The sequence below is a fragment of the Aquincola agrisoli genome, from assembly GCF_036621135.1.
GTDB classification, from domain to species: Bacteria; Pseudomonadota; Gammaproteobacteria; order Burkholderiales; family Burkholderiaceae_C; genus Aquincola; species Aquincola agrisoli.
Genome location: NZ_JAZIBG010000056.1, coordinates 112,509 through 168,951 on the forward strand (window position 1 = coordinate 112,509; position 56,443 = coordinate 168,951).

At 71.1% G+C, this 56,443-nt stretch carries 46 protein-coding genes; 31 read left to right on the top strand and 15 right to left on the bottom strand.

The features are described 5' to 3' along the window. Positions 1–90: 90 nt before the first annotated feature. Positions 91–1,737, bottom strand: coding sequence for a 3-(methylthio)propionyl-CoA ligase (locus tag V4F39_RS25660; protein WP_332293085.1), 1,647 nt, complete (start codon positions 1,735–1,737; stop codon positions 91–93). Between the two features lie 186 nt (positions 1,738–1,923). On the opposite strand from V4F39_RS25660, the gene V4F39_RS25665 reads away from it, so the two are divergent. The 6 genes from V4F39_RS25665 to V4F39_RS25690 all read left to right on the top strand — a co-directional run bounded on the left by V4F39_RS25665 (position 1,924) and on the right by V4F39_RS25690 (position 7,031). Further along, positions 1,924–3,138, top strand: coding sequence for an MFS transporter (locus tag V4F39_RS25665; RefSeq protein WP_332293086.1), 1,215 nt, complete (start codon positions 1,924–1,926; stop codon positions 3,136–3,138). 63 nt (positions 3,139–3,201) lie between these two features. Next, entirely contained in the window at positions 3,202–4,749 is a 1,548-nt protein-coding gene (locus tag V4F39_RS25670) for a protein adenylyltransferase SelO (RefSeq protein WP_486599128.1), read from the top strand. An 18-nt stretch (positions 4,750–4,767) separates the two neighbouring features. After that, complete coding sequence (msrB, locus tag V4F39_RS25675) at positions 4,768–5,184, top strand: peptide-methionine (R)-S-oxide reductase MsrB (protein ID WP_332293088.1); 417 nt, start codon at positions 4,768–4,770, stop codon at positions 5,182–5,184. Beyond that, a complete protein-coding gene (locus V4F39_RS25680; protein ID WP_332293089.1) occupies positions 5,181–5,831 on the top strand; it encodes a septation protein A in 651 nt (216 codons plus the stop codon). The genes msrB and V4F39_RS25680 overlap by 4 nt, the downstream gene beginning before the upstream one ends. Continuing rightward, entirely contained in the window at positions 5,828–6,130 is a 303-nt protein-coding gene (locus V4F39_RS25685) for a BolA family protein (protein ID WP_332293090.1), read from the top strand. The genes V4F39_RS25680 and V4F39_RS25685 overlap by 4 nt, the downstream gene beginning before the upstream one ends. 103 nt (positions 6,131–6,233) lie before the next feature. Beyond that, positions 6,234–7,031, top strand: coding sequence for a peptidylprolyl isomerase (locus V4F39_RS25690; RefSeq protein ID WP_332293091.1), 798 nt, complete (start codon positions 6,234–6,236; stop codon positions 7,029–7,031). A gap of 122 nt (positions 7,032–7,153) precedes the next feature. On the opposite strand, the gene V4F39_RS25695 is transcribed toward V4F39_RS25690, so the two are convergent. Beyond that, positions 7,154–7,861 (bottom strand): ABC transporter ATP-binding protein, encoded by a 708-nt coding sequence (locus V4F39_RS25695; RefSeq protein WP_332293092.1) that lies wholly within the window; start codon positions 7,859–7,861, stop codon positions 7,154–7,156. Between V4F39_RS25695 and V4F39_RS25700 the strand changes: the two genes are divergently transcribed. Beyond that, positions 7,860–8,546 (top strand): arylesterase, encoded by a 687-nt coding sequence (locus tag V4F39_RS25700; protein WP_332293093.1) that lies wholly within the window; start codon positions 7,860–7,862, stop codon positions 8,544–8,546. The genes V4F39_RS25695 and V4F39_RS25700 overlap by 2 nt on opposite strands. 30 nt (positions 8,547–8,576) lie before the next feature. On the opposite strand, the gene V4F39_RS25705 is transcribed toward V4F39_RS25700, so the two are convergent. The 3 genes from V4F39_RS25705 to ligA all read right to left on the bottom strand — a co-directional run bounded on the left by V4F39_RS25705 (position 8,577) and on the right by ligA (position 13,261). After that, the gene (locus V4F39_RS25705) at positions 8,577–10,481 is read right to left on the bottom strand and encodes a DUF6600 domain-containing protein (RefSeq protein WP_332293094.1); all 1,905 of its coding nucleotides are present in this window, start codon (positions 10,479–10,481) and stop codon (positions 8,577–8,579) included. Positions 10,482–10,600: 119 nt separating this feature from the next. Then, on the bottom strand, positions 10,601–11,137 hold the full coding sequence (def, locus tag V4F39_RS25710; protein ID WP_332293095.1) for a peptide deformylase: 537 nt from the start codon (positions 11,135–11,137) through the stop codon (positions 10,601–10,603). A 78-nt stretch (positions 11,138–11,215) separates the two neighbouring features. Further along, entirely contained in the window at positions 11,216–13,261 is a 2,046-nt protein-coding gene (gene ligA, locus V4F39_RS25715; RefSeq protein WP_332293096.1) for an NAD-dependent DNA ligase LigA, read from the bottom strand. 65 nt (positions 13,262–13,326) lie between these two features. Between ligA and gorA the strand changes: the two genes are divergently transcribed. Continuing rightward, on the top strand, positions 13,327–14,721 hold the full coding sequence (gene gorA, locus V4F39_RS25720) for a glutathione-disulfide reductase (protein WP_332293097.1): 1,395 nt from the start codon (positions 13,327–13,329) through the stop codon (positions 14,719–14,721). 18 nt (positions 14,722–14,739) lie between these two features. Here the strand turns inward: gorA and V4F39_RS25725 are convergent, their stop codons facing one another. Further along, positions 14,740–15,816 (bottom strand): cell division protein FtsZ, encoded by a 1,077-nt coding sequence (locus tag V4F39_RS25725; protein WP_332293098.1) that lies wholly within the window; start codon positions 15,814–15,816, stop codon positions 14,740–14,742. Between the two features lie 10 nt (positions 15,817–15,826). Further along, entirely contained in the window at positions 15,827–19,342 is a 3,516-nt protein-coding gene (smc, locus tag V4F39_RS25730; RefSeq protein ID WP_332293232.1) for a chromosome segregation protein SMC, read from the bottom strand. Positions 19,343–19,462: 120 nt separating this feature from the next. Between smc and queF the strand changes: the two genes are divergently transcribed. The 3 genes from queF to V4F39_RS25745 all read left to right on the top strand — a co-directional run bounded on the left by queF (position 19,463) and on the right by V4F39_RS25745 (position 21,044). Beyond that, on the top strand, positions 19,463–19,933 hold the full coding sequence (gene queF, locus V4F39_RS25735; RefSeq protein WP_332293099.1) for a preQ(1) synthase: 471 nt from the start codon (positions 19,463–19,465) through the stop codon (positions 19,931–19,933). A 16-nt stretch (positions 19,934–19,949) separates the two neighbouring features. Then, positions 19,950–20,375, top strand: a complete 426-nt coding sequence (locus V4F39_RS25740) for an SET domain-containing protein (protein WP_332293100.1) — start codon at positions 19,950–19,952, stop codon at positions 20,373–20,375. 165 nt (positions 20,376–20,540) lie between these two features. Further along, on the top strand, positions 20,541–21,044 hold the full coding sequence (locus tag V4F39_RS25745; RefSeq protein WP_332293101.1) for an FxDxF family PEP-CTERM protein: 504 nt from the start codon (positions 20,541–20,543) through the stop codon (positions 21,042–21,044). A gap of 86 nt (positions 21,045–21,130) precedes the next feature. Here the strand turns inward: V4F39_RS25745 and V4F39_RS25750 are convergent, their stop codons facing one another. Together V4F39_RS25750 and V4F39_RS25755 are read right to left on the bottom strand one after the other, a co-directional pair. Continuing rightward, the gene (locus V4F39_RS25750) at positions 21,131–22,198 is read right to left on the bottom strand and encodes a tartrate dehydrogenase (protein ID WP_332293102.1); all 1,068 of its coding nucleotides are present in this window, start codon (positions 22,196–22,198) and stop codon (positions 21,131–21,133) included. Between the two features lies 1 nt (position 22,199). After that, the gene (locus V4F39_RS25755) at positions 22,200–23,099 is read right to left on the bottom strand and encodes an alpha/beta fold hydrolase (protein WP_332293103.1); all 900 of its coding nucleotides are present in this window, start codon (positions 23,097–23,099) and stop codon (positions 22,200–22,202) included. A 137-nt stretch (positions 23,100–23,236) separates the two neighbouring features. Between V4F39_RS25755 and dapC the strand changes: the two genes are divergently transcribed. The 9 genes from dapC to V4F39_RS25800 all read left to right on the top strand — a co-directional run bounded on the left by dapC (position 23,237) and on the right by V4F39_RS25800 (position 36,733). Beyond that, entirely contained in the window at positions 23,237–24,436 is a 1,200-nt protein-coding gene (gene dapC / locus V4F39_RS25760; protein ID WP_332293104.1) for a succinyldiaminopimelate transaminase, read from the top strand. A gap of 8 nt (positions 24,437–24,444) precedes the next feature. Beyond that, on the top strand, positions 24,445–25,266 hold the full coding sequence (dapD, locus tag V4F39_RS25765) for a 2,3,4,5-tetrahydropyridine-2,6-dicarboxylate N-succinyltransferase (RefSeq protein ID WP_332293105.1): 822 nt from the start codon (positions 24,445–24,447) through the stop codon (positions 25,264–25,266). Positions 25,267–25,324: 58 nt separating this feature from the next. Beyond that, positions 25,325–26,518 (top strand): PilT/PilU family type 4a pilus ATPase, encoded by a 1,194-nt coding sequence (locus tag V4F39_RS25770; protein WP_332293106.1) that lies wholly within the window; start codon positions 25,325–25,327, stop codon positions 26,516–26,518. Continuing rightward, the gene (gene dapE, locus V4F39_RS25775; RefSeq protein WP_332293107.1) at positions 26,518–27,663 is read left to right on the top strand and encodes a succinyl-diaminopimelate desuccinylase; all 1,146 of its coding nucleotides are present in this window, start codon (positions 26,518–26,520) and stop codon (positions 27,661–27,663) included. Before V4F39_RS25770 ends, dapE begins: the two co-directional genes overlap by 1 nt. Beyond that, positions 27,660–28,547 carry a 50S ribosomal protein L3 N(5)-glutamine methyltransferase gene (prmB, locus tag V4F39_RS25780; RefSeq protein WP_332293108.1) on the top strand — a complete coding sequence of 296 codons (888 nt, stop codon included), beginning with the start codon at positions 27,660–27,662 and terminating at the stop codon, positions 28,545–28,547. Before dapE ends, prmB begins: the two co-directional genes overlap by 4 nt. A gap of 147 nt (positions 28,548–28,694) precedes the next feature. Further along, positions 28,695–33,617, top strand: coding sequence for a YCF48-related protein (locus tag V4F39_RS25785; protein ID WP_332293109.1), 4,923 nt, complete (start codon positions 28,695–28,697; stop codon positions 33,615–33,617). A gap of 73 nt (positions 33,618–33,690) precedes the next feature. Continuing rightward, positions 33,691–35,706, top strand: a complete 2,016-nt coding sequence (locus V4F39_RS25790) for an ABC-F family ATP-binding cassette domain-containing protein (RefSeq protein WP_332293110.1) — start codon at positions 33,691–33,693, stop codon at positions 35,704–35,706. 78 nt (positions 35,707–35,784) lie between these two features. Then, complete coding sequence (locus tag V4F39_RS25795) at positions 35,785–36,267, top strand: MarR family winged helix-turn-helix transcriptional regulator (protein ID WP_332293111.1); 483 nt, start codon at positions 35,785–35,787, stop codon at positions 36,265–36,267. A 31-nt stretch (positions 36,268–36,298) separates the two neighbouring features. Beyond that, on the top strand, positions 36,299–36,733 hold the full coding sequence (locus V4F39_RS25800) for an organic hydroperoxide resistance protein (protein WP_332293112.1): 435 nt from the start codon (positions 36,299–36,301) through the stop codon (positions 36,731–36,733). Positions 36,734–36,754: 21 nt separating this feature from the next. Here the strand turns inward: V4F39_RS25800 and V4F39_RS25805 are convergent, their stop codons facing one another. Continuing rightward, entirely contained in the window at positions 36,755–37,714 is a 960-nt protein-coding gene (locus tag V4F39_RS25805; protein ID WP_332293113.1) for an asparaginase, read from the bottom strand. Positions 37,715–37,768: 54 nt separating this feature from the next. Between V4F39_RS25805 and lexA the strand changes: the two genes are divergently transcribed. The 8 genes from lexA to V4F39_RS25845 all read left to right on the top strand — a co-directional run bounded on the left by lexA (position 37,769) and on the right by V4F39_RS25845 (position 43,115). Then, positions 37,769–38,452, top strand: coding sequence for a transcriptional repressor LexA (lexA, locus tag V4F39_RS25810; RefSeq protein WP_332293114.1), 684 nt, complete (start codon positions 37,769–37,771; stop codon positions 38,450–38,452). An 11-nt stretch (positions 38,453–38,463) separates the two neighbouring features. After that, positions 38,464–38,781, top strand: coding sequence for a helix-hairpin-helix domain-containing protein (locus V4F39_RS25815; RefSeq protein ID WP_332293115.1), 318 nt, complete (start codon positions 38,464–38,466; stop codon positions 38,779–38,781). Between the two features lie 130 nt (positions 38,782–38,911). Continuing rightward, positions 38,912–39,334: a hypothetical protein gene (locus tag V4F39_RS25820; RefSeq protein ID WP_332293116.1), complete on the top strand. Its 423-nt coding sequence runs from the start codon at positions 38,912–38,914 to the stop codon at positions 39,332–39,334. Then, positions 39,331–39,732 (top strand): hypothetical protein, encoded by a 402-nt coding sequence (locus tag V4F39_RS25825; protein ID WP_332293117.1) that lies wholly within the window; start codon positions 39,331–39,333, stop codon positions 39,730–39,732. The genes V4F39_RS25820 and V4F39_RS25825 overlap by 4 nt, the downstream gene beginning before the upstream one ends. 36 nt (positions 39,733–39,768) lie before the next feature. Next, a complete protein-coding gene (locus tag V4F39_RS25830) occupies positions 39,769–40,776 on the top strand; it encodes a D-2-hydroxyacid dehydrogenase family protein (RefSeq protein WP_332293118.1) in 1,008 nt (335 codons plus the stop codon). Continuing rightward, positions 40,773–41,972 carry an MFS transporter gene (locus tag V4F39_RS25835; protein ID WP_332293119.1) on the top strand — a complete coding sequence of 400 codons (1,200 nt, stop codon included), beginning with the start codon at positions 40,773–40,775 and terminating at the stop codon, positions 41,970–41,972. Before V4F39_RS25830 ends, V4F39_RS25835 begins: the two co-directional genes overlap by 4 nt. After that, complete coding sequence (locus V4F39_RS25840; protein WP_332293120.1) at positions 41,965–42,564, top strand: chromate transporter; 600 nt, start codon at positions 41,965–41,967, stop codon at positions 42,562–42,564. The genes V4F39_RS25835 and V4F39_RS25840 overlap by 8 nt, the downstream gene beginning before the upstream one ends. After that, positions 42,561–43,115: a chromate transporter gene (locus V4F39_RS25845; protein ID WP_332293121.1), complete on the top strand. Its 555-nt coding sequence runs from the start codon at positions 42,561–42,563 to the stop codon at positions 43,113–43,115. The genes V4F39_RS25840 and V4F39_RS25845 overlap by 4 nt, the downstream gene beginning before the upstream one ends. Before the next feature lie 18 nt (positions 43,116–43,133). Here V4F39_RS25845 and purL read toward each other — a convergent pair whose 3' ends face one another. After that, entirely contained in the window at positions 43,134–47,138 is a 4,005-nt protein-coding gene (gene purL / locus V4F39_RS25850) for a phosphoribosylformylglycinamidine synthase (protein ID WP_332293122.1), read from the bottom strand. Positions 47,139–47,216: 78 nt separating this feature from the next. Here purL and map point away from each other — a divergent pair, with 78 nt between their 5' ends. From map to gshA, 3 genes are read left to right on the top strand one after another with little or no spacing between them, the layout of a single operon-like run. Then, entirely contained in the window at positions 47,217–48,038 is an 822-nt protein-coding gene (gene map, locus V4F39_RS25855) for a type I methionyl aminopeptidase (protein WP_332293123.1), read from the top strand. Positions 48,039–48,043: 5 nt separating this feature from the next. Beyond that, complete coding sequence (locus V4F39_RS25860) at positions 48,044–50,668, top strand: [protein-PII] uridylyltransferase (protein WP_332293124.1); 2,625 nt, start codon at positions 48,044–48,046, stop codon at positions 50,666–50,668. 23 nt (positions 50,669–50,691) lie between these two features. Further along, the gene (gene gshA / locus V4F39_RS25865) at positions 50,692–52,221 is read left to right on the top strand and encodes a glutamate--cysteine ligase (RefSeq protein ID WP_332293125.1); all 1,530 of its coding nucleotides are present in this window, start codon (positions 50,692–50,694) and stop codon (positions 52,219–52,221) included. A 28-nt stretch (positions 52,222–52,249) separates the two neighbouring features. On the opposite strand, the gene V4F39_RS25870 is transcribed toward gshA, so the two are convergent. The 4 genes from V4F39_RS25870 to phaC all read right to left on the bottom strand — a co-directional run bounded on the left by V4F39_RS25870 (position 52,250) and on the right by phaC (position 56,266). Then, positions 52,250–52,393 carry a hypothetical protein gene (locus V4F39_RS25870; protein WP_332293126.1) on the bottom strand — a complete coding sequence of 48 codons (144 nt, stop codon included), beginning with the start codon at positions 52,391–52,393 and terminating at the stop codon, positions 52,250–52,252. Positions 52,394–52,483: 90 nt separating this feature from the next. After that, positions 52,484–53,221, bottom strand: a complete 738-nt coding sequence (gene phbB / locus V4F39_RS25875; RefSeq protein WP_332293127.1) for an acetoacetyl-CoA reductase — start codon at positions 53,219–53,221, stop codon at positions 52,484–52,486. A 107-nt stretch (positions 53,222–53,328) separates the two neighbouring features. Further along, positions 53,329–54,507 (bottom strand): acetyl-CoA C-acetyltransferase, encoded by a 1,179-nt coding sequence (locus V4F39_RS25880; RefSeq protein ID WP_332293128.1) that lies wholly within the window; start codon positions 54,505–54,507, stop codon positions 53,329–53,331. A 52-nt stretch (positions 54,508–54,559) separates the two neighbouring features. Further along, positions 54,560–56,266 (bottom strand): class I poly(R)-hydroxyalkanoic acid synthase, encoded by a 1,707-nt coding sequence (gene phaC / locus V4F39_RS25885; RefSeq protein WP_378235091.1) that lies wholly within the window; start codon positions 56,264–56,266, stop codon positions 54,560–54,562. Between the last annotated feature and the right edge of the window lie 177 nt (positions 56,267–56,443).

The following is a 56,443-nucleotide window of genomic DNA, read 5'->3' on the forward strand; positions in this document are numbered from 1 at the left end:
GATGTCTCCTTGCCGTGCGGCGCGCCGGGCGGCGCGGCTCGCGTGCAAGTTATCGGATGCGCCGGCGGCTCGTTAGAGGGTGTTCCCGCGTCAGGTCGGCAGCTTGTGGTCCTTGAACTGCTCGCGCAGCTTGAGCTTCTGCAGCTTGCCGGTGGCGGTGTGCGGCAGCTCGTCGACGAAGGCCACGTCGTCGGGGATCTGCCACTTGGCGATGCGGCCCCCGAAGAAGGCGAGCAGTTCCTCGCGCGTGACTTCAGCGCCGGGCTTCTTCACCACCACCAGCAGCGGGCGCTCGTCCCACTTGGGATGGGCGCAGGCGATCACCGCCGCCTCGTGCACCGCCGGGTGCGCCACCGCGATGTTCTCCAGGTCGATCGAGCTGATCCATTCGCCGCCCGACTTGATCACGTCCTTGCTGCGGTCGGTGATCTGCATGTAGCCGTCCGCGTCGATCGAGGCGACGTCGCCAGTGGGGAACCACAGCCCGTCTCGCCCCGGCACCTCGATCAGCGGCGACGCCTCGGTCTGGAAGTAGTGGTCGATCACCCAATGGCCGCGCACCACCAGGTTGCCGGCGCTCCTGCCGTCCCAGGGCAGCGGCCGGCGTTCGTCGTCGACGATCTCCATGTCGACGCCGCAGATGCCCTTGCCCTGCTTTTCGAGGATGCGGCGGCGTGACACGGCATCGAGCACGTCGTGCTTGCTCTTCAACTTGGCCAGCGTGCCCAGCGGCGACATCTCCGTCATGCCCCAGGCGTGGATGACCTCGACGCCGTAGTCGTCCTCCAGCGTGCGCAGCATCGCCGGCGGGCAGGCCGAGCCGCCGATGACGGTGCGCTTGAAGGTGCTGAACTTCAGGCCGTTCTGCTGCATGTAGGTGAGCAGGCCCAGCCACACGGTGGGCACGCCGGCGCTGAAGGTGACCTTCTCCTGCTCGAACAGCTCGAACAGCGATTTGCCGTCGAGGTGCGGGCCGGGCATCACGACCTTGCAGCCCACCAGCGCGGTGGCATAAGGCAGCCCCCAGGCATTGACGTGGAACATCGGCACCACCGGCAGCACGACGTCGCGCGCCGAGCAGGCCATCGCATCGGGCAGCGCCGCCCCGTAGGCGTGCAGCACCGTGGACCGGTGGCTGTAGACGGCGCCCTTGGGATGCCCGGTGGTGCCGGACGTGTAGCAGATGCTGCTGGCGGTGTTCTCGTCGAACGACGGCCAGGCGTAGTCGCCGGTCTCCGCCTCGACGAGTTCCTCGTAGCACAGCAGCCCGGGCAGGGACGTGCTCGCCGGCATGTGCGAGCGGCCTGCGAGCAGCACGAAGTGCTCCACCTTGCCGAGCTGCGGGGCGAGCTTCTCGACCAGCGGCAGGAAGTTCAAGTCGAAGCACAGCACCCGGTCGGCCGCGTCGTTGGCGATCCAGGCCACCTGCTCGGGAAAGAGCCGGGGGTTGATGGTGTGGCACACGAGCTGCGAGCCGGAGGTGCCGTAGTACAGCTCCAGGTGCCGGTACCCGTTCCAGGCCAGCGTGCCCACGCGGTCGCCGGGCTGGCAGCCGAGCCGCGCCAGCGCCTGCGCTACCTTGCGGGCCCGGACGGCCACCTCGGCCCAGGTGGTGCGGTGGAGGTCGCCCTCGACACGCTTGGAGACGATCTCGGTGTCGCCCGAGTGGCGCGCGGCATGCGTCAGCAGCGACGAAATCAGCAGGGGGACCTGCATCATCTGGCCCATGAGGGTCATGGCGTGTTCCTCTCGTCCTGTCGGACCGTGCACGGTGGCGGAAGCGGGAATGATAGAAAGCGCGCAACGCGCAGGAAGCCGGCGGTTTACCCTGATACGCCGGACGGCCTTGCCCCCGGGCCCCCTGCCGCGGACAGCGCGGCGGCTGATACTGCCACCCCGCCATTCCGGCCCGCGCCGCGTCCCATGACCTCGTCCTCCACCTCGCCCCGGGCTGCGGCGCCCGCCTACCTCGGCACGCCGGTGCTGCTGCTGATGGCCATGGCCACCGGCCTGTGCGCCGGCAGCAACTACTTCAACCAGCCGCTGCTGCACTCGATCGCACTCGGCCTGGGTACCACCGATGCCGCTGCGGCGCTCACCGTCACCTTGTCGCAGGTGGCTTATGCCTGCGGGCTCTTCCTGCTCGTGCCGCTGGCCGACAAGCTCGAACGCCGCGGCCTCGCCGTCGGGCTGATGCTGCTGGCCGCGCTGGGGCTCTTCCTCAGCGGCTACGCGCAGCACATCGGCATGCTCGTGGCCGGCACCATGATCACCGGGCTCTTCTCGGTGGCGGCGCAGACCCTGGTGCCGATGGCGGCCACGCTGTCCGACCCGCAGCGCAGCGGCCGCGCCGTGGGGCTCGTGATGAGCGGCCTGCTCACCGGCATCCTCGTGGCGCGCAGCGTGGCCGGCCTGCTGTCCGCGGTCGGCAGCTGGCACACGGTGTACCGCGCGGCGGGCGCACTGATGGTGGGCGTCGCCGCCGTGCTGTGGTGGGCGCTGCCCGCGTCGCGCAACCCGGTGCCGATGGGCTCCGGCCGGCTGCTGCGCTCCCTCGGCGGCCTGGCGCTGCGGCACCCGCGGCTGCGCAGCCGCTCGCTCATCGGCGCCCTGGCCTTCGCGTCGGTGAGCGTGCTGTTCTCGACGATGGCCCTGCTGCTGTCCGGCCCCGGCCACCGCATGACCGACGTGGGCATCGGACTGGTGGGCCTCGTGGGCGTAGCCGGCGCGCTGACGGCCACGGTGGCGGGCCGGCTCGCCGACCGCGGTTGGGGGCAGTGGACCACGGCCGGCTCGGTGCTGTTGCTGGTGCTGAGCTGGGCGGCCTTGTGGCTGGGCATCGCCAGCCTCGGCTGGTTCCTGCTCGGCGTGCTGCTGATCGACATCGCGCTGCCGGGCGTGCACATCAGCAACCAGAACGTGATCTACCGCCTGGAGCTGCAGGCGCGCTCGCGCATCAACGCGGTCTACATGACCAGCTACTTCGCCGGTGCCGCAGCGGGCTCCGCGCTCGGCGCGCTGGTGTGGCGCACGGCCGGCTGGCCGGGCGCCTGCCTGCTCGGCGCGCTGCTGGCGGTGCTGTGCGGGCTGGCGCTGCTGCACGACCGGCGGCTGGCCCGCCACGATGCCGCGCAATAACGCTGTCGCCGGTGCGGACAGGCGCGGCGCGGGCGCGTGGCGGCTGCGCCTAGACTGCCGGGGATGATGGCCCCCACCGCTTCCTCTCCCGCTGCCGCGCCCGAACCGCCGACCGTCGTGGACGACGCCCCGCCCGGCGTGGTGCACGACAGGCACCGCTTCGCAAGCCTGGGCGAGCGGTTCTCCACCCGGCTGGCCGGCATGCCGGTGCCGCAGGCGCACTGGGTCGCCGTCAGCGACGACTGCGCCGAACTGCTCGGCTGGCCGGCCGACTGGTGGCAGCGGCCCGAGTGGCGTGCGCTCGACGTGCTGCGCGGGGCCGCGGCCTGGTCCGGGATGCCGACGCTCGCCACGGTCTACAGCGGCCACCAGTTCGGCGTGTGGGCGGGACAGCTGGGCGACGGCCGGGCACTGCTGCTGGGCGACGTGCAGACGCCCGCCGGCCCCATGGAGCTGCAGCTCAAGGGCGCGGGCCGCACGCCGTATTCACGCATGGGCGACGGCCGCGCGGTGCTTCGCTCGACGGTGCGGGAGTTCCTGTGCTCGGAGGCGATGGCCGCGCTCGGGGTGCCCACCACGCGTGCGCTCGGCATGGTCGGATCGCCGCTGCCGGTGCGGCGCGAGACGGTCGAGACCGCGGCCGTGGTGGCACGGGTGGCGCCGAGCTTCCTCCGGTTCGGGCATTTCGAGCACTTCGCGCACACCGCGGCCGACGTCGAGGCGCTGCGCCGCCTGGTCGACTTCACGATCGAGCACCATTTTCCCGAGCTGGCCGGCGCGCCGGTGCCGGCGGTCGCGCTGCTCGAACAGGTGGCGCTGCGCACGGCCGCCCTGGTGGCGCACTGGCAGGCCGTCGGCTTCTGCCACGGCGTGATGAACACCGACAACCTGTCGATCCTCGGCCTGACGATCGACTACGGTCCCTTCGGCTTCCTCGACGCCTACGACCCCGGCCACATCTGCAACCACTCCGACGACCGCGGCCGCTACGCGTACGGGCGCCAGCCCAACGTCGCGTTCTGGAACCTGCACGCGCTGGCGCAGGCGCTGCTGCCGCTGGTGGGCCGCACGGACGAGGCCACCGAGCAGCTGCTCGAGGCGCTGGAGCCCTACCGCAGCGCCCTGCCGCTGGCGCTGCTGCAGCGCATGCGCGCCAAGGTCGGGCTGGCCACCGAACAGGAAGGCGACGCGGCGCTGATCGAGGCGCTGCTCGACCGCATGGCGGCCGACCGTGCCGACTTCACCATCACCTTCCGCCGGCTTTCGCAGTTCAGCACCGCCCCCGGCGCGGCCAACGAGGCCGTGCGCGACCTGTTCATCGACCGCGAGGCCTTCGACGCCTGGGCGCAGCGCTACGCCGAACGCCTGCGCGCGGAGGGCAGCGACGATGCCCAGCGGGCCTTGCGGATGAACGCCGCCAACCCCAAGTTCGTGCTGCGAAACCATTTGGCGCAAAACGCGATCGAAGCCGCCCAGCAGGGCGATTTCAGCGAGGTGCGGCAGTTGCTGAAAGTTCTGCGCCATCCGTTCGACGAACAACCCGAGCACGCCCGCTATGCGGGCTTCCCGCCCGAAGGGTCCCACCTGATCGAAGTTTCATGTTCTTCGTGAGCCTCCCCTGAGCCCGCCATGAGCCATTCCCACGACGACCCCAAGTACCCCGTCCACAAGACCGATGCGCAGTGGCGCAGCGAGCTGGATCCGATGCAGTACCAGGTGGCGCGCCACGCCGCCACCGAGCGCGCCTTCACCGGCAAGTACTGGGACCACACCGAGCGCGGCGAATACAACTGCATCGGCTGCGGCACGCCGCTGTTCGACTCGAGCACCAAGTTCGATGCCGGATGCGGCTGGCCGAGCTACTACGCCCCGATCAACAGCGAGATGATCGAGCGCGTGGTCGACCGCACGCACGGCATGGTCCGTGTCGAGGTGCGCTGCAACAACTGCGGCACGCACCTGGGGCACGTGTTCGAGGACGGCCCCGAACCGACCGGCGAGCGCTTCTGCATCAACTCCGCAGCGATAGACTTCGCGCCCAAATGAAGCTGCTGTTCGATTTCCTCCCCATCATTCTTTTCTTCGGTGCGTTCAAGTACGCCGAGAACCACAAGGAGTGGGCCGCCGCCTTCGCCTCCGAGCACTTCGGGTTCATGGTGTCGGGCGGTGCCGTCGGGCTCAACGAGGCACCGGTGCTGCTGGCCACGCTCGTGGTCATCGTCGCCACGCTGGCGCAGGTGGCCTGGATGATGGCGCGCGGCAAGAAGGTCGACGTGATGCTGTGGGTGAGCCTGGTGCTCGTCGTGGTGCTCGGCGGCGCGACGATCTGGTTCCACAACGAGACCTTCATCAAGTGGAAGCCCAGCGTGCTGTACTGGGTGATGGGCTCGGCCTTCCTGCTGAGCGACCTGCTGTTCGGCAAAAACCTGCTGCGCCTGCTGCTTGGTGAGCAGATGCAACTGCCCGACGTCGCATGGCGGCGGCTGAACCTCGCCTGGGTGGCGTTCTTCGGCATCATGGGCGTGCTCAACATCTGGGTGGCCTACAACTTCTCGACCGACGCCTGGGTCAACTTCAAGCTCTTCGGCGGCATCGGGCTGATGCTGGCCTTCACGTTGGCGCAGGGCGTCTACCTGAGCCGTTACATGAAGGACGAACAGCCGGCCGTCGACGCGGAGACCCCGCGGCAATGAGCGCAGCCGGTCCCGCCGAAGGCGCCCTCCGCGGCGTCACCGCCGAACGCATCGAGGGGTGCCTGCGCGAGGCGCTGGCGCCCACGGCGCTCGAGGTGCAGGACGACAGCCACCTGCACGCAGGCCATGCCGGTGCACGCGAAGGCCGGCATTTCACCGTGCGCATCACCAGCCCGCGCTTCGCCGGCGTGGGCCGGGTGGCGCGCCACCGCCTCGTGTACCATGCCCTGGCAGCCCTGATCCCCCAGGGCATCCACGCGCTGGCCATCGAGGCCCGCACGCCCGAAGAGACCGGCTGAACCACAACCCTTCCTCGACGGCCGCCGCGTGTGCCCACTGCAGCGGCCGTCCACGTTTCACCCCCACCTGCATACGCAGCATCGTTCAAGAGGCACTTCGCTCATGAAGAACAAGCTTTCCCTGCTCGCCGCCGCCGCGGCCCTGGTGCTGCCGCTGGCCGCCAGCGCGCAGAACGTCGCCATCGTCAACGGCAAGGCCGTGCCCAAGGCGCGCGTCGACGCACTGATGACCCAGGCGACCCGGGGTGGCGAGCAGCCCCGCACACCGGAGCTCGAAGCCCGCGTGAAGGAAGAAGTCGTGCTGCGCGAGATCTTCGCGCAGGAAGCCGAGAAGCGCGGCGTCGCGCAGACGGCCGACTACAAGAGCCAGATGGAACTGGCGCGCCAGAGCATCCTGATCCGCGGCCTGTTCGAGGATTTCCAGAAAAAGAACACCGTTTCAGACGTCGACGCCAAGGCTGAATACGACAAGTTCAAGGCACAGGCCAGCGGCCTGGAATACAGCGCACGCCACATCCTGGTCGAGACCGAGGACCAGGCCAAGGCGCTGATCGCCGAGATCAAGGGCGGTGGCAACTTCGAGGAACTGGCCAAGAAGAACTCCAAGGACCCGGGGTCCGGCGAGAACGGCGGCGACCTCGGTTTCGCCAAGCCCGACGCCTACGTGCCCGAGTTCGGCCAGGCCATGGCCGCCCTGAAGAAGGGCGAGCTCACCGAGACGCCGGTGAAGACGCAGTTCGGCTACCACATCATCAAGCTGGACGACACGCGTGAAGCGCAGTTCCCGGGCTTCGAGGAAGTCAAGCCGCAGATCATGCAGCGCCTCACGCAGGTGAAGCTGCAGGAGTTCCAGAAGGAACTGCGCGACAAGGCCAAGACGGACTACAAGTTCGCCAACTGAGCCCCCCCCGGAGCGCCTTCGGCGCTCCCCTCAAGGGGCGCCATCAGCGGACCGGCGCAGCCGGATCCGCGATGGCTGCTTGATCCCCGGCGCGCGGCGACAGCCCGCCGTGCCGAAGATATCTAGGCCGCGCCGACGCTTTCCACAAGCTGGGCCGCTTCGGGCACCAGGCGCCCGGCCTCGATGCGCAACTGCCGGTCGCAGCAGGCCGCGATGCCGCGGTCATGGGTCACCAGCACCAGCGTCGTACCCGCCTCGCGGTTCAGCGCGAAGATCAGCTGCATTACCGTCTCGCCGGTGGCGAAGTCGAGGCTGCCGGTGGGTTCGTCGGCCAGCAGCACGGCGGGCCGCACGACGAAGGCCCGCGCCAACGCCACACGCTGCTGCTCGCCCCCCGACAAGACCCGCGGGTAGTGGCCCAGCCGCTCGCCCAGCCCCACGCGCCCGAGCATCTCGGTGGCCTGGGCGCGTGCATCTCCGCGGCCCAGCAGCTCGAGCGGCAGCATCACGTTCTCGAGCGCCGTCAGGTTGCCCAGGAGCTGGAAGCTCTGGAAAACGAAGCCCAGCTTCTGCGCACGCACCGCGGCACGTGCATCCTCGTCCAGGGTGAAGAGGTCGGTGCCGCCCAGGCGCACCGTGCCGCTGGTGGGCACGTCCAGGCCGGCCAGGATCGACAGCAGCGTGCTCTTGCCGGACCCGGACGCACCGACGATGGCGACGGATTCCTGCGCACGCAGACTGAACTCGATGTCATGGAGAATCGTCAGAACACCGGTCGAATCGCGCACCTGCTTGCTGACGCGGTCGACTTCGATGATGGATGGCGGCATGAAGAATCTTTGGGACGTGAATCGGATCGGTGTCGGCCTGCTCGGACGGCGCCGTGTGCTGGCGCACTGTAGCGCGCTGGTCTTGGCCCTCGGGCTCGGCGGGTCGCTGCCCGTGCAGGCCGCGCGCGCGCCGGTGATCCTGGTGGTGGGCGACAGCCTGTCGGCCGAGTACGGCCTGCCGCGCGGCACCGGCTGGGTCGCGCTGCTGGAACGCCGGCTGGCCTCGCAGCGCATCGAGGCGAAGGTGGTGAATGCCAGCATCAGCGGCGACACGACCTCGGGCGGGCGCTCCCGCCTGCCCGGCCTGCTGGCCCAGCACAAGCCGACGCTCGTGATCCTCGAGCTGGGTGGCAACGACGCGCTGCGCGGCCTGCCCCTGGCCATGACCCAGGCCAACCTGACCGAGATGGCGCGTGCCAGCAAGGCGGCCGGCGCACGCGTGCTGGTCGCGGGCATGCAGGTGCCGCCCAACTACGGCCGCAAGTACAGCGAGGACTTCGCGGCGCTCTTCGGCACCGTGGCCAAGGCCGAGGGAACGGCCCTGGTGCCCTTTCTGCTGAAGGGCGTCGCCGACGCGCCCAATGCCGATGTGCTGTTCCAGCCCGACCGCATCCACCCCCGGGAAACGGCGCATCCGACGATGCTCGACAACGTCTGGCCGGTGCTGCGGCCGCTGCTGAAGTAGCCCCGGGGCGTCAGCGGACGCCCCGCGGGTTCAGCGATCGTTCTGCCGTGGGCCGCGGTCGCCGCCGCGGAATGCGCGGTCCGACGACGGAGCTGGGCGCTCCGCCCTGGCACCGTCCGGCTGCCCGCCGCCCCGATTGGCCTGCGACCCCATCGACGGCATCAGCCGCGGCCGCTCGCCGCGCGGCGCGTCGACCCGCGGCGCCTCCATGCGCGGCGCCGGAATGGCCGGCGCGTTGATCGCCGGCGCCGGGCGCACCAGGGGCGCGGCCGGGCTGCCGTCGCGCTGGCGCAGTGGGCCCCCGCCGTCACCGCCGCGGAAGGCATCGCCGCCCCGGCGGCCGTCGCCCCGGCCATCACGCCCGTCACGGTCTCCGCGATCGCTGCGGTCGCGGTCCCAGGGTTGGTCGCCGCGGCCCCGCGACGGGATGTGCACATCGCCCGGACTCCGCTGCGGCGGTCGGACGGTATCGACCGTGCGGCCCGGCGGCCACGGCCGGCCGTTCGACGGGCCGGTGTCGATGACGCGGGAGGGCGGCGGATCGTCGCGCCGGCGGTCAGGCCAGCCGGGGCGCCCGTCGCGGTCGCCACCGGGCCGCGGCACGAAGACCCGATCGGGCGGTGGCGGCCGGTAGCCGTCGCGCCGGTCGCCGAAAAAGTCGCGCGGGTTGCGCGAATCGCCGATGAAGCGGTCGCCGATCGGCTGGCGGTGCCGGAAGCCGTCGCGCGGCACGACGGTGAACCCGCCCGGCACGCGCTCGTTCACCCAGTGGCCGTCGTGGCCCCTCGGCGGCGGGCGATGGCCCCGGCCAGGGCCGTAATGCGGATCGAGGCGGTCGCGGTAGCCGTGCCCGAACCGGTAGCCCGGCACGAACCGTTCACGCGGGGCGAGCGGCACCCAGCCCACGTAGGGTGGGCCGCCGACGGAGACGCCCACGCTGACGTTGCCGCCCCCGACCCATGCGACCAGCGCCGGCGCATACACCGGGCGCGCCACGTAGCGCCCGGGTGTCCAGCACCAGCGGCCGCGCCATTGCACCCAGCGGCCGTAGTGGAAGGGAGCGAACCCCCAGGGCGCGTCGTCGACCCAGGTCCAGCCCCAAGGGGCCACCCAGGTCCACTGGCCGTAGCGGTACGGCGCCCACCCAGCCGACACTTGCGTCGGCGCCCAGATCGCACCGTACTCGGGGTGCGTGTCCCAGTCGCCGTAGCGCCCGAGGTCGTCGACGCCGGTCATCTCCGGCGACACCTCGCGGTCCAGCGCCGCCAGGCGGGCTTCGTCGGCGCGATCCTGCGCCAGCACCCAGTCGTTGAACGGGCCCTGCTCCACCGGCGTCCAGGTGTAGTGCGTCACCTGCCCTTCGCGCCAGAACTGGGCGCGCTGGCCGGCGCGCACATCGAGCGCGCTGTCCGGGGCGTCGAAACGCAGCGCGCCCGACCACGCGCCGGCCTGCGTGCTGCCGTCCTCGGTGTCGATGCGGTAGTGGCCGGCCTGCTGCGGCAGGAGGCGGCCCGCGCCGGTGGCGACCTCGAACTCGCGCGCCGCCTCGTCGGTGCGGGCGCGCAGGGCCAGGGTGCCGCGCGCCAACGCGATCTTCACCTGGTCGTCGTCGAGTTCGTCGAGTGCGATCTCGGTGCCGCCGTCCAAGCGCAGCGTGGAGGAGCCGATCTGCACCTCGGCCCGTGCACCGGCGTCGGTCGACAGGCGGTCCCCCCGGGTCACCGGCCGATTGCGCTGCGCCGCGACCCATTCGTTGTCCGCCGGATCGAGCAGCCATACGGTGCCCTGCGTCTGCGCGATGCGGCCCACCCGGCCGGGCGGGTCTTCCTGCGCCGCGGCGGACCCGGCCGCCAGCAGGCCGGCACACAGCACCAGCCCTGCCAGCACGCCGGCACGGCCGCGCTGCCAGGCAGCGACGATAAGGTCGGAACTCATGCGATGGATCTCCCGGTCCACACTCAACGCAGTTCGGCCGCTGCCGGCCGACTTGGTTCACCCGGGCTTACAACTGCCGCAGCTTTGCGCGATTTGTGCACGCTGCGCAACGCATTGCTTCAATCGTCGGCGGCCGGGTCGAGCCCGGGGAACAGCACGCTGGTGAACCCCAGCTGCGTCAGGTCGCGCATGCGGGTGGGGTAGAGCCGGCCGATCAGGTGGTCGCATTCGTGCTGGACCACGCGCGCGTGGAAGCCCTCGGCCTCGCGGTCGAGGGGCCGGCCCTGCGGGTCGAAGCCGGTATAGCGGATCCGGCTGTAACGCGGCACCACCCCACGCAGGCCCGGCACGGAGAGGCAGCCCTCCCAGCCGTCTTCCTCGTCCGACGAGAGCGGCGTGATGGTCGGGTTGATCAGCACCGTGCGGGGCACGGCGGGCGCATCGGGATAGCGGTCGTTGCGGTCGAAGCCGAAGATCACCAATTGCAGGTCGACGCCGATCTGGGGCGCCGCCAGGCCGGCGCCGTTGGCGGCGGCCATGGTGTCGAACATGTCATCGATCAGCGCATGCAGCTCGGGCGTGTCGAAACGCTGCACCGGCGGCGCCACCCGCAGCAGGCGGGGGTCGCCCATCTTCAGGATCTCGCGGACGGTCATGGCGGGCGGGCGGGAAACGGCGGGCGGACATCATAGGGCGCACCGGCCGCGCAGGCGGCGGCGAGCGCCGCAACGCCCTCATGCCGCCGGCGGGGCCTCCAGCATCGCCAGCATCGCCGATTCGTCGATCACCGCCACGCCGAGCTGCTGCGCCTTCTCGAGCTTGCTGCCGGCCTCCTCGCCCGCGACGACGAAGCTGGTCTTCTTGGACACGGAGCCGGCCACCTTCGCGCCTGCCGCCTCGAGCAGGTCCTTGGCCTCGTCGCGGCTGAGCGTGGGCAGCGTGCCGGTGAGCACGAAGGTCTTGCCGGCCAGCGGCTTGGACGCGGCGCGCTCGACCCCTTCGGTCTCGGCCCAGGTGATGCCGGCGGCGCGCAGGTGCTCCACCACCTCCCGGTTGTGCGGTTGGTCGAAGAAGGTGCGGATGCTTTGCGCCACGATCGGGCCAACGTCGGGCACCTCGAGCAGCTGCTCGACGGTTGCGTCCATCACCGCGTCGAGCTGGCCGAAGTGGCGCGCCAGGTCCTTCGCGGTGCTCTCGCCCACCTGGCGGATGCCCAGTGCATACAGGAAGCGGCCGAGCGTGGTCTGCTTGCTCTTCTCCAGCGCCTGCACGAGGTTGGCGGCACTCTTTTCGGCCATGCGGTCGAGCGCGGCGAGCTTGGCGATGCCCAGCGTGTACAGCTCGGGCAGCGTGCGGATCAGCCCCCCGTCGACGAGCTGGTCGACGAGCTTGTCGCCCAGGCCCTCGACGTCCATCGCCCGCCGGCCGGCGAAGTGCAGCAGCGCCTGCTTGCGCTGCGCGGCGCAGAAGAGGCCACCCGAGCAGCGGTGGTTGACGCCGCCCTGCTCGCGCACCACCGCGCTGCCGCATACCGGGCATTCGCGCGGCATGCGGAAGTTCGGCACGTACGCCGCGCGGATGCCCGGCACGCGGCCGACGACCTCCGGGATCACGTCGCCCGCGCGGCGCACGATCACCTTGTCGCCGATGCGCACGCCCTTGCGGCGCAGCTCGAACACGTTGTGCAGCGTCGCGTTGCTGACGGTGGTGCCGCCGACGAACACCGGCTCCAGCTTGGCCACCGGCGTGAGCTTGCCGGTGCGGCCGACCTGGATCTCGATGTCGCGCAGCGTGGTCACCTGCTCCTGCGCGGGGTACTTGTGCGCCACCGCCCAGCGCGGCTCGCGTGTCTTGAAGCCGAGCTGCTGCTGCAGCGCGCGGTCGTCGACCTTGTAGACGACGCCGTCGATGTCGAAGGGCAGCGCGTCGCGCTGCGCGGCGATGCGCGCGTGGAAGGCAGCCAGCCCGTCGGCGCCGTCGACCACCTCGCGGTCGGCGTTGACGGGCACGCCCATCCTGCCCAGCGCGTCGAGCGTGGCCGAGTGGCTGCCGGGCACCTCCCAGCCCTGCACGTCGCCCAGGCCGTAGGCGAAGAAGCTCAGCGGCCGCTGCCTGGCGATGTTGGCGTCGAGCTGGCGCACCACGCCGGCCGCGGCGTTGCGCGGGTTCACGAAGGTCTTGCCGCCGGACTCCCGCTGGCGCTCGTTCAGCGCCTCGAAGTCGTCGCGGCGCATGAACACCTCGCCGCGCACCTCGATCACCGCGGCGCTGCTCTTCTTCAGCCGCTTGGGGATGGCGCCCACCATCCGGATCGTGTGGGTGACGTCCTCGCCGGTTTCGCCGTCGCCGCGGGTGGCGGCCTGCACCAGCGCACCGGCTTCGTAGCGCAGGTTGATCGCCAGGCCGTCGAACTTCAGCTCGGCGCAGTAGCGCACCGGCGGGTCGGTGTCGGTGAGCTTCAGCGCATTGCGCACCGAGGTGTCGAACTTCGTCGCCCCGGCGGGCGTGGTGTCGGTCTCGGTCTTGATCGACAGCATCGGCACCGTGTGGCGCACGGCCACCAGGCCCTCCATCACCGCGCCGATCACGCGCTGCGTGGGCGAATCGGGCGTGCGCAGCTCGGGGTGCCGCTCCTCGATCTGCTGCAGTTCGTGGAAAAGCTTGTCGTATTCGGCGTCGGGGATGGTCGGCGCGTCGAGCACGTAGTAGTTGTGGGCGTGCTCTTCGAGCAGGCGCCGCAGCTCGGCGGCGCGGGTGGCGATCGGGTCCGGGGAAGGCATGGCGCCAGTGTAGACAGGCGGCCTGTGCCAGGATGGGAGCCTGTTCAACGGCATGGCGGCACCCCATGAGCGGCAACGACTCCTTCGACTTCGACCTGATCACGCTGGGCGCGGGCTCCGGCGGCGTGGCCGCTTCGCGCCGGGCCGCCACGCTGGGCGCGCGCGTGGCCATCGTCGAAGGCAGCCGCGTCGGCGGCACCTGCGTGATCCGCGGCTGCGTGCCGAAGAAGCTGATGATGTACGCCGCGCAGCTCGGCGACGCGATCAACGAAGCGCGCGGCTACGGCTGGGCCGTGGAGGCCGCACGCTTCGACATGGCACCCTGGGCCGCGCAGAAGGCCGCCGAAACGCGCCGGCTCGAAGGCGTCTATCGCCAGAACCTCGCTGGCTCCGGCGTGAAGGTGATCGACGGCTGGGGCCGGCTCGACGGGCCGAACACCGTGGTCGTCGGCGAGCAGCGGCTCACCGCCAGGCACGTGCTGATCGCCACGGGCGCACGCCCGGTGCGCGACAGCATCGAAGGCATCGGCGACTGCGCCACCTCCGACGAGGTCCTGGACCTGGAAGCGCTGCCCGACGAGGTCGCGGTGATCGGCGCCGGCTACATCGGCGTGGAGTTCGCGAGCATCCTCGCGCGGCTGGGCGCCAAGGTGCACCTCTTCTACCGCGACCGCCAGCCGCTGCGCGGCTTCGACGAAGACCTGCGCACCCGCGCCGCGCAGTCGCTGGAGGCCGCGGGCGTCGTGCTGCACGCCGGCCAGGCGCCGCAGCGTGTGCAGCGGCAGGACAGCGGCTTCGAGCTGCACATGGCGGGCGGGCTCACGCACCGCTTCCCCTTCGTGCTGAACGCCACCGGGCGGCGCCCGCACACCGAGGGGCTGGGGCTGGAGACCGTCGGCCTGACGGTCGACAAACGCGGCGCGGTGCCGGTGAACGAGCGCTTCGAGACCCCGGCGGCCGGCATCCACGCGATCGGCGACGTGACCAACCGGCTCAACCTCACGCCCGCGGCCATCGCCGAAGGGCGCGCGTGGGCGGAATCGCTGTTCGGCCCCACGCCGCGCACGCTCGACCTGGGCCGCGTCGCCACGGCCGTCTTCACGCTGCCGCCGTTGGGCACCATCGGCCCCACCGAGGCGCAGGCCCTGAAGGACGGGCATGCGCTGAAGGTCTTCGAGGCCGACTTCCGGCCCATGAAGCAGACCTTCATCGGAGGCGCCGAGCGCAGCTACATGAAGCTGCTGGTCGATGCCGACACCGACCGCGTGCTGGCGGTCCACATGCTGGGCGCCGACGCGCCGGAGATCGTGCAGAGCCTGGCGGTGGCGCTGACTTGCGGCGCGACCAAGGCGCAATTCGACCGCACGCTGGCCGTGCACCCGACCTCCGCGGAGGAGTTCGTGCTGATGCGCGAACCCACGCGCGTGCTGCCGGCCGCGGCCCGCAGCGGTGCCGCTTGACCGGCCGGATCGGCAGGCTCAGCTGAACAGCCGCCGGGCGGCCGGCGAACCGGCGGCGAGGTCGCGCGATTCCAGGGTGCGGTAGAGCACCTGCAGATCGGCCGCGATGCCGGTGAAATGCTGCAGCGTGATCGGCCATCCGCGGTCGTCGACCAGCGTGCTGTCCATGCTCGCCGCGAGCGCGCGTGCCGCCTCCTGCCAGGCGGCGAAGGGCTCGGCGGTCTCCGGCGTCTGGGGCACGTCGAGGCTCAGCGTGACCTCGCGCAGGGCGGCGGCAGCCGGATCCTCGGCCAGCGCCGCCTGCGGGTCGAAGCTCAGCACCAGCACCGGCGGCGCGCCCTCGTCGGGGGCGGGCAGCACGAGCCGGCCCGGCAGCGCCCCGGGCACGAAGCCCTGACGCGCCGCGCTCTGCTGGATGAAGCCCACCGACCAGGCCGCGCTGTTGGCACGCAACAGCATGCTGAGCTGCGCATCGTGGGGGCTGGCAAAGCCGTCCAGTTCACGCGCGCGGGCGGCGACGTCGAGCATGTCGGGGAAATCCGGCATCGCGCCCACCGCCTCCGCGAAGGCCTGGACCTTCTGCACGAACTCCGAATACTCGATCTGGTTCAGCGCGCCGCTGCGGTTGGCCAGTTGCACACCCGCCTGCAGCTCGCCGTAGCGGCGGCCCGGCATCGGTGCCTCCCAGTCGCCGGTCTCGACGTTGAGGCCTTCGATGTGGAAGGGCTTGGTGCCGGCCCGCCGGGACGGGGGCATGTGCGCCAGCACCATGTCGCCGCTGATCGGCGCATCGAGTGCCAACGGCGCGATCGCGTCGATCAGCGGATCGAGCCGCGCCGGGCGCCGCGCAGCGGGCGGGGGCGGGCGCAGCGCGGGGTGGGGCTCGTCGGCAGGATCAGAGGCGCCGGACGACGGCTCCTTCGTGCCGTCGTCGGCCGAGGCCGAGATCGCGTCCAGGCCGGGTTCCACCCGATGGGCCGGCAGCTCGCCGTCGGCGCGCCGGGGGCCTGCCCGTCGCGCGGTCCAGATGCTGTGCACGACCAGCGCCGCTATCACGATCCCGGCCAGGATCGCCAATGCCACCGTCAACGTCATTCGTTCGTCCTCACGCCGCCTCGACCATGCCGACGGCGGTCTCCATGTCCACGGCCACGATGCGCGACACGCCCTGCTCCTGCATCGTGACGCCGATCAGCTGCCGCGCCATCTCCATCGCGATTTTGTTGTGGCTGATGAAGAGGAACTGCGTGCCCTCGCTCATCTGCGTCACCAGCTTCGCGTAGCGTTCGGTGTTGGCGTCGTCCAGCGGCGCATCCACTTCGTCGAGCAGGCAGAACGGCGCCGGGTTCAACTGGAAGATCGCGAACACCAGCGCGATGGCGGTGAGCGCCTTCTCGCCGCCTGACAGGAGGTGGATGGTGCTGTTCTTCTTGCCGGGCGGCTGCGCCATCACCTGCACGCCCGCGTCGAGGATCTCGTCGCCGGTCATCACCAGCCTGGCGTTGCCGCCGCCGAAGAGGCTGGGGAACATTCGCCCGAAGCCGTCGTTGACCTGGTTGAAGGTGTTGCTCAGCAGGTCGCGTGTTTCCAGGTCGATCTTGTGGATCGCGCCTTCGAGCGTGCCGATGGCCTCCATCAGGTCGGCGTTCTGGGCGTCGAGGAAGGTCTTGCGCTCGCGCGCCGTCGCCAGTTCGTCGAGGGCGGCGAGGTTGACGGCGCCCAGGGCGGCGATGTCGCGGTTGATGCGGTCGATCTCGCCCTGCAGGCTCCACAACTTGACGCCGTCGGCCTCGATGGCGGCCGCCAGCGCCTGCAGGTCGACCTGCGCGGCCGTCAGCTGCTCCATGAACTGCGCGCCGCCCAGCGAGGCCGCCTGCTGCTCGAGCTGCAGCTTGGTGATGCTTTCGCGCAGCGGTTCGAGGCTGCGCTCGAAGGTGAGGCGCTGCTCGTCGGCGCGCCGCAGCTGGGCCGACAGGTCGTCGTACTGGCTGCGCTGCGCGGCCAGGGCGCGCTCACGCTCCAGCTTGAGCGCCAGCGCCTCCTGCAGGCCGGCCTGCGCGGCGGCGTCGTCGAAGCCGGCCAGCTCCTGCTGCAGCTGCTCGGTGGCCTGCGTACTGGCGGCCACCTGCTGCACGGCCGTCTCGATGGAGCGCTGCAGCTCGCCGCGGCGGGCCGCCAGCGAGCGGGCCGAGAACTGCGCCTCCTGCGCCTGGCGCTCCAGCGCCCGCAGCTGCTCGCGCGCGTCGGCCAGCTTGCGTTCGGCGGCGATGACCGCCTCTTCCAGTTCAGCGTGGCGCTCCTGCGTGTTGGCGAGCTGGAGATCCAGCTCCTCGAAGCGCGCCTCGCCCGTGGCGCGCCGTTCGTTCAGGTCCTCGACCTGGCCGTCGACCTCCCCCAGTTCGCCTTCGAGCTGGCTGCGGCGGCTGCTGGCGGCTTCGGCCTGCTGCTGCAGGCGCATCAGCTCGACCTGCAGCTGGTGGGCACGCGTCTGCGCCTCGGCGGCCTCGCGGCGCACACCGGCCAGGCGGGTGGCCGCCTCGGTGTAGGCCGCCTCGCTGCGCACCGCGGCGCCCTTGCTCTCCTCGCTGATCAGCGACTGGGCGCGGAGCTGGCGTTCCAGGTTCTCGATCTCCTGCGCACGCGCCAGCATGCCGGCCTGCTCGGAATCGGGGGCATAGAAGGCCACCGCGAACTGCGACACCGCATGGCCCTCCCGCGTGACGATGATCTCGCCATGCGTCAGGCGCCCGCGCGCTGCGAGCGCCTCGTCGAGCGACGGGGCGGTGTAGACGCCTTCCAGCCAGTCGGTCATCAGCGCCTTGAGGCCGGCATCGCCGAGCCGCAGCAGATCGGACAGGCGCGGCAGCGTCTGGTGGGTGTCGGAGAAGCTGCCGGCAGGCTTGGTGTAGAAGGCCAGCTTCGCCGGCGGCGCGTCGGCGGCGAAGGCCTTGACCGTATCGACGCGGCCCACCTCGAGCGCGTTGAGCCGCTCGCGCAGCACGGACTCGAGCGCGGTCTCCCATCCGGTCTCGATGTGGACCTGGGTCCACAGCCCCGGCAGGCCGTCCAGGCCGTGCTTGGCGAGCCAGGGCTTCAGCTTGCCCTCGGTCTGCACCTTCTCCTGCAAAGCGCGCAGGGCGTCGAGGCGGGCGGAAAGGTCCGCATGCCGGGCCGTCTCGCGGTTGACCGCCTCCTGCTGCGCACGGCGCTGCTCATCGAGCTGCGGCACCTGCTCGGTCAGCTCGTGCAGGCGCTCCTCGGCGATGGCCTGCGTCTCGGCGGCCTGCTCGCTCTGCAGGCGCAAGTCGTCCAGCCGGCCCGCGTCCGGCGCCGCCAGGCCCTGCCGCTCCGCCGCCAGGCGCTCCCGCCGGCCGCGCAGCGCACGCATCTGCTCATCGATGTTGCGGCTCTCCGCGGCCAGCAGCTGGATCTGCTGCTGCACCTGCGTGACCAGCCCGCGCTGCTCGTTGGCACGGCCCTGGGCGGTGCGCACGGCGTCTTCGAGCGTCGGCAGCTGAACGCCCTGCTCTTCCGCCTGCGCCGCAAGGACCTCGGCCTGCTCGTCCGCCGCGGCGATCTGCTCGGCGATGTGTTCCAGCTCCTCCTCGGCCTGCGCGCGGCGTTCGGCCCATTGCCCCATCTGCGCCTGCAGCTCGGCGAGCCGCTGCGCCGCCCGCGCCCGGCCTTCGACCACGTAGCGGATGCGCTCCTCGAGCCGGCTCACCTCCAGCGAGGCCTCCGCCAGGGCGCCCTGCGCGGCATGCAGGCCGTCGCTCGACGCGTAGTGCGCCTGGCGGATGGTTTCGAGCTCGGCCTCGACATGGCGCAGCTCGGCCAGCCGGGCCTCGAGTGCGACGCTCGCCTCGGCCGCCGCCTTCTTGATGCGGTCTTCCTCGGTGGCCGCGTCGCGATGCTTGAGGAACCAGAGCTGGTGCAGGCGCAGCGTGCCGCGCTGCTGCAGGCTGTGGTACTCGGTCGCGACCTCGGCCTGCTTCTCGAGCTTGTCGAGGTTCGTGTTGAGCTCGCGCAGGATGTCCTCGACCCGCGTGAGGTTCTCGCGCGTGTCCTTCAGCCGGTGCTCGGTCTCGCGGCGCCGCTCCTTGTACTTGGAGACCCCCGCGGCCTCCTCCAGGAACATGCGCAGCTCCTCGGGCTTGGACTCGATGATCCGGCTGATGGTGCCCTGGCCGATGATGGCGTAGGCCCGCGGGCCGAGGCCGGTGCCGAGGAACACGTCCTGCACGTCGCGCCGGCGTACAGGCTGGTTGTTGATGTAGTAGCTGCTCGTGCCGTCGCGCGTCAGCACGCGCTTGACGGCGATCTCGGCGAACTGGTTCCACTGGCCGCCGGCCCGTGCATCCTCGTTGCTGAACACCAGCTCCACGCTGGCGCGGCTCGCCGGCTTGCGGTTGCCCGAGCCGTTGAAGATGACGTCCTGCATGGACTCGCCGCGCAGCTCGCTCGCCTTGCTCTCGCCGAGCACCCAGCGCACCGCGTCCATGATGTTGGACTTGCCGCAGCCGTTGGGCCCGACGACCCCGACCAACTGGCCGGGCAACTGGAACGTGGTGGGTTCGGCGAAAGACTTGAAGCCGGAAAGCTTGATCTGGTTGAGCCGCATGAGCACGTAGCCCTGGAGCACGCCAAGGTATTGATTCAGAAGGGATTTTTGCCCTTGACCGCGGGCAGGAACGGGGGCGGATGATAGCATCGCACCCCTTTTGCCCGACCGCCTTCCGTCATGGCCAAGACCGCCAAACCCGCCCCCGCGCCGCAACGCACGGCGCCCGTGAACCCGCCGACCGCGCCGAGCAAGGAACTGCACGTGTTCCCGAATCCTGCTCCGCAACGGGACTACGTGATCCAGTTCCAGGTGCCGGAGTTCACCTGCCATTGCCCGCTGACGGGGCAGCCGGACTTCGCGCACTTCATGATCGACATGATCGCGGACGAACTGTGCATCGAGCTCAAGAGCCTGAAGATGTACTTCTGGAGCTACCGCAACGAGGGCGCCTTCCACGAGAAGGTGACGAACACCATCCTCGACGACATCGTCAAGGCGACGCAGCCCCGTTTCGTCCGCATTACGGCCAAGTGGTACGTGCGGGGCGGCATCTACACCAACGTGGTGGCCGAGCACCGCCAGAAGGGCTGGAAGCCGCAGCCCGTGGTCGAGCTGCCGCAGCACGCCGCCGAGCGCGGCCTGCTCTAAGCCGGACCGCTCCCGTATGCCTCTCGCCGAACGGCCGGCCTACCAGAAGTACGACGTGCGCGTCGCCCGCAGCCGGATCGACGGCTTCGGGGTGTTCGCGTCGGAGCCCATTCCTGCGCGGCTGAAGATCGGCGAGATCCGCGGGGAGGCGATCAGCGTGTCGGAGGCGAGGCGGCGCGCCGAAGGGCAGCAGCGCATCATGATCGTCGAGGTGTCGCACCGCACCGCCATCGACGCCTCCCGGTCGACCGACCCGATGCGCTTCACCAACCACTCCTGCGCCCCCAACGCGCGGCTGATGATCCGCGGCGGCCGGATCGAGTTCTATGCGCTGAAGGCCATCGAGCCCGGCGAGGAAATCACCGTGAACTACGGCGAGACGCACCACGAAGGCCGCTTGGCCTGCCGCTGTGGCGCGGTGGGGTGCGTGGGTCGCCTCTGAGCGACGACGCGGGCGTGAAGCCCGTCACGCCTTGCGGTTGGAAGAGGCTCGACCCCCCCTGTGCGAGCGGCCCGGCGGCGAGGTCTTGCTTCTGAGAATGCGGGCTCACCGCAGCCAGCCCGATATCCCGGGCGGCGCGGCCTCACCAAGGGAACACCGAACACCATGAAGAAGAGCCTGATCGCCGCAGCCGTCGCCCTCGCCGCCACGTTCGCGAGCGCCGCCCCCACCTCGACCCCGCTGACGTTCGACAACGACACGCTCTACCTGGGCAACACGCCCGGCGCCGGCGCCTTCTTCGACGAATACACGTTCGAAGTCCCGTATGCGCTGTCGAACATTTCCGGCAGCCTGAACACGACGCTCCTCGGCAACCAGGACGTCGACTTCACGAAGATCTACCTCACCAACGGCTCGACCGTCGTCTACAACTTCACCCAGCTGCTCGCCGATTCCCCCACGAACGGCACCGAGGTCTGGGGCCTGAGCAATGCATCGCTGGCCTCCGGCATCACCTACCACCTCTTCGTGGAAGGTGTTTCCACCGTGGGCCGCACGGCCTACAGCGGCGTGATGACCGTCAGCGCCGTCCCCGAGCCCGGCACCTGGGCGCTGGCGCTCGCCGGCCTCGGTGCCATCGCCTTCGTGGCGCGCCGTCGCCAGGCCTGATCCGTTCGCCAGACCGGCATCAGTGCAAAGCGGGCCTTGGGCCCGCTTTTTTCATGGTGCGACGACCTTGCGCTTCACCTTGGGATTCAGGCAGACGCGACGGCGTCGGCGATGGCCTTGCCCACGTCCACCGTGGTCGCGCGGCCGCCCAGGTCCGGCGTGCGCGGCCCGTCCTGCAGCACCGCCTCGATCGCACGCAGCACCGCCGCCCCGGCCTCGGCGTGGCCCAGGTGCTCCAGCATCATCGAGCCCGCCCAGATCTGGCCGATCGGGTTGGCGATGCCCTTACCGTAGATGTCCGGTGCCGACCCGTGCACCGGCTCGAAGAGCGACGGGAAGCGGCGCTCGGGGTTGAGGTTGGCCGACGGCGCGATGCCGATGGTGCCGGTGCAGGCCGGCCCGAGGTCCGACAGGATGTCGCCGAAGAGGTTGGAGGCCACCACCACGTCGAACCAGTCCGGGTGCTGCACGAAGTGCGCCGTCAGGATGTCGATGTGGTACTTGTCGGTCCGCACGCCGGGGTAGTCCTTCGCGATCTCGGCGAAGCGCTCGTCCCAGTAGGGCATCGAGATCGAGATGCCGTTGGACTTGGTGGCCGAGGTCAGGTGGCGCTTGGGCCGCTTCATCGCCAGCTCGAACGCGAACCTCATGATGCGGTCGGTGCCATGCCGGGTGAACACGCTCTCCTGCAACACCACCTCCCGCTCAGTGCCCTCGAACAGCTTGCCGCCGACGCTCGAGTACTCGCCCTCCGTGTTCTCGCGGACGATGTAGAAGTCGATGTCGCCCACCTGCCGGCCGGCCAGCGGCGAACTCACGCCGGGCATCAGCCGCGCCGGCCGCAGGTTGACGTACTGGTCGAACTCGCGGCGGAACCTGACCAGCGAGCCCCACAGCGAGACGTGGTCGGGCACGCTCGCCGGCCAGCCCACCGCGCCGAAGAAGATGGCCTCGTGGCCGCCGATCTGGGCCTTCCAGTCGGCCGGCATCATCGCCCCGTGCGCCAGGTAGCGGTCGCAGCTCCAATCGAAGTGGTCCCACTGCCACGCGATGCCGAAGCGCCGTGCCACGGCATCGAGCACGCGCAAGCCCTCGGGCACCACTTCCTTGCCGATGCCGTCGCCGGGGATCACGGCGATGCGATGGGTCGTCATGTCAAAGTTCTCCTGCTGAAGTAAGGAAAGGCAGCAGCTCGGCGAGCAGCGCGTCGGGCGCTTCCTCGGCGATGTAGTGCCCGCACGGGAGCGGGCCGCCGCGCACGTCGCGCGCGACCCGGCGCCACTCCTCGAGCGGCTCGAAGCAGCGCTGCACCACGCCCTGGGCGCCCCACAGCGCGAGCAGGGGCATGGGCAGCAAGCGCCCGGCCGCGCGGTCGGCGCGGTCATGCTCGAGGTCGATGCCGGCAGCCGCCCGGTAGTCTTCGCAGATGCCGCGCGCCGTGCCGGGCAGGGCGATGCAGCGTTCGTACTCGGCCCAGGCCCGTGGATCGAAGGGCGACATGCCCGCGCTGCGCCGGCCCATCACGTCACGCAGGTACGCGGCGGGGTCCGCCTCGATCAGCCGCTCCGGCAGCGGCGCGGGCTGGATCAGGAAGAACCAGTGCCAGTAGGCCCGCGCGAACGCGTCGCTGGTCTGCTCGTACATCGCCAGCGTCGGTGCGATGTCGAGCAGCACCAGCCGCCGCACCGCCTCGGGGTGGTCCGCGGCCAGCCGGTGCGCGACCCGTGCGCCGCGGTCGTGGGCCAGCACGTCGAAACGCTCGTGGCCCAGCGTCCGCATCAGCACGCGCAGATCTTCTGCCATCGTGCGCTTGGCGTAGGCGACATGGCCATCGCCACCAGCGGGCTTCGACGAGTCGCCATAACCGCGCAGGTCCGCCGCCACCACGCGGAAGTGCCGCGCCAGCTGCGGCGCCACCTTGTGCCAGATGGCATGTGTCTGCGGATGGCCATGGAGCAGCAGCAGCGCCGGTCCGTGGCCACCCGCCACGCAGGCCAGTTCAATGCCGGGCGCCGTGGCGACGCGCAGCGACTCGAAGCCGGGAAAGAGATTCATCGCGGAGGTGCATCGGGTGCCTGTGGACGCCAGGACTTTAGTTGCACACCCCGCGAAGAACCCAGTCGGCACAGGCAATTCATCCGGTCCCCGAGGGCACGAATCGGGCCGGCGCCCCGCCGCGATAATCCGCCTCCATGAACCCCCTGCTGAACCGCCTGCAGCCGTACCCGTTCGAGCGGCTGCGGCAACTCACCAAGCACATCACACCCCCCGCGGCGCTGGCCCCGATCAGCCTCGGCCTGGGCGAACCGCGGCACGCGCCGCCGGCATTGGTCAAGGACGCCCTGACCTCCTCCCTCGCCGGGCTGTCGAGCTATCCGGCCACGGCGGGCGAACCCCGGCTGCGCGAGGCGATGGCCGGCTGGCTGCAACGGCGGTACGGCACGGCCGTGGATCCCGCGACGCAGATCCTGCCGGTCAACGGCTCGCGCGAGGCGCTGTTCTCGCTGGCCCAGACGGTGATCGACCCGACGCGCGCCGGCGCCACCGTCGTCTGCCCCAATCCGTTCTACCAGATCTACGAAGGCGCCGCCCTGCTGGCGGGCGCCGATGTGGCCTTCGCCAACAGCGACCCCGCGCGCAACTTCGCGCCCGACTGGTCGCAGATCGACGAGGCGACCTGGTCGCGCACGCAGCTGGTCTACGTCTGCTCGCCCGGCAACCCGACCGGTGCGGTGATGCCGCTGGACGAATGGCGCACGCTGTTCGAGCTGTCGGACCGGCACGGCTTCGTGATCGCCAGCGACGAGTGTTACTCGGAGATCTACTTCCGCGACGAGCCCCCCCTGGGCGGCCTCCAGGCCGCGAAGGCGCTCGGGCGCGACGACTACCGCCGCCTGGTCACGCTCACCAGCCTGTCCAAGCGCAGCAGCGTGCCGGGCATGCGCTCGGGCTTCGTGGCGGGCGACGCGCAGGTGATGAAGCAGTTCCTGCTCTACCGCACCTACCACGGCGGTGCGATGAGCCCGGTCGTCCAGGCCGCCAGCGTGGCCGCGTGGAGCGACGAGGCGCACGTCGTCGCCAACCGCGACCTCTACCGCGCGAAGTTCGCGCAGGTCGAGCCGCTGCTGGCCAGCGTGCTCGACGTGAAGCTGCCCGACGCCAGCTTCTACCTGTGGGCCGGCGTGCCCGCGGCCTTCGAGGGCGACGACGTGGCCTTCGCGCAGGGCCTGCTCGCTCAATACAATGTTTCGGTGCTGCCCGGCAGCCTGCTGGCCCGCACGGCCCACGGCATCAACCCCGGCGCGGGCCGCGTACGGCTGGCGCTGGTGGCCGAGGTGGCCGAATGCCTCGAAGCCGCCCAGCGCATCGTCTCCTACGTCAAGTCCTTGTGAGTACCTCCATGAACGCAGAACTGCAAAGCACCATCGAACTCGCGTGGGAAGCGCGCTCCGACATCACGGCGCTCAACGCGCCCGCGGTGCGCGAAGCGGTGGAGGAAACCATCGCCGCGCTGAATACCGGCCACCTGCGCGTCGCCGAGCGCCAGGGCGTGGGCCAGTGGAGCGTCAACCAGTGGGCCAAGAAGGCCGTGCTGCTGAGCTTCCGCCTGAACGACAACAAGCCGATGCACGCGGGCGAACTGGCCTTCTTCGACAAGGTGCCGACCAAGTTCGCGCACCTCAACGAGGAGCAGATGCGCGCGACCGGCGTGCGCGTGGTGCCGCCCGCGGTGGCGCGCCGCGGCAGCTTCCTCGCGAAGAACGTGGTGCTGATGCCCAGCTACGTGAACATCGGCGCCTACGTGGACGAAGGCACGATGGTCGACACCTGGGCCACCGTGGGCTCCTGCGCGCAGATCGGCAAGAACGTCCACCTGTCGGGCGGCGTCGGCATCGGCGGCGTGCTGGAGCCGCTGCAGGCCAACCCGACCATCATCGAGGACAACTGCTTCATCGGGGCCCGCTCCGAGATCGTCGAAGGCGTGATCGTCGAGGAGAACTCGGTCATCTCGATGGGCGTGTACATCGGCCAGAGCACCAAGATCTACGACCGCGAGACCGGCGAGGTGCACTACGGCCGCGTGCCGGCGGGCTCGGTGGTGGTCAGCGGCAACCTGCCGAGCGCCGACGGCAAGTACAGCCTGTACTGCGCGGTGATCGTCAAGAAGGTCGACGCGCAGACACGCGCCAAGACCAGCCTGAACGACCTGCTCCGCGCTTGATGGCTCCCTCCCGCAGCGCCTGCGGCGCTCCCCCCGGGGGGGCCGGCCGGCCCACCCCATGAGCGGCGGCAACCTCGAACGTGTGCTGCGGCTGATGGCCGAGCGCTCGGCCTCGGACGTCTACCTCTCGGCCAAGACGCCGATCCTCATCAAGATCAACGGGCAGATGATGCAGCTGTCCGACCAGCCGCTCACGCCGGCGCAGCCGCGCCAGCTGCTGGCCGAGATGCTGTCGGAGGCCGACCTGGCCGAGCTGGACGAATCCGGCGAGCTCAACATGGCGGTCGGCGTGGCCGGCGTGGGCAGCTTCCGGCTGTCGGCGTTCAAGCAGCGCGGCTCGGTGGCGGCGGTGTTCCGCTGCATCCCGTTCAACATCCCGGCGATCGACACGCTCGGCGTGCCGGACGTGCTGTCGCAGATGGTGCTCGACAAGCGCGGCCTGATCCTGATGGTCGGAGCCACCGGCAGCGGCAAGAGCACCACGCTGGCGGCCATGCTGGAGCACCGCAACCAGCGCATGACCGGCCACATCCTCACGATCGAGGATCCGATCGAGTTCCTGTTCAACAACAAGAAGTCGGTCGTCAACCAGCGCGAGATCGGGCGCGACACGCAGAGCCTGCAGGTCGCGCTGCGCAATGCCTTGCGCCAGGCGCCCGACTGCATCCTGATCGGCGAGATCCGCGACCGCGAGACGATGTCGCTGGCGCTGTCCTATTCGCTGTCGGGCCACTTGGTGCTGGCCACGCTGCACGCCAACAACAGCTACCACGCGCTCGGCCGCATCCTGTCGATGTACACGCCCGAGTCGCGCGACGCGCTGCTGGCCGACCTGGCGGCCGGGCTGCGCGGCATCGTCTCGCAGCGGCTGCTGCGCGCGACCACCGGCGGCCGCGTGCCGGCGATCGAGGTGATGGTCAACACGCAGCTCGTCTCCGAGTTGATCGAGAAGGGCGACATGCACGGCGTCAAGGAGGCGATGGAGAAGTCGCTCGCCGAAGGCTCGCAGACCTTCGAGCAAGACCTTGCCCGCCTGATCGGCGCCGGCACCGTCACGCGCGACGAGGCCCTGGCCAACGCCGATTCGGCCACCAACCTGCTGTGGCGGCTGCAGAACAGCACCGCCCAGGCCGCGCGTCCGGTGGCCAAGCCCGAGGACGACGCCAACGCCGTCTTCACCGAGCTGACCATCGACGTGCCGCCCGTCGCGGCGCCTGCCGCCACCGGCCTGCCCCCCCTGCCCCGCACCTGATGACCGCTGCCCTGCACCTGGCCGAGGCGCTGATCGCCCGGCCCTCGACCACGCCCGACGACGCCGGCTGCCAGGCCCTGGTCGCCACCCGCCTCGCCGCCCTCGGCTTCGAGTGCGAAACCATCGAGAGCGGCCCCGACGACTTCCGCGTCGTCAACCTCTGGGCCCGGCGCCGCGGCCCCCGGCCGGGGCCGTGCTTCGTCTTCGCCGGCCACACCGACGTCGTGCCGACCGGCCCGCTCGCGCAGTGGACGAGCGACCCCTTCACGCCCACGCACCGCGACGGCAAGCTCTACGGCCGCGGCGCGGCCGACATGAAGAGCTCGATCGCCGCGATGGTCGTGGCCGCCGAGGAGTTCGTCGCCGCGCACCCCGCGCACGCCGGCACCATCGGCTTCCTGCTGACGAGCGACGAGGAAGGCCCGGCGCTCGACGGCACGGTCAAGGTCGTCGACCTGCTGGCCGCGCGCGGCGAGCGCCTCGACATGTGCGTGGTCGGCGAACCCACCTGCGTCGACACCCTGGGCGACATGGTCAAGAACGGCCGGCGCGGCTCGCTGTCGGGCCGGCTGCGTGTCGTCGGCATCCAGGGCCACATCGCCTACCCGCAGCTCGCGCGCAACCCGGTGCACCAGTTCGCGCCCGCACTGGCCGAGCTGGCCGCCGTCGAATGGGATCGCGGGAACGACTACTTCCCGCCCACCAGCTGGCAGGTCTCGAACATCCACGCCGGCACCGGTGCGGGCAACGTGATCCCCGGCGAGGTGGTGGTGGACTTCAACTTCCGTTTCTGCACCGAATCGACGCCGGACACGCTGAAGGCCCGCGTGGCGGACGTGCTGGACCGCCACGGCCTCGAGTACACGATCGACTGGACGCTCGGCGGCGAGCCCTTCCTCACGCCGGTCGGCACGCTCACCGAGGCGCTGGGCGCGGCCATCCATGACGAGACCGGCGTCGTCGCCGCGCTCTCCACCACTGGCGGCACCTCGGACGGCCGCTTCATCGCCAAGCATTGCCCGCAGGTGATGGAGTTCGGGCCCTGCAACGCAAGCATCCACAAGATCGACGAGCACGTGGCGGCGGCCGACGTCGAGCGGCTGAAGAACATCTACCGCCGCCTGCTCGAGAAGCTGCTGCCGTGAGCGACGCCCTCCCGACCCCGGCCACGGTGCTGCAGGCCATCGAGGCCGCCGCTGCGCGCCTGGACGCGGCCGGCGTGTCGTTCGGCCACGGCACGGCCAACGCCTTCGACGAAGCCGCCTGGCTGGTGCTGTGGCGCCTCGGGCTGCCGCTGGACGACCTCGACGGCGCCGCCGGGCAGGCACTGCAGCCGCAGCAGGCCGCGGCGATCGACGCGCTGGTGGCCGAGCGCATCGCCAGCCGCCGGCCCGCCGCCTACCTGACGCGGGAGGCCTGGCTGCAGGGCGTGCCGTTCTACGTCGACGACCGCGCCATCGTGCCGCGCTCGCTGATCGCCGAGCCGCTGGCGGAGGGCACGCTCGACGCCTGGCTCAGCGACGCCACCACGCGCGTGCTCGACCTGTGCACCGGCAACGGCAGCCTGGCGGTGCTCGCGGCGATGGCCTGGCCCGACGTGCAGGTCACCGCCGCCGACATCAGCGCCGACGCGCTGGCCGTGGCGCGCATCAACGTCGACCGCCACGGGCTGCAGGACCGCATCACCCTGGTCGAGAGCGACGGGCTGGCTGCGCTGCCCGGCCCCTACGACCTCGTGCTGTGCAACCCGCCCTATGTCAACAGCGCGTCGATGGCCGCGCTGCCGGCCGAGTACCGCGCCGAGCCCGCGCTGGCGCTGGCCGGCGGCGAGGACGGCATGGACTTCGTGCGCCACCTGCTGGCCGGGCTGCCGCAGCGGCTGTCGCCGCACGGCGTGCTGGTGCTGGAGATCGGCCACGAGCGCGCACATTTCGAAGCCGCGTTCCCGGACCTCGACGTCGTCTGGCTGTCCACCAGCGCCGGCGACGACCAGGTGCTGCTGATCGAAGCCGGCGCCCTGCCGCGCTGACGCACCGCCCGCAACGACCCTAGGGGTGGTCGGCCGCCGCCAACGGCCAACAATGGTCGGAGCGCCCACGCCGCCCCGATGTCTGAAAGCCCACCCGCCCGATCCGCCCCGCCCCCGGGCCCCTCGGGCGGTGGGCCGTCGGAGTCGGTGAAGACCGCCCGCCCGGCCGATCCGGGCAGCCCGGAACCGCCGCCGCGGCGTGCCACCGGCGGCAGCCCGGCGCGCCGGCCCTGGCCGCGCTGGCGATACCGCGCCGCCTTGGCCGGCGTGGTGCTGCTGCTGGCGGTCGCGACCCTGGCGGCGCTGCGGCAGCCCGCGCACCCCGATGCGCTGCGGGCGCTGGACCCCTGGGACGTGCACCGCGCCGCATGGTGGCTGCACCCGCTGGAGCGCAACACCTTCCGCCGCGACGTGGTGCGCGGCGACCTGCTCGCGCTCGCCGCGGCCCCCGAGGACGGCCGGCTGATGTGGGCCGTCGGCACTAGCGGCCTGGTGCTGCACAGCCGCGACGGGGGCCGCTCCTGGACCCAGCAGCGCCCCGCCCCGGTGCCGGCCGTGCGCGCCGCGCGGGCGGGAGGCGGGTGGCCGCTGGCGCAGGCGGCCGAACCCCCCTCGAAGGGCGCGCCGCCGCAGCTGCAGAACAACCCCTCGTGGACACCGCAGCAGCAGCAACAGCAACAGGAGCAGCAGCCTCCACCATCACAGCAACAGCAACAGCAACAGCAACAACAACAGCAACAGCAGCAACCCACCGACCTGCAGCCCCAGCGCCAGCCCGACCCGCCTGACAAGGTGCAGGTCGATGCCGACACGCCGTCCGCCGCGCCCCCGCCGCAGGCCAACACCCGCCCGCGCCCCGAGCCGTCCGCCCCGCCGTCCTCCACCCGCCCCGCCGCCGCGCCGGCGGCCAGCGCGCCCGACGCCGAGGGGCTGCGCGCCCGGGCCGAGGGCACCGCGGCGCTGCTGGCCGTGCAGTTCGTCAACACGAGCCAGGGCTGGGCCGTCGGCGAGTGGGGCAGCATCCTGGCCACGAGCGACGGCGGCGCCACCTGGGCGCCGCAAGCCAGCGGCACCGACCGGCACCTGCGGGCGGTGGCGTTCGCCGCCGACGGGCGCATCGGCTGGGCCGCCGGCGACGAGGGCACGCTGCTGCGGACCGACGACGGCGGCGGCACGTGGCAGGCGCAGTCCCGGCCCACCACCTTCGACCTGCACGCGCTGCACATCACGCCCGACGGCAGCACGCTCTGGATGGCCGGCGACGGCAGCACCCTGCTGCGCCGGCCCGGCCCCGAACTGCCCAGCGGCGGACCCCGGCTCGACCTGCGGGCGCTGCGCATGGCGCGCAGCGGCATCGAGGGCGTGGCGGTCGGGCTCGACGGTGCGGTGCTCCACACGCAGGACGGCGGGCGCACCTGGACGCCGGGCCGGTCGGACACCCGGGCCGGCCTGCACGGCGTCGTGCTGTCGGCCGACGACCCGCGCAAGGCCTGGGCCGCGGGCGACGGCACCGTGCTGGCCAGCACCGACGGCGGTGCCACCTGGCACGCCCAGCCCGCCGGGACGCAGGCGCAGTTGCGGGGGCTGCAGGTCGACGCCGCGGGGGCCCAGGCCGTCGCCGTCGGCCAGCTCGGCACGGTCCTGGCCACGGCCGACGGCGGCCGCCAGTGGCGGCTGCTGACGGCCGGCATCGCCAGCCGGCTGACGAGCGTGGCGTTCGATGCCGCCGGCCGGCGCGGCCTCATCGTCGCGGGCGATGGCACGGTGCTCGGCAGCGACGATGCCGGGCAGACCTGGTCGGTGCGGCACCGAGGCGGGCCGGGCCTGGCCCGGGCCGTGCTCGCCGCCGACGGGCAGCCCGCCTGGGCAGCCTCGCACCAGGGGCAGGTGCTGCGCAGCCTCGACGAAGGGCGGAGCTGGCAAGGCGCCGGGCCGGCGGCCGGCGGCCCGCTGCACGACCTGCAGTTCCTGGCCGACGGCCAGCGCGGCTGGGCCGCCGGCGACGACCGCATCGTGGCGAGCCGCGATGGTGGCACAAGCTGGGAGGCCCAGGCCGTTGCAGCCGCGCCCGCATCCGCAGGCCCCCGGCGCCTGCTCGGCCTGCGCATGCACGCCGACGGCCTCGCCGGCTGGGCCGTGGGCGAAGGCGGCACGGTGCTCGCCACCCGCGACGGCAGCAGTTGGACCGCGCAGCCCGCCGGCACCCCGCGCACGCTGCGGGCGGTCGACCTGGACATCGCCGGCAACCGGGTGCTCGTCGCCGGCGACGACGGCCTGCTGCTGGCCGGCAGCCTCGCCGGCACCGCCTGGCGCCCCCTCGACGGCGGCACGCGCGCCCACCTGCACGCCCTGCGCATCGCCGGCAACAGCGGCAACGCGTGGGTGGCCGGCGCCGACGGCACGCTGCGCGTGACCCGCGACGGCACGCGCTGGAGCGCCGTCGAGACGGGAACCCGGGCCCAGCTGTGGAGCCTGCACCTGCACCCCGCCGGCCAGCGCGGCTGGGCCGTCGGGGACGGCGCCACGGTGCTGTCCATCGACACCGCCGCGGGGACCGCCCGGGCGATCGCCCCCTACAGCCGGCACCTGCCACCCTGGTACTTCGCGGTGCTTGCCGCCAGCGTGCTGGCACTGGCGGGGCTGCTCGGACTGGTGCCGGTGCACGGCGCCGAGGCCGCCACGCAGGAGGACGGCACCGATGCCGCGCCGGGCGCCGCCACCACGCTGCAGGCCGACCAGCCGGTGCTCGACAAGGCGCTCGACCGGCTCGGCCACCGGCCGGTGGTGGAGGCGCTGTCCTCCTTCCTGCGCAATGCCGCCACCCAGCCGCGGCTGACGATCGCGATCAGCGGGGATTGGGGCTCCGGCAAGAGCTCGGTGATGCGGATGCTGCAGACCGACCTGCAGCGTGCCGGCTTCCGCACCGCGTGGTTCAACGCATGGCACCACCAGCAGGAGGGCCGGCCGCTGACGGCGCTGTTCAACGTCGTGCGCCGGCAGGCCGTGCCGCAGGGCTGGCGGCAGGCCGGCGCGGCGCTGAAGGTGCGCTCCCAGCTGATCTGGGGACGGGGGTTGTTCTACAAGCTCGTCTCGATCGGCGTCGCGCTCGGCATCTGCGTGCTGCTGGGCGATTTCTTCGGGGCGGGCGGCGACGCCAGCACGCCCTGGCAACGGCTGCGCGCGAACTTCGCCCACTACGTGCTGCAGGAGAAGCCGAGCGCGATCAGCCGCAACAGCCTGGCCCGGCTCGATCCGCTGCTGCGCAGGGCCGCGCAGCCCGCCGACCGCGCCGGCTCCGATGCGCCCGCCGGCCCCGCCGCCGAGACGGCGCAGGCCACGACGCCGAAGGACACCGCCGCGCTGGCCGCCCTGTGCGCCGACCGCGCGGCCGTCGCCGCGCTGCGCAACGCGGAACCGGTGCGGGCCGAGGTGTTCTGCGAGCTGGCCACGCGGCTGGTGTGGGACGAGGGCGGCAGCACCGATCGCTGCCGCGTGCAGCCCGGCCCGGGCCAGCAAGCCGGTGCCCGCTGCGTGTTCCGCTCCGGCGCCGACCTGATCGCGACGATCGAAAGCGGCAGCGGCCTGAACAAGCCGCTCGCCCCGAGCGAGCGCAAGGCCATCCTCGCGGCGGCCGAGACGCTGCCGCCCCCGCCGCTGTTCCGCTGGTTCGAAAGCTCCCTGCTCGGCGGTGCCGCCGGCTTCATGCTGCTGCTGTTCACCAAGGGGATCTCGGTCTACGGGCTGCAGCTCACCGCGCCGCTGCGTGCGCTGATGGGCCGCGCCGCCGGGCCGCCCGACGACGGCAAGGAGGCGGCCGGGGCGGTGGAACGCTACCGCGCCGAATTCGGCCTGCTGTGCGAGGCCCTCGACCGGCGGCTGGTGATCTTCATCGACGACCTGGACCGCTGCACGCCGGAAACCGTCAACGGCGTGCTCGAGCTGACCAACTACCTGGTCGACGTCGGCCCCTGCTTCGTCGTCGTCGGCGCCGCGATGGACCGGGTGATGAAGTGCGTGCGCTCGCCGGTCAAGGAGGAGGACGCCGATGGGCGTTATGCCGCGGAGTACCTCAAGAAGCTCGTGCACATCGAGCTGCCGGTCCCGCGCGAGCGGGCGGCGCTGGACCGGCTGGTCGCGCCGCAGCCGGGGGCGGTGCGCTCGCAGGAGGCGATCGACCGGCTGGCGCGGCGCGCGGCCCGCCTCGGGCTGGCCGTGGCCGTGCTGGCCGCGCTCGGCGGCGCGGCGGGGCTCGGCCAGATGCTCCACGAGAGCGGAAAAGGCCGGCCGAGCCGGGTCGACGCCGCGCTGCCGGCAGCGTCTCTGCCTGCCGGTGCCGCCGGCCCCCTCGCCGCACGCCCGCCCGAGGCGGCCGCCGCCGATGCACGGCCCGGCGCGGCCTCGCCGGGGGCGGTGGACACGGCGCGCTCGACCGATGCCGGGCTGGCGCCGCCCGCGCCCTCCGGCGTGTCGCCCTGGCCCTGGCTGGCCGGCCTCGGCATCGTGGCCCTCGCGGTGGCATGGCGGCGCGCGCAGCGCTACCGCGACGAGATCCGCGTCGCGCTCGGCGGCAGCATCCGCGAGACCGACTCGTCGCGCTTCCTCGACGCGCTGCAGCTGTGGAACCCGGTGGTGACCTCGCACGACGCCACGCCGAGGCAGGTCAAGCGCTTCTTCAACCGCGCCCGCCTGTTCGCCGCCTGCGAGCGCATCGAGCCGCGCCCGGCGGGCACCGCGCCGATCGACGAGGCGATGCTCGTCGCGCTGGCGGCCACGCACCACGTCGCGCCCGCGGCGCTGGAAGACCTGGCGCTGGTGCTGGACAGGCAGGAGGCGCACGGCGCGCAGGACGGCCTGCGCACCTGGATCGCCGAGGCCTCCGCCGCGCCGATCGAGGATCCGGACGACCCGCAGGCGCCCGTGCACCGGCTGCCGGCCGACATCGTCCGAAGCCACGCCTTCAAGACGCTGATGCGCCGCTGGCACGTGCATGTCGGGCGCCTGGGCGACCGGCTCACCGCCGCCGACGTACAGCGCTTCAACGCCCGCGTCGCCGGCATCCAGGTGCGCTGACGACAGGGGCGACAATCGACGCTTTGGCGATCGGGGCACCCCGCGCCACCGCCTGCTCCCCTGCCTGTCCCCGATGATCACCCTCCGCAACCTCACCCTGCGCCGCGGCACCAAGGTCGTGCTGGCCGACGCCAACGTCACGCTCAATCCCGGCGAGAAGATCGGCCTGGTCGGCCGCAACGGCGCCGGCAAGTCGAGCCTGTTCGCGCTGCTCACGCACCGCCTGCAGGCCGACGCCGGCGATGCCGAGATCCCGGCGCGCTGGCGCGTCGGCGAAGTGGCGCAGCACATGCCCGAGACCGGCGACGGCGCCACCGACTTCGTGCTGCAGGGCGACATCCCGCTGATGGAAGCCCAGGCCGCCCTGGCCGAGGCCGAGGCCGCCGAGGACGGCCACGCGATCGCCGAGGCGCATGTGCACATCGAGGAAGCCGGCGGCTTCGATGCCCGCGCGCGCGCGCAGTCGCTGCTGCTGGGCCTGGGCTTCGCGGTCGCGCAGCTCGACGCCCCGGTCAACAGCTTCTCGGGCGGCTGGCGCATGCGGCTGCAGTTGGCGCGGGCGCTGATGTGCCCCGCCGACCTGCTGCTGCTGGACGAGCCCACGAACCACCTGGACCTGGACGCGCTGGTGTGGCTCGAAGGCTGGCTGCAGCGCTTCACCGGCACGATGCTCGTGATCAGCCATGACCGCGAGTTCCTCGACGCCATCACCAAGGTGACGCTGCACCTCGACGACGCCAAGCTCACGCGCTACGGCGGCAACTACACCACCTTCGAGGAGATGCGCGCCGAGCGCATGAGCCAGCAGGCCTCGGCCTACGTCAAGCAGCAGGAGCGCATCGCGCACCTGCAGAAGTTCATCGACCGCTTCAAGGCCAAGGCCTCCAAGGCCAAGCAGGCGCAGAGCCGCGTGAAGGCGCTGACGCGCATGGAGAAGCTCGCGCCGGTGTTGACTGCCAGCGACTTCAGCTTCGAGTTCCGCGAGCCGCCGAGCCTGCCGAACCCCATGCTCGCGATGCGCGACGTGGTGTGCGGATACCAGAAGGCGAACGAGGACGGCAGCGACAAGCCCATCGTCCACAACGTCACCCGCACGGTGATGGCCGGCCAGCGCATCGGTATCCTGGGGGCCAACGGCCAGGGGAAGTCGACGGTCGTGAAAACCATCGCGCGCGAACATCCGGCATTGGCCGGCACGATCACCGAAGGCAAGGGCCTGTCGATCGGCTACTTCGCCCAGCAGGAGATGGACCTGCTGCACGCCGACGACGCGCCGCTGCAGCACATGGTGCGGCTCGCGCGCACCGTCGGGCCCGAAGGCCGGGAGCAGGAGCTGCGCGATTTCCTCGGCCAGTTCCGCTTCGTCGGCGACATGGTGCAGCAGCCGATCGGCACGCTCTCGGGCGGCGAGAAGGCGCGGCTCGTGCTGGCCAGCCTGGTGTGGCAGCGCCCCAACCTGCTGCTGCTTGACGAACCGACCAACCACCTCGACCTGACCACGCGCGAGGCGCTGTCGATGGCGCTCAACGAGTTCGAGGGCTCGGTGATGCTGGTGAGCCACGACCGCGCGCTGCTGCGCGAGGTGTGCGACGAGTTCTGGCTGGTCACCGGCGGCACGCTGCAGCCGTTCGACGGCGACCTGGACGACTATCAGCGCTGGCTGCTCGATCAAGCGCGTGCGACGCAGCGTGCGGCCAGCGGCAAGGGCGAGAAGCGTGCTGCCGCGGCGGCCGCATCGTCGGCGCCGGCAGCGGCCGTGAAAGCCGCCCCGGCGGCCCCGACGGCGCCCACCCCGGCGTCCGGCGCGCAACGGCGCGACGACCGCAAGGCGCAGGCCCAGGCCCGTGCCCGGCAGGCCGAACGCACCCGGCCGCTGCGCATCGAAGTGGACCGCATCGACGCTCGGATGGCGACGCTGGCCAAGGAACGCGAGCAGTGCGAAGCCGCCCTCGCGCGGGGTGGGCTGCCCGGTGCGGAGATCGCCGAGCTGGGCCGCCGGCTCGCCCACATCGGCGCCGAGGTGGCGATGCTGGAGGAGCGGTGGCTGGAGCTGTCCAGCGAGATCGAGGGCATCCAGGCCGCAGGCTGACGGGACGGGCCGCAAGGCCCTTCCGGCAACGGGTCAATTCAATTGCTCGCAATTGAATTGCGAGCTATATTTACACCCATGCCGACCCGCCCGACGCCCACCACCGCTCCCCAGCCCGACTGGCTGGCGCTCGACCAGCAGCTCTGCTTCGCGCTGTATTCGGCATCGCTGGCGATGACCAAGCTCTACAAGCCGCTGCTCGAGCCGCTGGGCCTCACCTACCCGCAGTACCTCGTGATGCTGGTGCTGTGGGAAGCCGACGGCCCCACGGTCAGTGAACTGGGCCAGCGCCTGTCGCTCGACTCCGGCACGCTGACGCCGCTGCTCAAGCGCCTCGAAGCGCAGCAGCTGGTGAGCCGCCTGCGCGATCCGGCCGACGAACGTCGCGTGCGTGTGCAGCTCACCGCCGCAGGCCGCGCGCTGCGGGCACAGGCCCAGGCCATTCCCCGGGCGGTCGCCTGCGCCAGCGGCTGCGACCTCGACGAACTGGTGTCGCTCACCGGCCGACTGAAGGCACTGCGCGACACCGTGATCACCCAAGCCGAGCGTGCGGCGGCCTGATTCCGCACCCCCCACAGAAAGGCAATCCACCATGGCCATCGAAAAGACCCTCTACACCGCCCACGCCACCTCCACCGGCGGCCGCGACGGCCGCTCCAAGAGCGACGACGGCAAGCTCGAAGTCAAGCTCGCCCCGCCGAAGGAAATGGGCGGCAACGGCGACGGGACGAACCCGGAGCAGCTGTTCGCGGCCGGCTACTCGGCCTGCTTCCTGGGTGCGATGAAGTTCGTCGCGGGCCAGCAGAAGACCACGCTGCCGGCCGATGCCTCGATCACGGCCGACGTCGGCATCGGCCCGCTGGCCGGCGGCAAGGTGGGCTTCGGCATCACCGCGGTGCTCAACATCAGCCTGCCCGGCTGGGAACAGGCCAAGGCCCAGGAACTGGTCGACGCGGCGCACCAGGTGTGCCCGTACTCGAACGCCACCCGCGGCAACATCGACGTGACGCTGAACGTCAGCGTCTGAGTCGGCGGCGCGCGGCGCTCCTCACGGCCGGGCGTCGCCGCCCGGCGTGTCCAGCAGGGCGAGCAGCAGCGCCACCCTCGCCTGCTGAGGCGTGAGCGTGCCGGCGGAAGGCAGGGCGCCGGCCGTGTCGATCACGCCGCCCTCTGCGCAACGGGTGCAGCGCAGCACCCGCACGCCGGCCGCCTGCGCCTCCCGCAGCGCAGCCTCCATCGCGCCATGCAGCGCCCCGTTGCCCGTGCCGGCCGCCACGATGCCCGCCACGCCGGCCGCACGCAGCGCGTCTACCGCACGGCCATCCGTACCGGTCGTGCTGGTCAGGATCTCGACCCATGGCCACCGGCCGGCCGCCTGCGCTACCTTCTGCGCCAACCGCGCGGCCTCGGCGGCACCCGACGCAGGCCAGTTCCGGAACTGCCGCAGCCGGCCCGCTTCGATGCGCGCCAGCGGCCCCGCGTCGCCCGACCCGAAGGCGTCGAGCCGGTAGGGGTGGGTCTTGCGCACCTCCGCCCCCGCGTGCACCGTGCCCGCCAGCACGGCCAACACCCCCTGCACCCCGGGCGTGCCGGCCAGCGTGACAGCATCCAGCAGGTTCTGCGGACCGTCGGCGCCGAGCGCGGTCGCCGGCCGCATCGCCGCCACCATCACCACCGGCTTGGCCGGCGACAGCACGCGCTGCAGGAAGTACGCGCTCTCCTCCAGGGTGTCGGTGCCGTGCGTCACCACCACACCGGCCACCTCCGGCCGCGCCAGGTGGCCGGCGGCCGCGGCGGCCAGCGCGCACCACACGTCGAACCGCATGTCCTTGCTGTCGATCTGCGCGACCTGGGCCGTCTCCAGCGGCCGGCCGGCCAGCGCCGGCACCGCGGCCACGAGCTCGTCGACGCCGAACTGCGCCGCCGTGTAGCCCACGGTGTCGGTGGGCGACGCCGCCGCGCCCGCGATGGTGCCGCCCGTGCCCAGGATCACGATCTTGTTTTGCATTTGCAACGAAGCTGGATAAGATTACAGTGACTGGACGAATCCACAGGATACGCGATGGCCGACCGCCCGAAGCTGACCGAACGTCAGCAGCAGATTTTCGACCTGGTTCGCAGCGCGATCGAGCGTACGGGCGCGCCGCCCACGCGCGCCGAGATCGCCCAGCAACTCGGCTTCCGCTCGGCCAATGCGGCTGAAGAGCACCTGCAGGCGCTGGCACGCAAGGGGGTCATCGAACTGGTGGGCGGCACCTCCCGCGGCATCCGCCTGCCCAGCGCCGCGCTGCGTGCCGTCAACGAAGCGCGCGAGGCCCGCGGCCGCCAGTTCAGCCTGCCGCTGCCCGGCCTGTCGCAGCTCACGTTGCCGCTGATCGGCCGCGTCGCCGCGGGCAGCCCCATCCTCGCGCAGGAACACGTCGACCAGACCTACGTGCTGGAGGCCAGCCTGTTCCCCCGCAAACCCGACTACCTGCTGCGCGTGCGGGGCATGAGCATGCGCGATGCCGGCATCCTCGATGGCGACCTGCTCGCGGTGCAGAAGGCCAGCGAGGCCCGCAACGGGCAGATCGTGGTCGCACGGCTGGGGGACGACGTCACCGTCAAGCGCTTCGAGCGCAGCGGCAGCGGCATCCGCCTGCTGCCGGAGAACCCTGAGTTCGAGCCGATCGTTGTCTCCCCGGCCGACAGCTTCTCGCTGGAAGGCCTGGCGGTCGGCCTCGTGCGCAACTCGATGCTGATGTAGGCGGCAACACGATGCGGCGCACCCTGGTCAAGTCGCCCAAGGCCGTCGACGCCGGTGCCTGCACGGCGCTGGAGCAGCTGCCCAACGTCGGCCCCGCGCTGGCGGCCGGCCTGCGGCAGATCGGCATCCAGCACCCACGCGACCTGCTCGGCCGCGACGCCTTCGTCCTCTACCAGGCGCTGTGCGCCGCCACCGGCAAGCGGCAGGACCCGTGCGTGCTGGACACCTTCATGGCGGTGACCGATTTCATGGGCGGTGCCGCGGCCGCGCCGTGGTGGGCCTACACCCCGCAGCGCAAGCGGTTGTACGGCCAGGTCGAGCGCGGCTGAGGCGGTCCGCCGCCCCACGGGGCAGCGGCCAACAAGCACGGTTACGGGCGCCTTATCGGCGCTTCGCACCGCGGAAGCGGCGCAAAGAATGGCTTTATTCACGAAGCCACGCGCCGATATCCCGCAGACCATGCTCAACGCCTTCCTGTTCCAAGTACGACGCCTGCGGGTGAGCGGCAGCGCGCGGGTCGAGGTCTGCCCGCCTGCGGTGCTGTCGTCGGTCGATCCGCTGTGGTCCCGGCTGCTGCGCTGGCTGTCGGCGCCGGCGCCATGGCAAACGGACGTGGTGCCCGCCGCATCGCGCCGGCTGCAGCGCACCCGTGACGATTTCGTCGCCTGCCTGAAGGACATCGAGACGCCGCAGGCCGGCCTGCTGGCCGACCGCGTGCGCACCGCCCGCTCGCCACGGGAGCTCTGGCACCTGCGCTCGGCGGTGTTCCAGCTGGTCTCGCTGCACCACAGCCAGCGCGAGGCGTTGCACCGCATGGAACGGCTGAACCGCCACTTCCCGACCCGCGCCCCGAAATCCGGCTTCGGCGCGCTCGACGCATGAACCCGGTGCCGCTCGTGCCCGCGATCGACCGCCCTCCGGCACGCCGGCCCGCCGCACCGGGCGAGCCGCGCAACTACACCGTCTCGGGCGGCATGCGCAACATCGCGCCGACCGCCCAGCTGGCGCGCATCGCCGCCCGCCGTGCCTTCGTCGAGACCAAGCAGGCGTTCATGCAGGTGCTCGCCACGACCGACGCCAGCGCACCCGGCGTGGACTGGCTGCGCAAGCAGGTGCGCAGCGCGCAGACGCCCGAGGACCTGTGGCTGCTGCGCTCGGCGGTGTTCGAGGTGCTGCGCCACGACGCCCTCAACGGCGCGCGCCTGCGCGAATCGCTGCGGCGCAGCCTGGACGGCGTTTTCCCCGGCACGTACTTCGCGAGCGGCTTCTCCACGCTCTGAAGCGGCCGGCGTGGCCGAGGCACAATGCCGGGCCACATGAACATCATCATCCTCGACGATTACCAGGATGCGGTGCGCAAGCTCAAGTGCGCATCGCTGCTCGAGCCGCTGAATGCCAAGGTGTTCACCAACACGGTCAAGGGCATCGGACAACTCTCGGTGCGCCTGCGCGACGCCGACGTACTGGTGCTGATCCGTGAACGCACCGCGTTCCCCCGGCAACTGCTGGAAAAACTCCCCAAACTCAAGCTGATCTCCCAGACCGGCAAGGTCGGTTCGCACATCGACGTCGAGGCCTGCACACGCCTGGGCATCGCGGTGGCCGAGGGGGTGGGCTCGCCCATCGCCCCGGCGGAGCTGACCTGGGCGCTGATCCTGTCTGCGATGCGGCGGCTGCCCCAGTACATCGGCAACCTGAAGCACGGCGCCTGGCAGCAGTCGGGGCTCAAGGCCGCCGGCATGCCGCCCAACTTCGGCGTTGGGCAGGTGTTGCGCGGCAAGACGCTCGGCATCTGGGGCTACGGCCGCATCGGCCAGCTGCTGGCCGGCTACGGCCGGGCCTTCGGCATGGACGTCATCGTCTGGGGTCGCCAGCCTTCGCTCGACCGGGCGCGCGCCGACGGCCTGGCCACCGCCGTCTCGAAGGAGGCATTCTTCGAGACCTGCGACGTGCTGACCCTGCAGCTGCGGCTGAACGACGAGACCCGCGGCATCGTGACGCTGGAAGACCTCTCGCGCATGAAGCCGACCTCGCTCTTCGTCAACACCTCTCGGGCCGAGCTGGTGGAGGAGAACGCCCTCGTGTCCGGCCTGAACAAGGGCCGCCCGGGCATGGCCGCAGTCGACGTGTTCGAGAGCGAGCCGATCCTGCAGGGCCATCCGCTGCTGCGGCTGGAGAACGCCGTGTGCACGCCGCACATCGGCTATGTGGAGCAGGACAGCTACGAGCTGTACTTCGGTGCCGCGTTCCAGAACGTGGTCAATTTCGTCAACCAGCAGCCCACCAACCTGCTCAACCCCGAAGCGCTGAAGGTGCACCGGTGAACGCCGCGCCGGCTGCCGGCGCCGAGCCTGCCGCCGCGCTGCGCTGGTCCCTGCTCTTCGGCAACTTCGCCATCGGCTGCGGCGTGATGGTGACGGCCGGGTCGCTCAACGACCTGACCCGCTCGCTGCAGGTGAGCGTGGCGGTCGGCGGCCAGCTGATCACGATCGCCGCCGTGGTGATGGCGCTGGGCGCCCCGCTGCTGGCGGCCGTGGTCGGCGGCTGGGACCGCCGCCGGCTGTTGACGCTGTCGCTGGCCTGGTATGCGCTCGGGCACGGGCTGTCGGCACTGATGCCCAGCTATGCGTCGCTCATCCTCGTGCGGGCGGCCTGTGTGCTGGCGGCAGCGGTGTTCACCCCGCAGGCCGCGGCCTCCATCGCCTGGCTCGCCGCGCCGGCGGCGCGGGGCCGCGCCATCACCTTCATCTTCCTCGGCTGGTCGGTCGCCAGCGTGCTGGGCATGCCGCTGCACAGCTTCATCGGCGAGACCTTCGGCTGGCGCTACGCCTTCGGCACCGTGGGCGTGCTCGCCGCCATCGCCGCGGCGTGGGTCTGGCACGAGGTGCCCGACGGCGTGCGCCCGCCGGCCATGAGCCTGCGGTCGTGGCAGGCGGTGTTCTCCCATCCCGCCCTGATGGCGGTGGTGCTGGTGACCGCGCTCGCGGCGGCCGGCCAGTTCACCGTGTTCGCGTACTTCGCGCCCTACTACCGGCAGGTGCTGGGGGCCAGCAGCGCCGAGACGAGCCTGCTCTTCGGCTGGTTCGGCGCGTTCGGCCTGCTGGGCAACCTGCTGCTGTCACGCCATGTCGATCGTTTCGGCGCCTCGCGCGCCGTCGCGCTGGCGGTGGCGCTGATGGCCGTGTCGATGCTGCTGTGGCCGCTGGCGGCCAGCGTGCCCTTGATGGCGCTGGTGATCATGCCCTGGGCGCTCGGCTGCTTCTCCTGCAACTCGGCGCAGCAGGCCCGCCTGGGCCAGGCCGCGCCGGCGTGGGCGCCCGCGCTGATGGCGCTGAACAGCTCCGCGATCTACCTGGGCCAGGCCGTGGGCGCGGCCGGCGGCGGGGCGCTCGTCGCAGCCCACAGCGGCGAGACGGGTGCGGCCGCCTTCGGATCGTTCCACCGCGTCGGCTTTGCCTGGCTCATCGCCGCCCTGGCGCTCAGCGCCTGGGCGTCCCGCCGCCTGCACAGACATGACTGACACCCCCTCCCCCGTGAACGTCGCGGCTCCCGTGCGGCGGCCCGAGCGCCCCGGCGACCTGTTCCGCGCCTTCACGCGCATGAGCCTGATGGGCTTCGGCGGCGTGCTGCCGATCGCGCAGCACGAACTTGTCGAGCGCCTGCAATGGCTGACGCGCGACGAGTTCGTGGAGATGCTCTCGGTCGGCCAGGTGCTGCCCGGGCCCAACGTCGTCAACGTTGCGCTGATGGTCGGCGACCGCTTCTTCGGCTGGCGGGGCGCCGCCGCGGCGCTCGGCGGCATGCTGGGCGCGCCGCTGCTGCTGGTGATGACGCTGGCGATCCTCTATACCGGCTTCGCCGGCCACCCGCTGGTGGCAGGTGCGCTGCGCGGCATGGGCGCCGTGTCCGCGGGGCTGGTGCTGGCCACCGCGCTGAAACTGCTGCCCACGCTGAAGAAGAACCCGGCCGGCAAGCCCGCCTGCGCCCTGGCCACGCTGCTGACGGTGGCCGCGATCGCCTGGTTGCGCGTGCCGATGGTGTGGGTGATCGCGCTGCTCGGCGGCAGCTCGGTCGGCTACGCGTGGTGGGCGCTCGGGAGGGTGCGGCGATGACCTGGCTCGTCGGACCCCATGCCCTGGGCGCTGCGGAGTGGCTGGGGCTCTTCGGCCACTTCCTGATGCTGTCGATGCTGGCCATCGGCGGCGCCATCGCGACCGCGCCCGAGATCCATCGCTACGTCGTCGGCCAGCACGGCTGGCTGACCGATGCCCAGTTCACCGCCTCGGTCGCGCTCGCCCAGGCAGCACCCGGCCCCAACGTGCTGTTCCTGCCGGTGATCGGTTATGGCGTCGGCGGGCTGGCCGGCGCGGCGGTGGTGCTGGTCGGAAGCCTCATCCCGAGCACGACGCTGGCGCTGCTGGCCACGCGCTGGGGCGCGCAGCGGCGCAGCAGCCGCGGCGTGCGGGCCTTCGTCGCCGGCATGGCGCCCATCACGCTGGGCCTGCTGCTGTCCACCGGCTGGATCCTCACCGAGCCGTCGCGGCAGCATGCCGGCTCGGTGGCGCTGGTGCTCGTCACCGTCGCGGTGATGTGGCGCACGAAGACCAGCCCGATCTGGATGGTCGGGCTGGGCGCCGTCGCCGGCATGCTCGGCTGGGCCTGAGCGGCCCGCGGGGGCCGCTCAGCCCAGCGCGCGCCGTGCGTTGTGGAACATCCTCAGCCACGGGCTGGCCGCGTTCACATCCCCACCGGTCCAGCTCATCTGCACGTTGCGGAACACACGCTCCGGGTGCGGCATCAGCACCGTGAAGCGGCCGTCGGGCGTGGTGACGGACGTGAGGCCCTCGGGGCTGCCGTTCGGGTTGAACGGGTAGGCCTCGGTCGGCTGTCCGGCGGCGTCGACGAAGCGCATCGCACGCTGCACCTTCGCGGCGTCGCCGCGTTGCGAGAAGTCGGCGAAGCCTTCGCCGTGCGCCACCGCGATCGGCAGGCGGCTGCCCGCCATGCCGGTGAAGAAGAGGCTCGGGCTCTGCAGCACCTCGACCTGCGCCACGCGCGCCTCGAACTGCTCGCTCTTGTTGCGGGTGAACTTGGGCCAGGCGTCGGCGCCCGGGATGATGGAGGCCAGCGCCGCCATCATCTGGCAGCCGTTGCACACGCCCAGCGCCAGCGTGTCGCTGCGGCCGAAGAAGGCCGCGAAGGCTTCGGCGAGCTGCGGGTTGAAGAGGATCGAGCGCGCCCAGCCTTCGCCGGCGCCCAGCGTGTCGCCGTAGCTGAAGCCGCCGCAGGCGACGAAGCCCTGGAACTGGTCGAGCCGCGCGCGGCCCGACTGCAGGTCGCTCATGTGCACGTCGTAGGTCTCGAAGCCGGCCAGCGCCATCGCGTAGCTCATCTCGACGTGGCTGTTCACGCCCTGCTCGCGCAGGACCGCCATCTTCGGCTTCGCGCCGCCGACCAGCGGGGCGAGCGAGGTGGGCTCCTCGGCCGGGTCGAAGCTCAGGTGCCATTGCAGACCGGCGTCGTCGGGCCGGCCGGCCGCGGCGTGTTCCGCATCAGCGCAGGCGGGGTTGTCGCGCAGGCGCGCGATGCGCCAGCTCACCTCGTCCCAGGCCTGGTGCAGCGCCTGCAGCGGCGCGCTGAACACGGCCTTGGCGTCGCGCCACACCTCCACCACGCCGCGCGTGTTGGTCTTGCCGATCACGTGGCTGTGGCGGCTGAGACCATGGGTGCGCAGCACCGCCAGCACGGCGTCGCGGTCGGCCGAGGCCACCTGCAGCACCGCGCCCAGTTCCTCGTTGAAGAGGGCCTGCAGCGTCAGCTCGTTGCGGCGTTCGCCGACCTGGCTGGCCCAGTTCTTCGAATCGCCGTACTCGGCGCGGCTGTCGGCGATGCCGTCGCTGTCGGTGACGAGCATGTCGATGTTCAGGCTCACGCCCAGGTGGCCGGCGAAGGCCATCTCGCACACCGCCGCCCACAGGCCGCCGTCGCTGCGGTCGTGGTAGGCCAGCAGCTTGCGGTCGGCGCGCAGCGCGTTCACCGCCGTGACCAGCGCCTTCAACTGCGCCGGATCGTCCACGTCGGGCACGGCGTCACCGAACTGGTCCAGCGTCTGCGCGAGGATCGAGCCGCCCATGCGGCGCCGGCCGGCGCCAAGGTCGATCGCGATCAGCGTGGTGTCGCCTTGCTGCAGTTGCGGCGTCAGGGTGCCGCGCACGTCGTCGAGCGTGACGAAGGCGGTGACCACCAGGCTCACCGGCGCGACGACCTGCTTGTCCGTGCCGCCGTCCTGCCAGCGCGTGCGCATCGACAGCGAATCCTTGCCGACCGGCACCCCGATGCCCAGCGCGGGGCACAGTTCCATGCCGACGGCCTTGACGGTCTCGTACAGCGCGGCGTCCTCGCCGGGCTCCCCGCACGCCGCCATCCAGTTGCAGCTCAGCTTGATGCGCGACAGCTCGATCGGCGCGGCCAGCAGGTTGGTGACGGCCTCCGCCACCGCCATGCGGCCGGAGGCCGGCGCGTCGAGCGCGGCCAGCGGCGTGCGCTCGCCCATCGCCATCGCCTCGCCGCGGAAGCCGGCATAGTCGGCCAGCGTGACGGCGCAGTCGGCCACCGGCACCTGCCACGGGCCGACCATCTGGTCGCGGTGGCTCAGGCCGCCCACGCTGCGGTCGCCGATGGTGATCAGGAAACGCTTGGAAGCCACCGTGGGGTGGCGCAGCACGTCGAACGCGGCCTTCTCGAGCGACACGCCGGTCAGGTCGAGCGCCGGCAGCGCGCGCGCCACGCGCTTCACGTCGCGGTGCATCTTGGGCGGCTTGCCGAGCAGCACGTCCATCGGCATGTCGATCACGCGCTCGCCGCCCGGGCCGTCTTCCAGCAGCAGCTCGCGGTCGGCCGTGGCCACGCCCACCACGGCGAAGGGGCAGCGCTCGCGCGCGGCCATCGCCTCGAAGAGCGGCAGGCCGGCCGGGTCGAGCGCGATCACGTAGCGCTCCTGGCTCTCGTTGCACCACACTTCCTTGGGCGCCAGGCCGGTCTCCTCGAGCGGCACCTTGCGCAGGTCGAAGGTGGCGCCCTGGCCCGCGCCGTCCACCAGCTCGGGGAAGGCGTTGCTGATGCCGCCGGCGCCCACATCGTGGATCGCGACGATGGGGTTCTTGTCGCCAAGGGCCCAGCAGTGGTTGATAACCTCCTGCGCGCGGCGTTGGATCTCCGGGTTGCCGCGCTGCACCGAATCGAAGTCGAGCGCCGCGGTGTTGGTGCCGGCCGCCATCGAGCTGGCGGCGCCGCCGCCCATGCCGATGCGCATGCCGGGGCCGCCGAGCTGGATCAGCAGCGTGCCTGCGCCGAAGGGCAGCTTCTTGGTCTGATCGGCGCGGATCGAACCCAGGCCGCCCGCGATCATGATGGGCTTGTGGTAGCCGCGGCGCAGGCCGTCCACCGTCTGCTCATACACGCGGAAGTAGCCCGCGAGGTTGGGCCGGCCGAACTCGTTGTTGAACGCCGCGCCGCCCAGCGGCCCGTCGACCATGATGTCGAGCGCGCTGGCGATGTGCTCGGGCTTGCCGTAGGGCTGCGCCTCCCAGGGCTCCTGCGTGTCGGGCAGGTGCAGGTTGGAGACGCTGAAGCCGGTGAGGCCCGCCTTGGGCCGCGCGCCGCGGCCGGTGGCGCCCTCGTCGCGGATCTCGCCGCCCGCGCCGGTGGCCGCGCCGGGGAATGGGGAGATTGCCGTCGGGTGGTTGTGCGTCTCCACCTTCATCAGCACGTGCGACAGCTCGGGCCGCGCGGCATACACGGGCGCATTGGTGTAGCCCTGGGGCTGCCAGCGCTCGATGGCCCCCCCTTCCATCACCGCGGCGTTGTCGTTGTAGGCAATCACGGTCGCCTGCGGGCTGGTCTGCTCGGTGTGGCGGATCATCCCGAACATCGACAGCGGCTGGCGCTCGCCGTCGATGGTGAAGTCGGCATTGAAGATCTTGTGGCGGCAGTGTTCGCTGTTGGCCTGCGCGAACATCATCAGCTCGACGTCGCTCGGGTTGCGGGCCAGGCCAGTGAAGGCATCGACGAGGTAGTCGATCTCGTCGTCCGACAGCGCGAGGCCGAACTCGACGTTCGCCTCCTCCAGCGCGGCGCGGCCGCGGCCCAGCACGTCGACGTGGGCCAGGGGCCTGGCGGGCTGTTCGTCGAACAGGTGCGCGGCGGCGGCGCGCTCGAACGCGACGTTCTCCGTCATGCGGTCGTGCAGCAGCAGCGCGGCAGCCTGGAGCTCGGCGTCGGCCAGCGGCTTGCTGCCGCCGAGCAGGCCGGTCTTCAACGTGAGGCGGTACTCGGTGACGCGCTCGACGCGGTGGATGCCCAGGCCGCAGTTGTGCGCGATGTCGGTGGCCTTGCTGGCCCAGGGCGACACGGTGCCCAGGCGCGGCATCACGACGATGACGGGCCCTTCCGCCGGGCCGGCATAGGCGTCGCCATAGGTGAGCAGGGCCGCGAGCTTGCCCTGCGCGGCATCGTCCAGCGGCGCGTCGCTCCATACCCAGTGCACGTGGCGCGCGGCCACGCCGGTGATGCGTGGGCTCACGGCGGCCAGCCGCGCCAGCAGCGCCTGCGCACGGAAAGCCGAGAGGGCGTTGCCGCCCTCGAAATGCAAGAGATGCTTGGATGAAGTAGGAGAAACGGCAGCCATGGGTTTCCGCCTGGGCGGCGGCAGGGGGACTGAGGCGGAGCCTGCGATTCTAGGATGTCGATGGGATAATCCCGACCCATGACGATCACCCTCAAAACCGGCGCCGACATCGACGGCATGCGCGTGGCCGGGCGCCTGGCTTCCGAGGTCCTGGACATGCTCACCCCGCACGTCAAGCCGGGCGTGAGCACCGAGCAGCTCGACAAGCTCGCGCACGACCACATCGTCAACGTGCAGGGCGGCATCCCCGCCCCGCTGAACTACGCGCCGCCGGGCTACACGCCCTACCCGAAGTCGATCTGCACCTCGATCAACCACCAGGTCTGCCACGGCATCCCGAACGACCGGCCGCTGAAGAACGGGGACATCGTCAACATCGACGTCACCGTCATCAAGGACGGCTGGCACGGCGACACCAGCCGCATGTTCATCGTGGGCGAAGGCTCGATCGCCGCCAAGCGCCTGTGCTCGATCACGTTCGACGCCATGTGGAAGGGCATCGCCAAGGTCAAGCCGGGCGCACGCCTGGGCGACATCGGCCACGCGATCCAGACCTTCGCCGAGAACCAGGGCTTCTCGATCGTGCGCGAGTTCTGCGGCCACGGCATCGGCCGCAAGTTCCACGAGGAACCACAGGTGCTGCACTACGGGCGCCCCGGCACGCTGGAAGAACTGCAGCCGGGCATGATCTTCACGATCGAGCCGATGATCAACGCCGGCCGTCGCGAGATCCGCGAGATGGGCGATGGCTGGACCATCGTCACGAAGGACCGCTCGCTGTCCGCCCAGTGGGAGCACACGGTGCTGGTCACCGAGACCGGCTACGAGATCCTCACGGCTTCGGCCGGCACGCCGGCACCGCCGGCCTTCGTCACCGACGCCAGGCCCGTCACGGCCTGACCGCGATGTCCGCGCGTCCGAACGCAGCGCCGGCGCCAGGCGGGGTCGGTGCCCTGCGGCAACGCTTCCGCGACACCAAGAACGAACTGATCGACCACTTCCGCCAGGGGCGCGCCACGGCCCCGGCCGCCGCGCGGCTCATCCGCGGGCTCGCCAAGCATGCCGATGCCACGCTGGCCGGCCTGTGGCTGCACGCCGGCATGCCGCCGGGGGCGACGCTGGTGGCGGTCGGCGGCTACGGCCGCGGCGAGCTGTTCCCGTACTCCGATGTCGACGTGCTCGTGCTGCTGCCGTCCGACGCGCCCCTGGGCGCCAACGACGCGCTGCGCTCGTCGGTCGAGGGCTTCATCACGGCCTGCTGGGACATCGGGCTGGAGATCGGCTCCTCAGTGCGCACGGTGGAGGAGTGCGTCGCCGAGGCGAAGCGCGACGTGACGGTGCAGACGGCGCTGCTCGAATCGCGCTTCGTCTGCGGCGCGCGCCGGCTCTTCCAGGCGTTCCGCAACGACATCGGCGAGGCGATGGACGCCAAGGCCTTCCTGCGCGCCAAGGCGCTGGAGATGCAGCAGCGCCACGTCAAGTACGAGGACACGCCGTACTCGCTGGAGCCCAACTGCAAGGAGAGCCCCGGCGGGCTGCGCGACCTGCAGACGGTGATCTGGGTGGCGCGCGGCGCGGGCCTGGGCCGCACCTGGAGCGAGCTGGCGGCCAGCGGCCTGATCTCGCCGTTCGAGGTCAAGCAGCTGCAGCGCAACGAGGGGCTGCTCAAGCTGATCCGCGCGCGGCTGCACGTGGTGGCCGGCCGCCGCGAGGACCGCCTGGTGTTCGACCTGCAGACCGCCGTGGCGGAGAGCTTCGGCTACCGCTCCGAGAACGGGCAGCGCGCCTCGGAGGCGCTGATGCGCCGCTACTACTGGGCGGCCAAGGCGGTGAGCCAGCTCAACCACATCCTGATGCTCAACATCGAGGAACGCATCAACGGCTCCGAAGACCTGCCGATGCGCCCGATCAACGAGCGCTTCTTCGACCGCGGCGGCATGCTGGAGGTCGCGTCCGACGACCTGTACCTGCGTGATCCGCACGCGGTGCTCGAGACCTTCCTCGTGCACCAGCAGACGGTGGGCCTGAAGGGCCTGTCGGCGCGCACGCTGCGCTCGCTGTACAACGCCCGCAACGTGATGGACACGGCCTTCCGCCACGACCCCGTCAACCGAGCGACCTTCATGCGCATCCTGAAGGAGCCGAGCGGACAGACGCATGCGTTCAGGCTGATGAACCAGACCTCGGTGCTGGGGCGCTACCTGTGGGTGTTCCGCCGCATCGTCGGCCAGATGCAGCACGACCTGTTCCACGTCTACACGGTCGACCAGCACATCCTGATGGTGCTGCGCAACGTGCGCCGCTTCTTCATCCCGGAGCACGCGCACGAGTACCCCTTCTGCTCGCACCTGGCCTCCCAGTTCGACCGACCCTGGGTGCTCTACGTGGCCGCGCTGTTCCACGACGTGGCCAAGGGCCGCGGCGGCGACCACTCCGACCTGGGCGCCGTGGAAGTGCGCCGCTTCTGCCGCGACCACGGCATCGGGCGCGACGACGCGCAACTGATCGAGTTCCTCGTCAAGCACCACCTGACGCTCAGCCGCACCGCGCAGAAGGAAGACCTCTCCGACCCGGACGTGATCCAGCATTTCGCCGCGCTGGTGCACGACGAGCGCACCCTGACCGCGCTCTACCTGCTGACGGTGGCGGACATCCGCGGCACCAGCCCCAAGGTCTGGAACGCCTGGAAGGGCAAGCTGCTGGAAGACTGCTACCGCTTCACGCTGCGTGCGTTGGGCGGGGCCAAGCCCAACGTCGACGCCGAGATCGAGGCCCGCAAGGCCGAGGCGCGCGCGCTGCTGGCGCTGGCCTCGCAGCTGCCCGGCACCGAGACGCCGCTGTGGAACACGCTGGACCTCAGCTACTTCACCCGGCACGATGCGGTCGACATCGCCTGGCATGCGCGCATGCTGTGGCGCCACCTCGCCTCGCAGGAGCCCGTGGTGCGCGCCCGCGCGTCCTCGGTCGGCGAAGGCCTGCAGGTGCTGGTGTACGCGCCGGACCGGCCCGACCTGTTCGCACGCATCTGCGGCTACTTCGACGGCGCCGGCTTCAACATCCAGGATGCGAAGGTGCACACCACGCGCAGCGGCTATGCGCTCGACACTTTCCAGGTGGTGCATCCGCAGATGGACGACACCCCCACGAGCTACCGCGACCTGATCTCGCTGGTCGAGGTGCAGCTGATGAAGGCGCTCAGTGCGACCGGGCCGCTGCCCGAGCCCAGCCGCGGCCGCGTGTCGCGGCGGGTGAAGAGCTTCCCGGTGGTGCCGCGCGTATCGCTGCGGCCCGACGAGCGTGCGCAGCGTTGGCTGCTGTCGGTGAGCACGAGCGACCGCTCCGGCCTGCTGTACGCCATCGCCCGCGTGCTCGCCCGGCACCAGATCAACCTGCAGCTCGCCAAGATCAGCACCCTCGGCGAGCGGGTGGAAGACACCTTTCTGGTCGACGGCAGCGCGTTGCAGCGATCCAAGGCACAGTTGCAGATCGAGAGCGAACTGCTCGACGCTGCCGCGCCCTTGCCGACCTGATTCCCGAACCCACCGGACCGCCCATGAACCGACTGCAACAACGCCTGCAGGACCTGGCGCCTGCCCGCCTGGCAGGCATCCGCCGCGGCATCGAGAAAGAAAGCCTGCGCTCTCAGCCGGACGGCGCGCTGGCCCTGACGCCGCATCCGGCCGGCCTGGGCTCCGCGCTGACCAACCCGAACATCACCACCGACTTTAGCGAGTCGCAGCTCGAACTGGTGACCGGCGTGCACGCCGACGCGCAGGCCTGCATCGACGAGCTCACCCGCATCCACCAGTTCACCTACCAGGTGATGGCCGAGGCGGGCGACGAGATGCTCTGGGTTTCCAGCATGCCCTGCGGGCTGCCGACCGACGAGACGATTCCGCTGGGCCGCTACGGCAGCTCGAACGTCGGCCGCGCCAAGAGCGTCTACCGCATGGGGCTGGGCCACCGCTACGGCCGCCGCATGCAGACGATCTCGGGCATCCACTACAACTGGTCACTGCCGGGGCTGAGCAACGAAGAGTACTTCGCGCTGATCCGCAACTTCCGCCGCCAGTCCTTCCTGCTGCTGGTGCTGTTCGGCGCCTCGCCCGCGGTGTGCTCCAGCTTCGTCGCCGGCCGCCAGCACGAGTTGCAGCCACTGACCGAGCGCACCCTGCACATGCCGCACGGCACCTCGCTGCGCATGGGGCGCCTGGGCTACCAGAGCGATGCGCAGGCCTCGCTCTCGGTGAGCTACAACTCGCTGGAAGGCTACGGTGCATCGCTGCACGAGGCGTTGACGCGGCCCTACCCGGCCTACGAGGCCGTGGGCATCCGCAACCCCGGCGGCGACTACAACCAGCTCGCGACGACGCTGCTGCAGATCGAGAACGAGTTCTACGGCACGATCCGCCCGAAGCGCGTGATCTTCCCCGGCGAACGCCCGCTGCACGCGCTGCGCGAGCGCGGCGTCGAGTACGTCGAGGTGCGCTGCATGGACCTCAACCCGTTCCTGCCGGTGGGCATCGACGCCGCGACGGCGCGTTTCCTCGACGTGTTCCTGCTGCACTGCCTGCTGACGGACAGCCCGCCCGACACGCCGGCAGAGATCGCTGCGCTGGCGCGCAACCAGCACCGCACGGCCGCCCGGGGGCGGGAGCCGGGCCTCACGCTCGAGCGCGACGGGCGCGAGGTGGCCTTGCTCGACTGGGGCCGCGAGATCGTCGAGGCCTGCGGGCCGATCGCCGCTTCGCTCGACGCCGCCACCGGCGCCGAACGCCTCTACCGCGATGCGGTGGCGGCCGCGGCAGGCGCACTGGACAACCCGGCGTCACTGCCGTCCGCACGCGTGCTGCAGGCCCTTTCCGACGAGCACGGCGGTTCGTTCATCGGCTTCACGCGTGCGCAGTCGCTGCTCGCGCAGCAGGCCTTGCGCAGCCTGCCCTACCCGCCCGAAGTGCATGCGCAGTTCGAGGCCATCGCCCGCGCGTCGGTCGAAGAGCAGCGGACCATCGAGGAATCCGACTCGATGCCTTTCGAGATCTACCGCCAGGCCTACCTGGCACCCCGCCGGCTGATCGCCTGACGGGGCTGCAAGCCGCCGCCGGGCGGCGTCAGGGTGCCGGGTGCGGCATCGGGTCGAACTCCGGATCGGCGGGGTCGCCCGGCGTCGGCGCCTGGCCGTCGTCCGGCTCCACCGGTTGCGGGCCGGGCTGGTTCGGCGGCAGTTCCTTCTCTTCGTGCGGACGGGGCTTCATCGACGGACTCCTGGGATGGTCCGCGAAGTATGCGACGCGCACGCAAAAAAGCCCGCACGGCGGCGGGCTTGCGGGCCAGGCGCTGCCGCCTCAACCCATGTGCAGGCCGCCGTTGCAGCTGAAGTCGGCGCCGGTGGCAAAGCCGGACTCCTCGCCCGCCAGCCACGCGACGATGGAGGCGATCTCCTCCGGCGTGCCCAGGCGCTTGATGGGGATGGTGCCGATGATCTTGTCGAGCACGTCCTGGCGGATGGCCTTGACCATGTCGGTGGCGATGTAGCCCGGGCTCACGGTGTTCACCGTCACGCCCTTGGCGGCCACTTCCTGGGCCAGCGCCATCGTGAAGCCGTGCATGCCGGCCTTGGCGGCGGAGTAGTTGGTCTGGCCGAACTGGCCCTTCTCGCCGTTGACCGACGAGATGTTGATGATGCGGCCCCAGCCCTGGTCGAGCATGCCGTCGATCACCTGCTTGGTGACGTTGAACATGCTGTCGAGGTTGGTCGACATCACGGCCTGCCAATCGGCCAGGCTCATCTTGCGGAACTGGCCGTCGCGGGTGATGCCGGCGTTGTTGACCAGCACGCTGATCTGCCCGTGCTCGGCCTTGACCTTGTCGAACGCGGCGACCGTCGAGTCCCAGTCGGCCACGTTGCCCACCGACGCATAGAACGTGTAGCCCAGCGCCTTCTGCTCACCGAGCCACTTGTCGAAGTCGCGGCTCGGGCCGCAGCCGGCGATGACCTTGAAGCCGTCCTTGTGCAGCCGCTGGCACATCGCCGTGCCGATACCACCCATGCCGCCCGTCACATAAGCCACTTTCTGTGCCATCTGAATCTCCTCTTGCATCGTGGATGGATGCATCACTATGTCTGTTGGCGCCCGAGCCGGCGCTCGGACTTACCCGCGAAATGGTGGAAACGCTCGAAACCGGCGGCTCAGCGCTCGATGGTCAGGGCCACGCCCATGCCACCGCCGATGCACAGGCTGGCGATGCCCTTCTTGGCGTTGCGGCGCTGCATCTCGTGCAGCAGCGTCACCAGGATGCGGCAGCCGGATGCACCGATCGGGTGCCCGATGGCGATGGCACCGCCGTTGACGTTGACCTTGCTCAGGTCCCAGCCCATCTCGTTGTTGACCGCGCAGGCCTGCGCGGCGAAGGCTTCGTTGATTTCCAGCAGGTCCAGGTCCTGCGGCTTCCAGCCGGCGCGCTGCAGCGCCTTCTGCGAGGCGGGCACCGGGCCCATGCCCATGATCGCCGGGTCGAGCGCCACGGTCGCGTAGCTGGCGATGCGGCCCAGCGGCGTGAGGCCGAGCTGCCCGGCCTTCTTGGCCGTCATCAGCACCACGCCGGCGGCGCCGTCGTTGATGCCCGAGGCGTTGCCGGCGGTCACGGTGCCGGCCTTGTCGAAGGCGGGGCGCAGGCCGGCCAGCGCGTCGGCATTGGTCTTCTTGTTGATGAACTCGTCGGCGTCGAAGACCACCGGGTCGCCCTTCTTCTGCGGGATGCTGAAGGGCACGATCTCGTCCTTGAACCTACCGGCTTCCTGTGCCGCGGCGGCCTTCTGCTGGGAGGCCAGCGCGAAGGCGTCCTGCTTCTCGCGGCTGATGTCGTACTTCTTGGCCACGTTCTCGGCGGTGATGCCCATGTGGTACTTGTTGTACACATCGAACAGGCCGTCGTTGATCATGGTGTCGACCATCTTCCAGTCGCCCATGCGCTGGCCGTCGCGCGAGCCCATCAGCACGTGCGGCGAGGCGCTCATGTTCTCCTGGCCGCCGGCGATGATGATCTCGGAGTCGCCGTCGCGGATCGCCTGCGCGCCCAGCATCACGGCCTTCAGGCCGGAGCCGCAGACGGCGTTGATCGTCAGCGCGGGCACCGACTGCGGCAGGCCGCTCTTGATGACCGTCTGGCGTGCCGGGTTCTGGCCCGAGCCGGCGGTGAGCACCTGGCCGAGGATCACCTCGTTGATCTGGTCGCCGCTGAGCTTGGCGCGCTCCAGCAGGCTGGCGACCACCGCCGCCCCCAGCTCGGGCGCAGCGATCTTGGACAGGGAACCGCCGAATTTGCCAACGGCCGTGCGGGCAGCGGCAACGATCACGATATCGGTCATGGAAGTCTCCTCGAGTGGACCGGGAAAAGAAATGCGGGGTCGGACGCGTTCGTCAGGCTTTCTGCTGGACGTAGCGGCCGGGGGCAGGTTCGATGACCTTGTGGGTGCGGCTGCCATAGGACTTCGGTGCTGCAACCTGTTTGCCAGCGTGCTTGGCGAGCCAGGAGGACCAGTCGGTCCACCAGCTGCCGGGATGCTCCGTGGCGCTGGCGAGCCACTCCTCCGACGTGGCCGCGGCCTTGCCGGAGGCCGGGCCCGTCCAGTAGCTGCGCTTCTTCTTGGCAGGCGGGTTGATCACGCCGGCGATGTGGCCCGAGGCGCCCAGCACGAAGCGCGTCGGGCCGGACAGCAGCTTCAGCGACTTGAACGCCGCCGTCCACGGCACGATGTGGTCCTCGCGGGAGCCGTACACGTACACCGGCGCCTGGATCGCACCGAGGTCGATCTTCTCGCCGCACACCGTGAGCCGGCCGGGCACCTTGAGTTCGTCCTGCAGGTAGGTATGGCGCAGGTACCAGCAATACATGGGTCCGGGCAGGTTGGTGGCGTCGCTGTTCCAGTAGAGCAGATCGAAGGGCGGCGGCGACTCGCCCTTCAAATAGTTGCCGACGACGTAGTTCCAGACCAGGTCGTTGGGCCGCAGGAAGCTGAACGTGGTAGCGAGCTCCTGGCCCTTCAGCAGCCGCGGCCCGCCGGGCGCCTGGTGGCCCAGCGTCATCTCGCGCAACTTCACCGAGGCTTCGTCGACGAAGATGTCGAGCACGCCGGTGTCGCTGAAATCGAGCAGCGTGGTCAGCAGCGTCAGGCTGGCCGCGGGGTGCTCGCCGCGTGCCGCGAGCACGGCCAGCGCCGTGCTGAGGATGGTGCCGCCCACGCAGAAGCCCAGCATGTCGAGCGTGGCGGCGCCGGTGATGGCCTGCACCGCGGCGATCGCGGCGAGCGGCCCCTGCTCGATGTAGTCGTCCCAGCCCCGGTCGGCGAGCTGCGCATCCGGGTTGCGCCAGCTGACCACGAACGTGCGATGGCCCTGCTCGACCGAATAGCGGATCAGCGAGTTCTCCGGCTGCAGGTCGAGGATGTAGTACTTGTTGATGCACGGCGGCACGAAAAGCATCGGCTTTTCGAAGACCTTGTCCGTCAGCGGCTTGTATTCAAGCAGCTGGAACAGCTCGTTCTCGAAGACCACCGCGCCCTCGGTGGTCGCGACGTTGCGACCGACCTCGAAGGCGCTCTCGTCGGTCTGCGAGACGTGGCCCTGCTGCACGTCGTGCCAGAGCTGCCGCATGCCCTGCGCGATGCTGTCGCCCTGCGTATCCACCGCCTTGCGCAGCGCCTCGGGATTCAGCGCGAGGCAGTTGCTGGGGCTGGCCGCGTCGATCCACTGCTGCACGGCAAAACGCAGCCGCGCCTTGGTCTTCGCGTCGCCTTCGACGGCCTCCGCCATCTGCATCATCGTGCGCGCATTGAGCAGGTAGACCTGCGCGAGGTAGGCCGCTGCCGGATTGCTCGCCCAGTCGGTGGCCGAGAAGCGGCGATCCGCGAGCGTCGGTGACGGTGCGCCCGCGTCCCCTGCGTTCGCCCGCGCCAGCGTGCTGTTCCACAGCGCAGTGGCCTGCTGGACGTAGTCGCTCTGCAGCGCGTTCAGCGTGTCCGCCTGCACCTTGAGGCCGGACATCGATTTCCAGATCTCGCCCAGGGCGTGCCCGAACGCCTGCATCCCTTCGGCGGGCTGGGGCAGGGACGGGTTAGGCTTTGCCATCGTCTTGTCTCCGTTTTGAGTGAGCCCCGACCACTACACCCGTCGGGAAGCGACCTGCATGGGCTGATTGTGGCGTTTTGGATCAGTGGCTCGTGAAGAACTGCACTGTCCTAAACCCTAGCGATTCTCGCATCATGATCTTACTTTTCACTGACTGAAATACGCAGGTTTACCTAA

Excerpts from the sequence above, each read along its gene's own strand:
- V4F39_RS25870 (WP_332293126.1), bottom strand. The coding sequence starts at position 52,393 with ATGAAGCCCCGTCCGCACGAAGAGAAGGAACTGCCGCCGAACCAGCCC.
- V4F39_RS25825 (WP_332293117.1), top strand. The coding sequence starts at position 39,331 with ATGAACCCGGTGCCGCTCGTGCCCGCGATCGACCGCCCTCCGGCACGC.
- lexA (WP_332293114.1), top strand. The coding sequence starts at position 37,769 with ATGGCCGACCGCCCGAAGCTGACCGAACGTCAGCAGCAGATTTTCGAC.
- map (WP_332293123.1), top strand. The coding sequence starts at position 47,217 with ATGACGATCACCCTCAAAACCGGCGCCGACATCGACGGCATGCGCGTG.
- dapD (WP_332293105.1), top strand. The coding sequence starts at position 24,445 with ATGAACGCAGAACTGCAAAGCACCATCGAACTCGCGTGGGAAGCGCGC.
- gorA (WP_332293097.1), top strand. The coding sequence starts at position 13,327 with ATGAGCGGCAACGACTCCTTCGACTTCGACCTGATCACGCTGGGCGCG.
- dapC (WP_332293104.1), top strand. The coding sequence starts at position 23,237 with ATGAACCCCCTGCTGAACCGCCTGCAGCCGTACCCGTTCGAGCGGCTG.
- V4F39_RS25705 (WP_332293094.1), bottom strand. The coding sequence starts at position 10,481 with ATGAGTTCCGACCTTATCGTCGCTGCCTGGCAGCGCGGCCGTGCCGGC.
- queF (WP_332293099.1), top strand. The coding sequence starts at position 19,463 with ATGGCCAAGACCGCCAAACCCGCCCCCGCGCCGCAACGCACGGCGCCC.
- phbB (WP_332293127.1), bottom strand. The coding sequence starts at position 53,221 with ATGGCACAGAAAGTGGCTTATGTGACGGGCGGCATGGGTGGTATCGGC.
- V4F39_RS25660 (WP_332293085.1), bottom strand. The coding sequence starts at position 1,737 with ATGACCCTCATGGGCCAGATGATGCAGGTCCCCCTGCTGATTTCGTCG.
- V4F39_RS25755 (WP_332293103.1), bottom strand. The coding sequence starts at position 23,099 with ATGAATCTCTTTCCCGGCTTCGAGTCGCTGCGCGTCGCCACGGCGCCC.
- V4F39_RS25680 (WP_332293089.1), top strand. The coding sequence starts at position 5,181 with ATGAAGCTGCTGTTCGATTTCCTCCCCATCATTCTTTTCTTCGGTGCG.
- V4F39_RS25685 (WP_332293090.1), top strand. The coding sequence starts at position 5,828 with ATGAGCGCAGCCGGTCCCGCCGAAGGCGCCCTCCGCGGCGTCACCGCC.
- V4F39_RS25790 (WP_332293110.1), top strand. The coding sequence starts at position 33,691 with ATGATCACCCTCCGCAACCTCACCCTGCGCCGCGGCACCAAGGTCGTG.
- V4F39_RS25795 (WP_332293111.1), top strand. The coding sequence starts at position 35,785 with ATGCCGACCCGCCCGACGCCCACCACCGCTCCCCAGCCCGACTGGCTG.
- V4F39_RS25845 (WP_332293121.1), top strand. The coding sequence starts at position 42,561 with ATGACCTGGCTCGTCGGACCCCATGCCCTGGGCGCTGCGGAGTGGCTG.
- dapE (WP_332293107.1), top strand. The coding sequence starts at position 26,518 with ATGACCGCTGCCCTGCACCTGGCCGAGGCGCTGATCGCCCGGCCCTCG.
- V4F39_RS25745 (WP_332293101.1), top strand. The coding sequence starts at position 20,541 with ATGAAGAAGAGCCTGATCGCCGCAGCCGTCGCCCTCGCCGCCACGTTC.
- V4F39_RS25770 (WP_332293106.1), top strand. The coding sequence starts at position 25,325 with ATGAGCGGCGGCAACCTCGAACGTGTGCTGCGGCTGATGGCCGAGCGC.
- msrB (WP_332293088.1), top strand. The coding sequence starts at position 4,768 with ATGAGCCATTCCCACGACGACCCCAAGTACCCCGTCCACAAGACCGAT.
- V4F39_RS25820 (WP_332293116.1), top strand. The coding sequence starts at position 38,912 with ATGCTCAACGCCTTCCTGTTCCAAGTACGACGCCTGCGGGTGAGCGGC.
- def (WP_332293095.1), bottom strand. The coding sequence starts at position 11,137 with ATGACCGTCCGCGAGATCCTGAAGATGGGCGACCCCCGCCTGCTGCGG.
- V4F39_RS25800 (WP_332293112.1), top strand. The coding sequence starts at position 36,299 with ATGGCCATCGAAAAGACCCTCTACACCGCCCACGCCACCTCCACCGGC.
- V4F39_RS25830 (WP_332293118.1), top strand. The coding sequence starts at position 39,769 with ATGAACATCATCATCCTCGACGATTACCAGGATGCGGTGCGCAAGCTC.
- V4F39_RS25750 (WP_332293102.1), bottom strand. The coding sequence starts at position 22,198 with ATGACGACCCATCGCATCGCCGTGATCCCCGGCGACGGCATCGGCAAG.
- V4F39_RS25670 (WP_486599128.1), top strand. The coding sequence starts at position 3,202 with ATGATGGCCCCCACCGCTTCCTCTCCCGCTGCCGCGCCCGAACCGCCG.
- V4F39_RS25665 (WP_332293086.1), top strand. The coding sequence starts at position 1,924 with ATGACCTCGTCCTCCACCTCGCCCCGGGCTGCGGCGCCCGCCTACCTC.
- V4F39_RS25860 (WP_332293124.1), top strand. The coding sequence starts at position 48,044 with ATGTCCGCGCGTCCGAACGCAGCGCCGGCGCCAGGCGGGGTCGGTGCC.
- V4F39_RS25740 (WP_332293100.1), top strand. The coding sequence starts at position 19,950 with ATGCCTCTCGCCGAACGGCCGGCCTACCAGAAGTACGACGTGCGCGTC.
- V4F39_RS25690 (WP_332293091.1), top strand. The coding sequence starts at position 6,234 with ATGAAGAACAAGCTTTCCCTGCTCGCCGCCGCCGCGGCCCTGGTGCTG.
- purL (WP_332293122.1), bottom strand. The coding sequence starts at position 47,138 with ATGGCTGCCGTTTCTCCTACTTCATCCAAGCATCTCTTGCATTTCGAG.
- V4F39_RS25695 (WP_332293092.1), bottom strand. The coding sequence starts at position 7,861 with ATGCCGCCATCCATCATCGAAGTCGACCGCGTCAGCAAGCAGGTGCGC.
- V4F39_RS25815 (WP_332293115.1), top strand. The coding sequence starts at position 38,464 with ATGCGGCGCACCCTGGTCAAGTCGCCCAAGGCCGTCGACGCCGGTGCC.
- V4F39_RS25700 (WP_332293093.1), top strand. The coding sequence starts at position 7,860 with ATGAAGAATCTTTGGGACGTGAATCGGATCGGTGTCGGCCTGCTCGGA.
- phaC (WP_378235091.1), bottom strand. The coding sequence starts at position 56,266 with ATGGCAAAGCCTAACCCGTCCCTGCCCCAGCCCGCCGAAGGGATGCAG.
- smc (WP_332293232.1), bottom strand. The coding sequence starts at position 19,342 with ATGCGGCTCAACCAGATCAAGCTTTCCGGCTTCAAGTCTTTCGCCGAA.
- V4F39_RS25840 (WP_332293120.1), top strand. The coding sequence starts at position 41,965 with ATGACTGACACCCCCTCCCCCGTGAACGTCGCGGCTCCCGTGCGGCGG.
- gshA (WP_332293125.1), top strand. The coding sequence starts at position 50,692 with ATGAACCGACTGCAACAACGCCTGCAGGACCTGGCGCCTGCCCGCCTG.
- V4F39_RS25725 (WP_332293098.1), bottom strand. The coding sequence starts at position 15,816 with ATGACGTTGACGGTGGCATTGGCGATCCTGGCCGGGATCGTGATAGCG.
- V4F39_RS25880 (WP_332293128.1), bottom strand. The coding sequence starts at position 54,507 with ATGACCGATATCGTGATCGTTGCCGCTGCCCGCACGGCCGTTGGCAAA.
- V4F39_RS25805 (WP_332293113.1), bottom strand. The coding sequence starts at position 37,714 with ATGCAAAACAAGATCGTGATCCTGGGCACGGGCGGCACCATCGCGGGC.
- ligA (WP_332293096.1), bottom strand. The coding sequence starts at position 13,261 with ATGCCTTCCCCGGACCCGATCGCCACCCGCGCCGCCGAGCTGCGGCGC.